The organism is Tepidiphilus succinatimandens (assembly GCF_006503695.1).
GTDB classification, from domain to species: domain Bacteria; phylum Pseudomonadota; class Gammaproteobacteria; order Burkholderiales; family Rhodocyclaceae; genus Tepidiphilus; species Tepidiphilus succinatimandens.
This window is the reverse complement of sequence record NZ_SBIK01000010.1, coordinates 1-54,720: the sequence shown is the minus strand read 5'-3', so window position 1 is coordinate 54,720 and position 54,720 is coordinate 1. Positions and strand designations below refer to the sequence as shown.

Below are 54,720 nucleotides of genomic sequence, written 5' to 3'. Positions count from 1 at the left end.
CCGACGATCATGGCCGCAATTCCGTCAATTGGGCAAGAAAGGCGGCCTCGTCGGCCTCGTCCAGGCAACGCAGGTCCCACCACAGCGCCTCGTCGGCCACGCGTCCGAGCACCGGGCGTGGCAACGCGCGCAGCGCCGCCTCGAGCCGCGACAAGGAACGCCCCGCGCGCTTACCCACCGGGCGAAGCACCAGGCCGTGGCTGGGCAAGCGCTCCACCGGCAGCGCCCCGCTGCCGATCTGGCTCGCCATGGCAGACTCGTCGACGACGAATCCTTCGCCCAGAGCCTGCTGTACCGGCGCGCGCAGCCGCGCCGCCTGCGCTGCCATCGCCGAGGCCGGGCGCGTGAGCAGCCGCAACGTGGGCAGACGCTCGGCAAGGAATTCCGGCTCACGGTAGAGCCGCAGCGTCGCCTCCAGCGCCGCCAAGGTGAGTTTGCCCACCCGCAATGCCCGTTTGAGCGGATCCTTCTTGATGCGGCGGATCAGATCGGCGCGTCCGACGAGGAAACCGGCCTGCGGGCCGCCCAGCAGCTTGTCGCCGCTGAAAGTGACGAGGTCCGCCCCGGCAGCGACGGTCTCGCGCACCGTCGGCTCGGCCGGCAAACCCCAAGCGGTCAGATCGGTGAGCGTGCCGCTGCCCAGATCGACGCCCAGAGGCAGGCCGTGCGCGTGTGCGATCTCGGCGGCTTGCGCCACCGGCACGCTCTTGGTGAAGCCGGTGATGGCGTAGTTGCTGCAATGCACTTTGAGCAGCATCGCCGTGCGCGGTCCGATCGCTTCGACATAATCGTGGGAATGGGTGCGGTTGGTGGTACCGACTTCGACGAGGCGGACTCCGGCGCGCTTCATGATGTCGGGAATGCGGAAGGCCCCGCCGATCTCCACCAGCTCGCCGCGCGAGACTACCACCTCGCGCCGCTTGGCGAGCGCATCGAGCGCCAAGAGCACCGCCGCGGCGTTGTTGTTGACCACGGTGGCCGCCTCGGCCCCGGTGAGCTCGCGCACGAGTTCTTCCACGAGCGTATCGCGATCGCCCCGTCCTCCGCTCTCGAGGTCGAACTCCAGCGCCGCCGGGGCCGTCATCGCCTGCACCACGGCGCGCACCGCTTCGTCGGCAAGGAGCGCTCGGCCGAGGTTGGTGTGCAGCACCGTTCCCGTGAGATTGAAGACGGTACGCAGGCGGGGACAATCCTGCGCCTGCAGGGCTTCCCGCACCCGGGCGGCGATCGCCTCGGGCCGGATCGCCTCGGCTGCGAGCGCCCCTTCCTGAGCCTGCGCCCGCAGTGCCGCCAGATGGACGCGCGAAGCGGCCAGCACCCGCGTGCGGCCGTGCGCCGTGAGCAGGGCGGCGAAGGCGGGCGAGGCCAGCAGCCGTTCGAGCGAAGGGATGGCGCTCGCCGCAACGGATTCGGAACGGGTGTTCGTCGTCACGCGAACCACAGCAAGGGATTGGCGCTCGCGCGCCCGTATCCGGCTTCTCCCATCAAGACGTCGAGCGTGAGACTGGCGAGATCGTCGGCCACCGCATCCACCTCCAGGTCCTTCTCCTGGTAGAAAATCTTACGATAGCTGTGGCAGGCATCGCAAGACTCGGCCTTGATCGCCTCGGACGCCCCTTCGAGGTGGTGGTAGGCCACCGAACGGGTGTCCTCGCAGTGGCTGCATTTGACGCGCACCATGTGCCACTCGCTCGCGCATAGACCGCAGTGCAGATAGCGCAGACCGTCGCTCGCCGCGCCCACGCGCACGACGCTTGCCACCGGCAGGCTGCCGCACACCGGGCAGACGCGCGAGGGCACCACAGCCGGCACCACCGCTTCCGGCAGACGGCTCGCCCGCTCGGTCCAATACACCTGCAGCGCCGCCATGAGGAAAGGCGCTGCGGCTACGTCCCCCGGTTCTTCCCCGGCAAGGAGCGCCTGGGCGAGCGCATCGAGCCGCTGCGGCTCGGCAGAGAGCGTTTGCTCGAGCCGCGCCACCGTCGCCCGCGGCGCATCCCCGAGCTCCTGACCGGACAGCGCCGCAAGCACCGCCCGCAGCGCCTCGCGCCAGCATCCTTCGAGCGGCCCCTCGCAGGGAAGGGGCGGCATGCCGTGCGTGTGCGCGAGCGAGAGCCGATTCTCGTCGGGCAAGGGCGCGGTGAACGCGCCGAGCGCCTCGTGCTGCGCCTGGGCGAGCCGCGCCATCAAGGCGAGATACTCGCCCAGGGAATTCCCCCCGGCCAGATGGCGCAGGCGCGCTGCGCGCTCGGCAAAGACTTCCCGTGAAGGAAGGCGCAGCCGTGGCAAGGCATTTCGCTCCAGCCCCTCGATCTCGCCGCGTGACAGAATGCGTTGCAAGCCGTTCTCCCTTTACTCGTTGGCACCCTTGACCATCTGCCGGAACCAGGCGCGATGGTGCCGCCAGGCCCAACCCCAAGTGACGTCGCCGCGCGTCATCGCGCGCACCGAACCCTTCACCCAGATGGCCGCGTAGATGTGCACGATGATGGACGTGATGGCGACGAAAGCGCACGCAGCGTGCACCAGCGCCGCTGCACGCACGACGCCGACGGGCAAAGAGAACCAGGCACGCCACAGGCCGATTCCCGAGAGCAGCAGACCGACGGCGCTCAGCACCAGCACATAGAAGAGCGCCTTCTGCAAGGCGTTGTAGCGCCCCACCTCGGGCAGATGCTCCTCGCGGTTGGCGAGCACGTCGGGGAAGTGCTTCAGCCACTGCGCATCCTTCGCCTCCCAGGCGTTGTGCCGCGCCAGACGCAGCGCGAGCACGGCGAAGCAGACGAAGAACACCACCCCGATGTACGGATGCAGCACCCGCGCCCAGTAGCCGCCGCCGAGCAGGTCCGAGAGGAAGAAGAACGCCGGATGATAGAACGCCAGCCCCGAGAGCGCGAGCAGGATGAAGGTGATCGCCACCACCCAGTGGTTGCTGCGCTCGCTGGCGCTGTAGCGCGGCAGAGTCCGCGGTCGTGTGGTCTCACTCATGGGACACCTCCTTCTCGGCGCGGTGCTCGTCCTCCTCGCTCGTCTCGGCCGGACCGACGCGCATGTAATGGAAAAAGCCCACCAGCGCGGCGAGCGCCATCGCCGCCATGCTCAAGGGCTTGGCCACCCCTTTCCACAGCGACACCGTGGGGCTGATCTGCGGGTCTTTCGGCAACCCACTGTAGAGGGTGGGTTGATCGGCATGGTGCAGCACGTACATCACATGCGTGCCGCCCACGCCGGCCGGATCGTAGAGCCCGGCGTTGGCGTAGCCGCGGGATTTGAGATCGGCGATGCGCGCCTGGGCGTGCTCCTTCATCTCTTCCTTGGTGCCGAACTCGATCGCCCCCGTGGGACAGGTCTTGACGCAGGCCGGCTCCTGTCCCACGGCGACACGGTCGGAACACAGGGTGCACTTGTACGCCTTGTGGTCCTTCTTCGAGAGGCGCGGCACGTTGAACGGGCAGCCCGTGACGCAGTAGCCGCAGCCGATACAGTTCTCCTCGTGAAAATCCACGATCCCGTTGGCGTACTGCACGATCGCCCCCGGCGAGGGGCAGGCCTTGAGGCAACCCGGATCTTCGCAGTGCATGCAGCCATCCTTACGGATGAGCCACTCGAGATCTCCTTGAGGGTTCTCGTATTCGGCAAAGCGCATCACCGTCCACGAATGCTCGGTGAGATCGGCCGGGTTGTCGTAGACGCCGACGTTGGTGCCGATCTCGTCGCGCAGGTCGTTCCACTCCATGCACGCCGTCTGGCACGCCTTGCAGCCGATGCACTTGGAGACGTCGATGAGCTTGGCCACCGCGCCCACGCTCGGCTCGCGCACCGAAGGGGTGGGCGAAGTGGTGGCGGAGCGCCGCTTGATGTCGAGAGATTGCAATGCCATGGCCGCGCTCCTATGCCTTTTCCACTTTCACCAGGAAGGACTTGAATTCCGGCGTCTGGATGTTGCCATCGCCCACCGAAGGCGTGAGCGTGTTCGCCAGGAACCCCGGCTTGGCGATACCCACGAACCCCCAGTGGATGGGAATGCCCACGTGGTGCACCGTCCTGCCCTCGATCGTCAGCGGCCGGATGCGCTTGGTCACCAGGGCGACCGCCTTGATGTAGCCGCGCTTGGACGAGACCTTGACGCGCTCGCCGTTGGCGATGCCCAGCTCTTTGGCCAAGGCCTCCCCGATCTCGACGAATTGCTCCGGCTGGACGATGGCGTTCAGACGCACGTTCTTCGTCCAGAAGTGGAAGTGCTCGGTGAGCCGGTAGGTGGTCGCCACGTGAGGGAATTCCTCCACCTTGCCCATGTCGGCCAGATCACGCGCGAACACCCGCGCCGCCGGGTTGCTGGTGGCCGCCGGCGTTTTCGGATGCAGCGGGTTGTAGCCGAGCGGCGTCTCGAACGGCTCGTAGTGCTCGGGGAACGGGCCCTCGGTCATGCCGGCGCGGGCGAAGAAACGCGCCACCCCTTCCGGATTCATGATGAAGGGGCCCATCCCGGAGTCGGGCGGCTCGTCGACCTTGAAATCCGGCACGTCCGCTCCGGCCCACGCCTTGCCGTTCCAGTAGATGAGCTTGCGCTGCGGATCGAACGGTCGGCCCTGCAGGTCGGCGCTCGCCCGGTTGTAGAGGATGCGCCGGTTCGCCGGCCAGGCCCAGGACCAGCCGAGCGTCTGGCCGATACCGGTGGGGTCGCTGTTGTCGCGCCGCGCCATCAGGTTGCCCGTCGGCCCCCAGCTGCCCGAGAAGATCCAGCAGCCGCAGGCGGTGCTGCCGTCATCGCGCAGCTCCGCGAAGCCGGCGAGCTGCTCGCCGGCGCGGCGCACGATTCTCGCCGGATCCTTGGGATCGGGCAGGTCGACCAGCGCCTTGCCGGAGTACTCCTTGGCGAGCTCTTCGGGCGTGGGGTTCGCCTCGTTGGCGTAGGGCCACCAAAGGTCGAGGATGGGCGCCGGGAAAGCGCCGCCCTCGCGGCGGTAGCGCTCGCGGATGCGCAGGAAGAGCTCGGCCATGATCTCGATGTCGCTGCGCGCCTCGCCCGGCGGTTCAGCCCCCTTCCAGTGCCATTGCAGCCAGCGCCCGGAATTGACGAGCGAGCCGTCTTCCTCGGCAAAACAGGTCGTGGGCAGCCGGAACACCTCGGTCTGGATCTGCGACGGATCGACGGGGTTCGATTCGCCGGCGTTGCGCCAGAATTCCGAGGTCTCGGTGGCGAGCGGATCCATCACCACCAGGTACTTGAGCTTGGCGAGCCCCTCCAGCACCTTGGCCTTGTTCGGCGCTGCCGCCAGCGGGTTGAACCCCTGGCAGATATAGCCGTTCATCTTGCCCTGCGCCATGAGCTCGACGACCTGCAGCAGGTCGTAGAGCTTGTCGAGCTTGGGCAGATAGTCGTAGGCCCAGTTGTTCTCGGCCGTGGCGGCCTTGCCCCACCAGGCCTTCATGAGGCTCACGAAGAACTTGGGATAGTTCTGCCAGTAGCTCATCTGGTTGGGGCGCAGCGGCTTGAGCGTGCGCGCGGCCAGATACTGGGGCAGATCCTGCTCGGCTTCGTTGGGCAGCGTGAGATAGCCCGGCAGGAGGTTGGACATCAACCCCAGGTCGGTGAGCCCCTGGATGTTGGAGTGTCCGCGCAGGGCGTTGATGCCGCCGCCGGGCATGCCGATGTTGCCCAGGAGCAGCTGCATCATGGCCGCGGTGCGGATGATCTGCGCCCCGATCGAGTGCTGCGCCCAACCGAGCGCGTAGAGAATGGTGGCAACGCGGTTGGCCGGCGCGGTGGAGGCGAGCATCTCGCAGATCTGCAGGAACTTCGCCTGCGGCGTGCCGCAGACGCGTTCGACCGTCTCCGGCGTGTAGCGCGCATAGTGCTGCTTCATGAGCTGATAGACGCAGCGCGGGTGCTGCAAGGTGGGATCGGTCTTGACGTAGCCGTCCTCGCCGCGCTCGTAGTCCCAGCTCGACTTGTCGTAGCGACGTTTCTCGGCGTCGTAGCCGGAGAAGAGACCGTTCTCGAACGAGAAGTCTTCCCGCACGATGAACGACAGATCGGTGTAGTTGCGCACGTATTCGTGCTGGATCTGGTCTTTCTCCAGCAGATAGCGGATCACCCCGCCCAGGAAGACGATGTCGGTGCCGGTGCGGATCGGCGCATAGACGTCGGCCACCGAGGCCGAACGCGTGAAGCGCGGATCGACGACGATGAGCTTGGCGCCGCGGTGCGCCTTGGCTTCGGTCACCCATTTGAAACCGCAAGGGTGCGCCTCGGCGGCGTTGCCGCCCATGATGAGGATGATGTCGGCGTTCTTGATGTCGACCCAGTGGTTCGTCATCGCACCACGGCCGAACGTCGGGGCAAGACCTGCCACCGTCGGGCCGTGTCAGACACGCGCCTGGTTGTCGAACGCGAGCATCCCCAGACTGCGCACGATCTTGTGCGTCAGATAGGCGGTTTCGTTGCTGGAGGCCGAAGCTGCGAGCATGCCGGTGGTGAGCCAGCGGTTGACGGTCTTGCCCTCGGCGGTCTTCTCGACGAAATTGGCGTCGCGGTCGGCTTTCATCAGCGCGGCGATGCGATCGAGCGCCTCGTCCCAGGAGATCGTCTGCCATTTGTCTGAACCCGGCGCACGGTACTGCGGCTGCTTGAGCCGGTTCGGGCTGTGGATGAAATCGATGAGCGAGGCGCCCTTCGGGCACAGCGTGCCGCGATTGACCGGATGGTCGGCATCGCCCTCGATGTGCACGATGGTGGTCTTGACGTTTTTCGCGCCATCGCCCAGCCCGTACATCAGGATCCCGCACCCCACCGAGCAGTAGGGACAGGTATTGCGCGTCTCGGTCATGCGCGCGAGCTTGTATTGGCGCACCTCGGCCAGAGCCGCTTCCGGCGCCAGGCCCAACGCCGCCATGCTCGAGCCCGAGAGCATGGCAGCGGTGACCTTGAAGAACTGCCTTCGGTTCATCCCGTTCATGGGTCTCCCCTGGGGTTTTTCGTTTCTACCTCGGCAAAGCGACACCGAAAACGGCCTCGCTCCACCCCCTGTACGGCCTGCGGCGGCCCCGCCTTCATGCACGAGGCGGCCGAGGACGATCATCCTTCCAGACGGACATCGCATCCATCGGGTCGATGGTTCGATTTGTAAGACAAGGTTTGATGCAAGTCAACCTCGCAGTGCACAAGCGTTTCCCTGCCGGCGATTTTCGCACACCCGAAGCGCTGCGCCCGTCGTCTCGTCTATACTGAACCATGATCGGCTCTGTGGCGTCCAGACCTCATGAAAGCGATGCTCCTCACCCGTCCCGGCGCGACGCTCGAATGCGTCGAACTCCCTTCCCCTCGGCCCGGCCCCGGCGAGATCCGGCTGAAAGTGCTCGCCTGCGCCGTGTGCCGCACCGACCTGCACGTGATCGACGGTGAGCTGCCCCACCCCAAGCTGCCGCTCGTACTCGGCCACGAAATCGTCGGACGCGTACTCGAAGTGGGCGAAGGCGTGACGCGCTTTCGCGTGGGCGATCGCGTGGGTGTGCCCTGGCTCGGCGGGGCCTGCGGTACGTGCCGCTACTGCCGGCGCGGGCAGGAGAACCTGTGCGAATCGGCCATCTTCACCGGCTACACGCGCGACGGCGGCTTTGCCGAGGAGACGCTGGCCGACGCCCGCTTCTGCTTTCCCATCCCCGGGCGCTACGGCGACGCCGAGGCCACGCCCTTGCTGTGCGCCGGACTCATCGGCTGGCGTACCTACGCCAAGGCGGGCGCGAACCTCGAACGCGTCGGCATCTACGGCTTCGGCGCCGCGGCGCACCTCATCGCCCAGGTGGCCATACACCAAGGCAAGCGCATCTACGCTTTCACGCGCCCGGGGGACGTCGCCGCCCAGGAATTCGCCCGGCGCCTGGGTGCCTGCTGGGCGGGCGGTTCGGACGAACCGCCGCCCGAGCCGCTCGATGCCGCACTCATCTTCGCCCCCGTGGGCGAGCTCGTGCCGCAGGCGCTGCGCGCCACCGACAAAGGCGGCACGGTGGTGTGCGGCGGCATCCACATGAGCGACATTCCCTCCTTCCCCTACCGCTGGCTGTGGGAAGAGCGAACGCTCACCTCGGTGGCCAACCTCACGCGCGCCGACGGCGAAGCCTTCATGAAGCTCGCCGCCGAGGTGCCGCTACATCCGGCCGTCACCTGCTACCCCCTCACGGCGGCCAACGAGGCCATCGCCGACCTGCGCGCGGGCCGCGTGAACGGCGCGGCGGTGCTCATTCCGTAACCAGGCGATCCGCCCGGCTATAGACGGTCGCCCCTTCGCCGCGCACGAACCCCAACAAGGTGATGCCTGCCTCCTCGGCCAGACGCACTGCCAGGGCCGTGGGCGCCGACACCGCCGCGAGCACGCCGATGCCGGCCACCGCCGTCTTCTGCACCAGTTCGAAACTCGCCCGGCTCGACATGAGCGCCATCGCCACCGCCCCCGTGCGCAGCAGCCCGGCGCGCGCCGCGGCCCCGATCGCCTTGTCGAGCGCGTTGTGCCGTCCCACGTCTTCGCGCACCAGCAGGAGCGAGCCGTCGGCCGCGGCGAGCGCCGCCGCGTGCGTGGCGCCGGTGGCCTCATGCAACGGCTGCCGCGCGCGCAAGGAGCGCATCGCCCCGAGTACGGCCGCAAGCGGCACCCCCCCACCCTGCGGCACGCCCGGCACGGGGCGCACTGCTTCGGCGAGCGACTCGATGCCGCACAGGCCGCATCCCGTGCGCCCGCTCAAGGCGCGCCGCCTCGCCTTGAGGCGCGCGAAGCGCTCGCTGGCGACTTCGATCCGCACGATCACCCCCACTTCGCCGGATGCGAGTTCGAGATCATAAATTTCGGCTGGACCCTCGACGATCCCCTCGGTGAGCGAAAACCCCAGGGCGAAGTCCTCCAGATCGGCGGGCGTGGCGAGCATCGTCGCATAGGCGATGCCGTTGTATTCGAGCGCCACCGGTGTCTCCTCGGCGAGCACGTCTTCTTCGGGCAAGGGCTCGAGGCGCGACGTGCGCACGCGCAATACCACCTTGTGGATCCGGGGCTGCCCTTTCGCACTGCACTCGTCATTTACTGACATCATCTTCAGCCCTCTTCCCTCGCCCTTTGCCGAACCAGAACGCCGCCTTCTTCTGCGCCCTGCGGCAGCTATCGTCTACAATGCGCAGACAAGCAAAAATATCTTCAAACATTTTTCATCATCAGCGCAACAGGAGGAGTTCCCATGTCCTACGTCGTCAAGGTGGTCTTCGGGCCCGACCGCGAGTATGAGTTCTACACCAACGCCGAGGCGGTCGAAGCGCTCGATCGCAACGTCGCCCGCGACTGGTTGGTGCGGGAAATGGAAGCGCTCGAGTGCGACGCCCCCAATCCCATGGGCAAGGTGCTCGTAGTCGATCTGATCCTCAACCTGGCCAAATGCGCCGGAGAGGCGCGCTTTGCCGAGGGCGGCGAATGGGCCCAGGCCTTCGCCCAGGTGGTGGCGCGCCTGCTCGATCGGCCGGTGGCACGCATCGACGTCGAGAATTTCACCGTCGGCTGAACTTTCCCCCTGGGCCGCAGGAATGCGGGCGAGCCTCCGTTCCCGCCCTGCGGCCTCCGGCCTCAAGCGCGCCGGCCGATGCGGGCGATCGCCAGCGCCGCAAGGAAATTGAGGTCTTCCTGTACCGGTCGGCCCTGATCGTCGAAGCCGCGCCATTCGCGCACCTCGATGTCGAGCAACCCACACAGCGTGGTGAAATCGGCCACGGTGAAGAAGCGTACGTTGGGCGTGTTGAACCACTGGTGCGGCAGGCTCTCCGAGACGGGCATGTGCCCCTCGAGGATGCTCTTCCTGTGCTTCCAGAAGGCGAAGTTGGGGAAACTCACGATCGCCTCGTGCCCCACGCGCAGCATCTCCTGCAAGATGCCCTGCGTGTTGTGCATCGCCTGCAGCGCCTGGCTCATGATGACGTGGTCGAAATGCCCGTCCTGCAGGTCGGCGAGCCCCTCGTCGAGGTCGCTCTGGATCACGTTGATGCCGCGCTCGATGCAGGCGACGATGCGCGCCGGATCGTTTTCGATGCCGTAACCCACCACCCCCTTGGTGTCGATGAGGTGGCGCAGCAGCACCCCGTCGCCACACCCCAGGTCGAGCACGCGCTCGCCCGGGGCGATCCATTCGGTGAGCGCCACGAGGTCGGGGCGCAGGGTCGGCGCACGGCGCCCGTGTTCGCGGTCGGAAGTCGCCATGGTCACACCTCGATCCGGTTGAAGTAGGCGCGCAGCACCGCGTGGTAGCGCGGGTGCTCCAGCAGGAAGGAATCGTGCCCGGCCTTGCTGTCGATCTCGGCGTAGCACACGTCTTTCTCCGAGTGCACCAGCGCCGAGACGATCTCGCGGCTGCGCGCCGGCGAGAAGCGCCAGTCGGTGGTGAAGGCCACCACGAGGAAAGCCGCCTCGGCGCGCGCGAAGGCCGCCGCCAGATCCCCGCCATAGTCGGCCGCCGGATCGTAGTAGTCCAGCGCCCGGGTAGTGAGGAGGTACGTGTTCGCATCGAAGAAGCGCGCGAACTTGTCCCCCTGGTAGCGCAGATAGGACTCGATCTCGAACTCGATGTCGTAGGAGTAGCGCATGATGCCGTGGCGCAATGCCCGGCCGAATTTCTCGGCCATGGCGTCGTCCGATAAATAGGTGATGTGCCCGATCATGCGCGCCAGCCTCAGCCCCTGCTTGGGCACCACGCCGTGCTCATAGTAATTGCCGCCGTGGAAATCCGGGTCCGACAGGATGGCCTGGCGCGCCACCTCGTTGAAGGCGATGTTCTGCGCCGAGAGCTTGGGCGCGGTGGCGATCGCCAGTACGTGACGCACGCGCTCGGGATACTGCAGCGACCAGGAGAGCGCCTGCATCCCGCCGAGCGAGCCGCCGATCACCGCGGCGAAGCGTTCGATGCCCAGCCGATCGGCGAGCCGCGCCTGGGCGTTGACCCAATCCTCCACCGTCACGAAAGGAAAATCCGCCCCCCAGGGCCTACCGGTGACCGGATTGATCGACACGGGCCCGGTCGAGCCGAAACAACCGCCAAGGTTGTTCACCCCGATCACGAAGAATTTCTCGGTATCGAGCGGCTTGCCCGGCCCGACGAGATTGTCCCACCAGCCGACGTTGTGCGGATCGTCCCGATAGACCCCGGCGACGTGGTGCGAACCCGACAGCGCATGGCACACGAGCACGGCGTTGTTGCGTGCGGCGTTCAGTGTCCCGTAGGTCTCGTAGACCAGATCGTACTGCGGCAGAACCCGCCCAGCCTTGAGCGGCAGCGGCTCGTCGAAATGCGCTTTTTGCGCTTCGACGAAGCCGACGGAACGAGGATGCGTCATGCGGCGGCTCCCAAAAACGAAAAAGCCCGGCGACATGCGGGCGCCGGGCGCTCCCGCTTTAGCTGCATTTGTAAGGCGCCCGCAAGCTGAGGCTCAAATCGGCGCCATGCTGTTTAACCATAGCGCGCCCACCCAGGGATGTCAAGGCGAGCTGGCATCGCAAAGACCATGACGCCGACAGGATTGATCTTGGAACAAAAGGATCGTTATAATGGCTTAAATTAGTTAGCCAATAATGACGATGAACACGACCGACCACTTCGGCGTTCTCCTGCATGAGGTCGCCCGCTCCTGGCGAACCGAGCTCGACCGGCGACTGCGCCATCTTGGCCTGTCGCAGTCGCAATGGCTGGTGCTGATCAAGTTGCCCGAAGAAGGGCTCACGCAGACCGCGCTCGCGCGCAAAGTGGGAATCGAAGGCTCGACCCTCGTGCGCCTGCTCGACCGCCTGCAGGCCAACGGCTGGATCGAACGCCGCGACGTCCCCGGCGATCGGCGCGCCAAACGCGTCGTCCCCACCGCCAAGGCCAAGACGCTGCAACACGAAGTCACCGTGATCGCCCAGGCGCTGCGCGAGCGGCTGCTCGCCGGCATCGATCCTGCGCGCGTGGCCATCGCCGCTGAAGTCCTATCGCAGCTACGCCAAAAACTCGAGAACCTCCATGATTGACCGCGTCAAGAACGTCAAGTCCACCCTCGCCGCCCATCCCAGGATCCGCCGCGCATCCATCCTCCTTGCATCGCTCGCGCTCATCGCCTGGATCGGCAGCATCGTCCACTACCGCCTCACCCACGTCGAAGAGATCGACGCCCGCGTAGCCACCGAAATGATCACCATCGCCCCGCGCCTCCCAGGCTGGCTGGTCGAACGCCCAGTGATGGAGGGGGATCGCATCCAGAAAGGGCAGACCCTGGCGGTACTCTACCGCGATCCCTCCCGCCTGCAGGCGCAGTCCCAGGAGGCGGCGCTCGGAGCCGCCGAGAAGGAAATCGAGCGGCTGGAACACCTCCTCGCCGAGCAGCGCGCCTCTACCCAAGCCGCCGTCATGGAAGCCGAGAGCGGCGTGAAGACGGCCGAAGAAGCCCTCAAGGCGGCGCAGATCCAGCGCGCCAACGCCGAGAGCGACTACCGGCGCAGCGCCGCGCTGGTGAAATTGCACGCCGTGCCCGAGCAAGAGGCCGAGCATGCCGAAAACGCCTACAAGGTCGCCAAGCAGAACGAGGCCAGCGCCCAGGCCAACCTCGAAGCCGCCAAGGCCCGACTGGCGCGGGCGCGTGCCGATGCCCGACTCGGCTCGCTCGAACGCCAGCTCGAACAGGCCAGAGTGCATCGCGACCAGGTGCTGGCCGAGCGCGACCTCGCCCGGCTTAACCTTGAAGACCTCACCCTCACCGCCCCCATCGACGGCGTGGTCGACCGCACGTTTTCCAACGAAGGCGACTACGTCTCCGCCAGCCAGCGCGTGATGCTCATTCACGATCCCGAGGCCGTCTGGGTCGAAGCCAACATCAAGGAGACCAAGATCGCCGACGTGCGCCCGGGGCAGCCGGTGGAAGTAACGATCGACGGCATTCCCGGCCGGGTTTTCCACGGCGAAGTCTGGCTGATCGGCAACGCCGCCACCAGCACCTTTCAGCTCTTGCCCAATCCCAACCCTTCCGGCAACTTCACCAAGATCACCCAGCGCATCCCGGTGCGCATCCGCGTGAAGCAGGAAGACGGGCTCCTCAAACCCGGCATGATGGCCGTGGTGTCGATCGATGTCCGCCACTGACGAACTCTCCGGTTTCTTCGAGCGCTTTGGATCGGCCTATCGCTGGTTCGTCATCACGACGACGCTCATGGGCACGATCACGGTCGTGCTCTCTTCGACCATCGTGAACGTGGCGTTGCCCGACATCATGGGCGCCTTCGGCATCGGCCAGGACCAGGCGCAATGGATGTCGACCGGGTTCCTCGCGGCGATGACGGCCTCCATGCTCGTCAACGCCTGGCTCAACGACGCCATCGGCATCCGGGCCACCTTCGTCGGCTCCATGGCCCTTTTTGCCGCCGCCTCGGTGCTCGGAGGGCTCGCGCCCAACGAGAACGTGCTCACCTTCGCCCGCGTCGCCCAGGGGATCGCCGCCGGCATCATCCAGCCGCTGGCGATGATCATGATCTTTCGCGTCTTTCCGCCCGAGGAACGCGGCACCGCCATGGGCATCTACGGCATCGGCGTGGTGCTCGCGCCGGCGGTCGGCCCGGTGCTGGGTGGCTGGCTCATCGACAACTACGACTGGCGCTACGTCTTCTACATGGGGCTGCCCACCTCCTTTCTCGGCATGCTGCTGGGTACCATCTTCCTGCCTACGCGGTTGAGCGGCGGCAAACGGCGCCGTTTCGATTCCTTCGGATTCGTGCTGCTCGCCGCCTTCCTCGTCACTTCGCTCTACGCGCTCGCCAACGGGCAGCGCGAGGGGTGGAATTCGGACATCATCGTCGGCACAGGGGCACTGAGCCTTGCCCTCTTCCTCTCCTTCATCGTCTGGCTCGCGCGCCGCGCCGAGCCCTTGGTGAGCCTGCGCGTGTTCGCCTTTCGTCGCTACAGCGCCGCCTCGCTCGTCGCTTTTCTCTATGGGGCGGGGCTGTACGGCTCGACCTACCTCATCCCACTCTTCCTGCAGACCGTGCAGGGCTATACGCCGACGCGCTCGGGGCTGTTGCTGATGCCGGCAGGACTCGTCCTCGGCCTCGTTTTTCCCATCGCCGGGCGACTCACCGACCGGCTGCCCGCCTATCTGCTGGTCTGCGCCGGCCTTTTCCTCTTCGGACTCTCGAACCTACTCCTCTACGAGATCGACGTCGACATCCCTTTCTGGGACATGGCGCTGATGGTGCTGCTGGGGCGCATCGGGCTCGGCGTGATGATGCCGGCCCTGAACGCCGGGGCGCTCTCGGCGCTCCCTGCCGAACTGCTCGCCCAGGGGACGGGGACGATCAACTTCATGCGCCAGCTCGGCGGCGCGTTCGGCGTGAGCCTGCTGTCGGCCGCCGTGGAGATCCGTTTCGCTTTCCATTCCGCAGCGCTCACCGCCACGCAGACCGAGGCCAACAGCACGACGATGTACGTGATCCAGCTGATCGAACAAATCAACGCGATGGCCGGCGTGCCCGCTGCGTACGTCTACCAGATGGGGGGCGCCTTGAATTTTCTCGACAAGGTGCTCGCGGCCAAAGCCCAGAGCATGGCCTACAGCGACGGTTTCGCCATCGTCGGCATCGTGTTCCTGCTGTCACTGCTGCCGGGCTATTTGATGAAAGGGCGCCGCTGAAACGGCGATGCAACGCCGCACCGGCTACACTGAACGTCAGGCCACATCAGGAGGCATCATGACTTACCGTACCATCGTGTTCGCCTACGACGGCAGCGCCGAAGGGCAGGCGGCCTTGGCCGAAGGCATCGAGCTCGCCAGACTCGTGGGGGCGCGCTGCCACCTGCTCGCCGTGATGGCGGTGCCACGGGAAGCCAAGTATGCGCAAGTAGTGGTGCCCGAAGACTGCCTCGACGAAGATTGCGCCCGCACCCGCCGCATCCTCCAGGAAGGCATCGAGCGCTTCAAGGACGCCGGGCTGGAGGTCGATGGCGTCATCCGCGTGGGCGAGGCGGCGCCGGTGATCGGAGAATATGCTTCAGAGGTCGAGGCGGATCTGGTCGTCGTCGGTCACCGCCGGCGGGGGCCGCTCGATCGCTGGTGGCACGGCTCGGTCGGGCACTCGCTGCTCGACTCCCTGCCCTGCAGCCTACTCGTGGCCATGCCGCGATCAGAAGAGGCGAACGGCTAGCGCAACAGGGCAGCGAGCGCCTGCGCGATCAGCGGCGCCACGCTCACGGCGTTCGTGGGATGCGCGATGGTGTCGGTGCTCCAGATCGCTCCGGCACCGGCCGCGCGCACCGTCTCCAGGGCATCTTCGACGAAAAGGGCGTGGGTCACCGCCACGTCTACCGTCGCCGCCCCCGCCGAGCGCAGAGCCCGCACGGCCTGAGCGAGCGTGCGCCCGGTGCTCGCCACGTCGTCGAGCACCACCGCCGCCCGGCCGCGCACGTTCAGCCCCTCGGGCAGGGTCACCGCCACATCCCGGTCGCCGCGCCGTTCCTTTCGCCCCACGGCGTATTCCAAGCCCGAGGCGTGCGCCGCCGCCTCCACCCAGGCGCGCGACTCCTCGTCGGGGCCGACGAGGAGCGGCCGCCCCCGCTCACGCGCCGCGAGTTCGCCCAGCAGCGGCGCGGCGCACAAGGCGAGCGCCGGCGTCACCGGAACGGCCTCGTCGAGCCGGGCGATGCGGTGCAGGTGCGGATCGACGGTGACGAGCGCCTCGACGCAGGAGGCGACGAAGCGCCCCACCACGAAAGCACTCGCCACTTCGCCCGGGGCAAACGCCTTGTCCTGCCGCAGATAGGGGAAATAGGGCGCCACCAGCACGATGCGCCGCACGCCGGCTTCGTGCAGACCGGCACTGGCGAGCAGCAGTTCGACGAGCTTCTCGTTGGGACGATCGAGCCCGCGCAGCAGCACCACCTTCTCCGGTAGCCGCTCGGGCAGGCGCAACTTGATCTCCCCGTCGGGGAAACGGTGACGCTCGATCGGCGCCGCTTCCAAGCCGGTCGCTGCGGCCAGCCGCCGGGCGAAACCCTCTTCCTCGGGGAAAAAGAGCAGCATCAGAACTCCGTATAGACTTCGACGATGTCGGAGGCGATTCCGATGCGGTAGCCCGTGGCCCGTTCGCAGCTGCGCCGCGCGAATACCAGATCGGCCGGATACTGGGCATAAACTCGATAGAGAGGTTCGCCCTGAGTGACCGGATCGCCCAGTTTCTTGAAGAGATCCACGCCCGCGCCCTTGACCTTGGGCGCGCCGGCCTGGCGGGCGATCTGCGCCAGATGCAGGTTGTCGATGTCGACCACGACGCCGTCGGCGGGCGCAGTCACCTCGAACCATTGCGAGGCCAGCGGCGGAGCGTGATGATCGAAGGGTTTTTCCCCCTGCGCCTTGATGATGGCGCGCATCTTGGCAAGCGCCCGACCCGAGTCGAGGATGTCGCGGGCGATGGCGAACCCTTCGCCGCCGCGCACGTCCGGGTCGAACTCGATCACCCGGCCGGCGAGCCGCAGCGCTTTCTGGCGCAGATCGATGGGTGCGAGCGGGTCATTCTCCAGCACGCGCATCACGTCGCGCGCCTCCAGCACCGGCCCGATGCCGAATCCCACCGGCTGGCGCCCGTCGGTGATGACCACGTCGATCACCAGCCCCAGGCGGCGCGCCACGTACTCGAACAGCTTGCGCAGTTGCAGCGCCTCACGCATCGAGCGCACCTTGGCCGTCGGCCCCAATGGGATGTCGAGCACGAGGTGCGTCGAGCCCGCTGCCACTTTCTTTGAGAGAATGGAAGCCACCATCTGCCCCGGGGCATCGATCGCCAGGGGCCGTTCCACCGAGATGAGCACGTCGTCGGCCGGGGACAGATCCGCCGTTCCGCCCCAGGCGAGACAGCCGCGCAGCTGGCGCACGATCTGCTCCATCTTCTCGAACGGCAGCTCGACTTCGGCGAGCACCTCCATGGTGTCGGCGGTACCAGCCGGCGAGGTGATGGCGCGCGAAGACGTCTTGGGGCAGAGCATTCCATGCGCCGCCACGATGGGCACCACCAGCATGGAAGTGCGGTTGCCGGGGATGCCGCCGATGCAGTGCTTGTCGACCACCGGGCGCTCGTGCCAGTCGAGCCGCCGTCCGACTTTCGTCATAGCGTCGGTGAGGAAATACACCTCCTCGCGGTCGAGCTCGTTGTGGTGCGTAGCCACCACGAAGGCAGTGAGCTCGATCTTGGAATAATGCCGCTCGGCGATGTCGCGCACGATGCCCAAGAATTCTTGGGGACGCAGGCGCTCGCCGGCGAGCTTGCGCCGCAAGGCGCCCATGGATTCCGGCGGCTCGGCCTGCGCCACCGTCACCTGCGCCCCCTCGGGCAAGCCCAGCTGGGCGAAGGCCTCGAGCGAGAGCCCGATCTCGTCCACACCCACCAGGCGATCATCGTCGACCACATTGAGCGTGGCGAGGACGTGCCGCTCGCCGTCCTGCCCCACCTCGATCTTCGCCAGCGCCTGGAACCCCTCCGCGCGCACCACCGAACACTCGCGGTGCAGATAGGCGACGTTCTCGCGGTAGGTGTCGATGGCCACGCGGCGCAGCGCCAAACGCACCGCATTCTCGGTCATCGATGGGTCACTGTTTTCAGCCATCTTCTTTCCTCCTCTGGCGGCGCAATCCCTGTGAGGCGCGGCAAGGGCTATCCTACAATGAAAACGACCGTTACCGCCGAAAGAGGAGTCGGACATATGGACAAACGCCGCGAAACCGACACGCTGGGAGAAGTCTGGGTCCCGGCCGACCGCTACTGGGGCGCGCAGACGCAGCGCTCGCTAGAGCATTTCCCCATCGGCGTGAAGAACCACCGCATGCCGCTGCCCGTCATCCGCGCCTTCGGCATCCTCAAGAAAGCGGCAGCGCAGGCCAATGCCGAGCTGGGGGAATTGCCGCGGGATCTGGCCGAGCTCATCGTGCGCGCTGCCCAGGAAGTGATCGAAGGAAAGCTCGACGAGCACTTCCCCCTCGTCGTCTTCCAGACCGGCAGCGGCACGCACAGCAACATGAACGCCAACGAAGTCATCGCCAACCGCGCCAACGAGCTCGCCGGCCAGCCCTTGGGAAGTAAATCCCCGGTGCATCCCAACGATCACGTCAACCGCGGCCAGTCCTCGAACGACACCTTCCCCACGGCGATGTACGTGGCCACGGTGCTCGAACTGCGCCGCCACCTCTATCCGGCGGTGGAGACGCTGCGCGATACGCTGGCGCGCAAGGCCGAGGAATACGCCGAACTCGTCAAGACCGGACGCACCCACCTCATGGACGCCGCCCCCATCACCCTGGGGCAGGAGATCGGCTCCTGGGTGGCGCAGATCGAGGACGCCCTCGCCTTCCTGCGCCTGGCCGAAGAGGGCTTGCACGAGTTGGCCATCGGCGGCACGGCCGTGGGCACCGGGCTCAACGCCCATCCGCACTTCGGGGAAGTATGCGCCGAATACATCGCGCGCGAGACAGGCCTTCCCTTTCGCAGCGCGCGCAACCGCTTCGCTGCGCTCGCCGCGCACGACGCGCTGGTCAACGTCTCGGCGGCCCTGCGCACCCTCGCCAATGCGCTCTTCAAGATGGCCAACGACGTGCGCTGGCTCGCCTCGGGGCCGGATGCAGGCATCGGCGAGCTGATCCTGCCGGCCAACGAGCCCGGTAGCTCCATCATGCCGGGCAAGGTCAATCCCACCCAGTGCGAGGCGCTCACCATGGTGTGCGTGCGCGTCTTCGCCAACGACACGGCCATCGCCTTTGCCGGCAACCAGGGCAACTTCCAGCTCAACGTCTATAAACCCCTCATGGCGCACGCGGCGCTCGAGAGCATCGAACTGCTGTCGCAGTCCATCCTCGCCTTCGAGCGCTACTGCGCCCGCGACATGCAGCCCAACCGCGAGCGCATCCGCGAGCACCTCGAACGCAATCTCATGCTGGTCACGGCGCTCAACCCCCACATCGGCTACGACAAGGCCGCCGCCATCGCCAAGAAAGCCGCGGCCGAGCGCAAGACGCTCAAGCAGGCGGCCGTCGAGCTGGGATACCTCACGGCCGAAGAGTTCGACCGCTGGGTCGATCCGCTCGCCATGACGCGGCCGGGCATGCACTGAACCGGAGATCCGCGGAGGAAACGCTATGAGTCAAGACGACGGCATCACCTTCCACCCCGACGGCAGCATACCCCAGCACGGCGAAGTCTTCGTCTTCGGCGCCAACCTCGCCGGCCGGCACGGCGGAGGCGCCGCGGCCGAGGCGGTACGCCGCTTCGGCGCCCAAATGGGCGTAGGCTGGGGCTACATGGGCACCCCGCCGCGACATTCCTTCGCCATCCCCACGCTCGACGAGCACTTCCAGGTGCTGCCGCTCGAAGAGATCGAGCGCTACGTCGAGCGCTTCATCCAGTTCGTCGCCGAGCATCCGCAGCTGCGTTTCTTCATCACCCGCGTCGGTTGCGGCATCGCCGGCTACCGCGACGAGCAGATCGCCCCGCTCTTTAGGCCGCTCGTCGCCATTGGGCGCTGCTCCTTTGCCAAGCAATGGCGGCCGTACCTGCTCGAAGGGTGAAGGAAGGGTCAGCCGGCGTCTAGCCGCTCCAGCACCTGCCGCGCCGTCTCGCTCGCCTGCGCACGCTCTTGCGCGTCGAGCGCGGTCAGCGCCTGGCGCAGCCAGGGGTGCCAGAATCGCCGCAGATGCTCGAGCACGGTGGCCACCGGGTCCGGCTCGGCGCGGCAATTGGCACAGACGCGCTCGAGCATCGCGAGCAGGCGCGCCCGGTAAGCCGCAGAAGGCACGGCCACAGCCTCGGATCGGAGGTTTTCGGCCGGATTCACGCCGAAGCTCCTGCGACACGCTCGACCCGAACCGCCACGACCTTGTATTCCGGACAGTTGGTGGCCCAGTCCGAACCATCGGTCACCAAGACGTTGGTCTTCGAGGCGGGAAAATGGAAGGTGGTGAAGACCATCCCGGGCCGTACCCGTTCGCTTACCCTGGCGCGCAGACGGGTCTGCCCCATCCGGCTTTCGATGCACACTTCGTCTCCCTCGGAGATGCCGCGCGCCTCCGCGTCCTGGGGGTGGATCTCCAGCACGTCTGCGCTGCACCACACCCCATTGGCCGTGCGTCGGGTCTGGGTGCCGACGTTGTACTGCGCCAGCACACGGCCGGTGGTGAGAAGCAGTTCCCGCCGCCCGTCGGGCCGCTCGCTCGTGGGAACGTATTCGGTGAGCACGAAACTGCCTTCGCCGCGCACGAACCGCTCTCGATGCATCAGCGGCGTGCCGTGCGGCGCTTCTTCGTTGCAGGGCCACTGGACGCTACCCAGCCGTTCGAGCAGCGCGTAACTCACCCCGGAGAATTGCGGCGTGAGGCGCGCGATCTCGTCCATGATCTCGGAGGGGTGGGAATAGGCCATGGAATGCCCCATGGCCTGCGCCAGCCGCTGCGTGATCTCCCAGTCCTCGAGTCCCGCCAAAGGCGGGATGGCGCGGCGCACCCGCGAGATGCGCCGTTCGGCGTTGGTGAAGGTGCCGTCCTTCTCGAGAAAGGAAGCACCGGGCAAGAACACGTGTGCATAGCGGGCCGTCTCGTTGAGGAAGAGATCCTGCACCACGACGCATTCCATCGCCTCGAGGGCGGCATGCACGTGCTCGAGATCCGGTTCGGACTGCGCCAGGTCCTCGCCCTGGATGTAGATCCCCTTGAAACGCCCTTCGCGCGCCTCGGCGAGCATGTGCGGCAGGCGCAGCCCCGGCTCCGGGGAAATCGTCACCCCCCAATGAGCCTCGAACGCAGCCCGGGCGACGGGATCGGACACATGCCGATATCCAGGCAACTCATGGGGGAAAGCCCCCATGTCGCAGGCCCCCTGCACGTTGTTCTGCCCCCTGAGCGGATTGACCCCCACTCCGGGGCGGCCGATGTTGCCGGTAGCCATGGCCAGGTTGGCGATGGCCATCACCGTCGTGGCCCCCTGGCTGTGTTCGGTCACGCCCAGGCCGTAGTAGATGGCGGCGTTGTCGGCGCTGGCATAGCGCCGGGCGGCGGCGCGAACCTGCTCGGCCGCCACGCCCGTTTCGGCCTCGACGGCCTCGGGGGCATGGCGAGGATCGGCGATGAAGGCGCGCCACCGGGCGAAGGAGTCGGCCTCGCAGCGTTGCGCCACGAAGGATTCGTCGACCAGACCCTCGGTGACGATCACGTGCGCCATGGCATTGAGTAGGGCCACGTTCGTTCCAGGGCGCAGCGCCAGGTGGTACTCGGCGCGCACGTGGGGGCCATGCACCAGGCCGGTAGTGCGCGGGTCGATCACGATCAGCCGGGCGCCCTGGCGCAGGCGGCGTTTGAGCCGCGCGCCGAACACCGGGTGGGCCTCGGTGGGGTTGGCGCCGATCACCATGATGACATCGGCGTGATCGACCGAGGCGAAATCCTGCGTTCCAGCCGATTCGCCAAAGGTGCGCTTCAGGCCGTAGCCCGTGGGGGAATGGCACACGCGGGCGCAGTTGTCGATGTTGTTGTTGCCGAAGGCCGCGCGTACGAGTTTCTGCACCAGATAGACCTCTTCGTTGGTGCAGCGGCTGGAGGCCACGGCGCCGATGGCCTCGCGTCCGTAGCGCGCCTGAATGCGGCGGAATTCGGTCGCCACGTGGGCGATGGCCTCGTCCCAGCCCACTTCCCGCCAGGGCTCGTCGATCGAGCCGCGCACCAGCGGGCTTCTGACCCGGTCCGGGTGCGTGGCGTACCCGAAGGCGAAACGCCCCTTGACGCAGGAATGACCCTCGTTGGCGCGGCCGCGCCCGTCCGGCACCAAGCGTACCGGCACCTCGCCCTTGAGTTCCACGCCGAAGGAACAGCCCACGCCACAATAGGCGCAGGTGGTGACGACGGCGCGCTCGGGCAATCCTTCCTCGATCACGCGCTTTTCCATGAGCGCCGCCGTAGGGCAGGCTTGTACGCAGGCGCCGCACGAAACGCATTCGGAACCGAGGAACCCCTCGCCCTGCCCCGCGGTGACGGCGGCGGCGAAACCGCGCCCGGCCACGGTCAAGGCGAAACTCCCCTGGATCTCGTCGCAGGCGCGCACGCAGCGGGCGCACACGATGCACTTCTCGGCATCGAAAGCGAAATAGGGGTTGCTGCCATCGACCGGCATTCCGGCGTGCTTCTGTCCGCCGGCGGGATAGCGGATACGGCGCACGCCCACCAGGGCGGCCATCTCCTGCAACTCACAATCCCCGTTGGCACTGCAGGTGAGGCAATCGAGGGGATGGTCGGACAAATAGAGTTCCATCACGCCGCGCCGCAGCTCGGTCACACGAGGGGTGTGGGTATGCACCACCATGCCCTCGGCCACGGGGGTGGTGCAAGACGCAGGATAGCCCCGCCCGCCTTCGATCTGCACCAGACACAAGCGACAGGAGCCGAAAGGTTCGAGCCGCTCGCTCGCGCACAGCCGGGGGATGCGGATACCGGCCTGCGCCGCGGCGCGCAGGAGGGAAGTGCCCTCGGGCGCCTCCACCGTCCGCCCGTCTATCGTCAGCCGCACGGTGGCAGCACCCAAGCGGGCGGGCGTGCCGAGATCGTCGTCGCACAAACGCATGGCCGTTACCCCTGTACCGGACGCCCAGAGCGGGCGCGCGCCGTGAAATCCTCGGGAAAATGCTCGAGTGCGCTCAGTACGGGATACGCCGTCATGCCGCCCAGAGCGCACAGCGAGGCATCGCGCATCGTCGCGGCGAGCTCGCGCACCAGGGCGAGTTCGGCTTCGACAGGTCCCCCGGCGAGCACGCGCTCGAGCGCCTCGCGTCCGCGCACCGAGCCGATGCGGCAGGGCGTGCACTTGCCACAGGATTCGTCGGCGCAAAACGCGAAGGCGTGCCGCGCCATGCGCGCCATGTCCACGGTATCGTCGAACACCACGATGCCGCCGTGTCCCAGCATGGCCCCTGCCGCGGCGAAGGTTTCATAGTCGAGCGGCAGGTCGAAGTGCGAAGGCGAGAGGTAGGCACCGAGCGGCCCGCCGACTTGTACCGCGCGGATCGGCCGGCCGCTGGCGGTGCCGCCGCCGTAGTCGTAGAGGAGCTCACCCAGGCTCATCCCAAACGCTTTCTCGACCAGACCGGGACGGCGCACGTTTCCCGCCAGTTGCAGTGAAAGCGTGCCGCGCGAGTTGCCGCAGCCGTAGTCGCGGTAGGCTTCGGCGCCCTCGGCCAGGATCACCGGCACGGTGGCGAGGGTGAGGACGTTATGCACCAAGGTAGGGCGGCCGAAAAGTCCGGCCAGGGCCGGCAGCGGCGGCTTGGCCCGCACCAGACCCCGCTTGCCTTCGAGGCTTTCGAGCAGCGCCGTCTCCTCGCCGCAGACGTAGGCCCCGGCGCCCACGCGTACCTCCAGCTCGAAGGCGCGCCCGCTGCCGCATACGTCCGGCCCCAGATAACCGCGGGCCCGGGCCAGTTCGATCGCTGCCGTCAGGGTGCGATACGCATGGGGATATTCCACGCGCAGATAGACGTAGCCCTGGGTGGCACCCACCGCGAGTGCGGCGATGGTCATGCCTTCGATCAGCGAGAACGGATCGCCCTCCAGCACCATGCGATCGGCGAAGGTGCCGGAATCGCCCTCGTCGGCATTGCACACCACGTATTTCGTCGGACCGGGAGCGCGGCGCACCGTGTCCCATTTGATGCCGGCCGGAAAGGCCGCGCCGCCGCGCCCGCGCAGCCCCGAACGCTGCACCTGCGCGACGAGCTCGGGCGGCTCCAACGCGAGCGCCTGCTCCAGAGCGCGATAGCCCCCCGTGGCGAGATAGTCGTCCACACGGTCGGGCTCGATCACGCCCAGGCGGGCGTGCAGGAGACGATCCTGTCCCTGCAGATACGGCAGGGCCTCGGGAGAACCGAGGCGCAAGGGATGCGACGCGCCGGAGAGGAAACCGGCTGTGAAGAGATCGGGCACGTCTTCCGGTTGCACCGGCCCATAGGCGATACGCCCCTGCGGCGTGGCCACCTCGACGAGCGGCTCGAGCCAGAAGAGACCGCGCGAACCGGTGCGCTTGATCTGCACCGGCAAGGCGCGCCGCGCGGCCTCGGCGTGGATCGCCCCGGCCACCACGTCGGCGCCCACGGCCAGCGCCGCCGCATCGCGCGGCACATAGACCACCGTCGGGGTTTCCCGGGGCGGATTCATGGCCGCTCCTGCGCCGTCGCCAGAAGCGCGTCGAGCCGCTGCGGCGTGAGCCGGCCATGGACCTGCCCGTCGAGCATCGCCGCCGGCGAGCAGCCGCACAACCCCAGGCAATAGACGCCCTCCAGGGAAAAGCGGCCGTCGGGCGTGTCTCCGCCCAAGGGCACACCCAGACGCTGCTCGGCCTGCGCGATCAGCGCCTCGGCGCCGCGGGCGAGACAGGATTCCCCCCGACACAGCACCACGCGATGCGCACCGGCAGGCGTTTGACGGAAATGGGGATAGAAGCGGATCACGCCATGAACTTCGGCGCGCGACAGATCGAGCGCCTCGGCGATGGACGGCACCCAAGCGGGAGGGACATACCCCACCGCCTCCTGCACCGCGTGCAAGAGCGGCAGCAATGCCCCCGGCCGACCGCGGTGCGCCTCGAGCAGCGGCGCCAACGGGCCCGGCACCCCACGATCCCTCGTCTCCATGCTCCCCCTCTTCCAGGCCATGCGGTGGCCTCTGCAATTTATTTTGACTGTCGCGCGAAAGAGGCTCGCTGTCAATACCGAAGCCGCGCCCCCCGCTCAAGAAGCCTCACCCCTCCCACCGCAGCGCGAACCCTTCGGGTGCATGGAAGTCCGGCCGACCCGGCGGATGCGCCAGCGCCCACCAGGAAAATGCTCCCCCATGCCCTTCGAGCACGGCGGCAAGGCCCAGGCGCAGCGCCCCCCGTCCGGAGGGCAAAGATTCAAGGGAGAGGCGAACTCGAAGGCTCAGGCAGCTCGGCGCACGGTGCCAGCGCTGGCAAGGAGCGGGAGGTTCCGGCGTTGGTGTGGGTTGGCGATAGGCGGAAAAAGCGTAGAACGCCCATTGGCCGCTGGGCGAGAAGTTGAATTCGCGGTAACCGCCGCCTTCACGGGCGAGAAAGAGCTCGAAGCAGGTGTGCGCCCACAACCGCTGCAGCGGCAGGACCGCGCCGACATCGGGGAGGCGCAGTCGCTCCAGCTCCCCCTGCAGGGTGTAGCCGAGCAGAAGCGCTCCCTCCTGGCGCTCGAGCTCGACCTCCAGGACGAACTCGCCGAGCGCCGCGGACTCGGGATGGGGACGAAGCGCGACGCGCATCAGGGAAGGATAAGCCCTCCGCCGCCCAGACCGCCCAGGCCGCCCGCCCCACCGGGGCCGCCGCCGCGCAGGTCGGTGCCGGCCAGCGCGCTCTGCGCGAGCAGCGAAGACTGTTCCAGCTCCAGGCGGCGCAGCTCGTCCATCGTCTCCTCGATCTTCTTCTCGGCGGCCTCGGCAAAGCCGGCCACCGCCTCGGCGAGCGTCTTCGCCGCGATCTCGAAACTGATGGGCAAAGCCCCCATGGGCGTCATCACGGTGATCGACCCGCTGAAGACTTCCGCGCGGGCGGGGTCGGGCGCGCCCTCGATGGTGACGGGGATGAGGCGGCGGATCGAGCCGACGCGGCGATCGAGATAGAGCTCCTCACGGTAGAGGGAGGCCGGATCCATCGGCGGAACTTGATTGCGAGCCATGGTTCTACTCCTACGGGGTTTGCCCGATTTTACCCCGCAACCTCCTGCTTTCCCGTAAAATCCTTTTTTTGCCCGATCTGCGAGGATGCCATGTTTACCGGTATCGTGATGGGCATCGGCCGCGTGCTCACCGTCACGCCACTCGCCGATGGCGTGCACATCGCCGTTGATTCGCGCGCGCTCGAGCTCGAGGACGTGCGCCTGGGCGACAGCATCGCCCACAGCGGCGTGTGCCTGACCGTGGTGGCGCGGCAGGGGACGGTGCTCGAATACGACGTCTCGGGCGAGACGCTCGCCTGCTCGGTGGGCTTGAACGAACCCGGACGCGAGCTCAATCTCGAAAAAGCCCTGCGACTGGGCGATGCGCTCGGCGGGCACCTCGTCACCGGCCACGTCGACGGCATCGGCACGGTCGAGCGCTTCGCTCCCGTGGGCGGTAGCACGCTGCTCGAGATCCGCGCCCCGGCGGCGATTGCCCCTTTTCTCGCCCGCAAAGGCTCGGTGGCCGTCGATGGCGTCAGCCTCACCGTCAATGCCGTGCGTGACGAACCCGACGGCTCCTGCACCTTCGCCATCAACCTCATTCCGCACACCCTGGCGGTGACCACGCTCAAGAACCTCTCGCCCGGCGCGCGCGTCAATCTCGAAGTCGACCCGCTCGCGCGCTACTGCGCGCGCGTGCTCGAATACGCTGGAAGGAACCCCGCCTCATGAACGACCCCCATACCTCCACAGCGCTTCCCGCCGCGAGCGAAGGGATCAGCCCCATCGAGACCATCATCGACGAGATCCGCCAAGGCCACATGGTGATCCTCGTCGACGACGAAGCGAGGGAAAACGAGGGCGATCTCGTGCTCGCGGCCGAATGCGTCACCCCCGAGGCGATCAACTTCATGGCCAAATACGGCCGCGGCCTCATCTGCCTGACGCTCACGGAAGAGCGCTGCAAGCAGCTCGGCCTCAAACTCATGGTGCAGGACAACCGCTCGCCCTACGAGACCGCCTTCACCACCTCGATCGAAGCGGCGCGCGGGGTAACCACTGGCATCTCGGCGCACGACCGGGCGCAGACCGTGCGCGCGGCGGTGGCCCGCCATGCCAAGCCGGAAGACATCGTCCAGCCGGGGCACATCTTCCCCCTCATGGCGAGAAAAGGCGGCGTACTCATCCGCGCCGGGCACACCGAGGCCGGCTGCGATCTGGCGCAACTGGCCGGGTTCGAACCGGCCGCCGTCATCTGCGAGATCCTCAACGAAGACGGCTCGATGGCGCGTCTGCCCGACCTCATTGAATTCGCCAAGAAACACGGCCTGAAGATCGGCGCCATCCGCGACCTCATCCAATACCGCTTGCGTACCGAGACCTTGGTGCGCAAGGCGGCCGAGCGGACCGTCTCCACCGCCTACGGCGACTTCACCCTCTACGCCTTCGAAGACGAGACCACGGGCGAAGTGCATTTCGCCGCGGCGCACGGCGAGATCGAAGCAAACCGCGAAACCCTGGTGCGGGTGCACGAGCCCATCTCGGTGCTCGACTTCCTCGCCCCCGAAGCCCCTGGCCATTCGGTACCGGTGCCCGAGGCGCTGCGCCGCATCGCGTCGAGCCCCGCCGGAGTCATGGTGATGCTGCACCGTCCGCAAAGCGGACAGGAGCTACTCGAAGTGCTCACGCAGACGCCGGCGCGCCGCCGCGCCTGGGATCCGCGGCTGGTCGGGGTGGGCGCACAGATCCTGCACGCACTGGGCGTGGGCAAGATGCGCCTGCTGTCGCACCCGATGAGCTTTCCCAACCTCTCCGGTTTCGGTCTGGAGATCACGGGTTTCGAAGACCCCCCCGCCGCGAAAGGATGACCATGGCCCGTTACGACGACCTCTTCGAATATGATGAAAACCTCGACGGCCGGGGCCTGCGCATCGCGGTGGTGATGAGCCGTTTCAACCAGGACGTGGGCGAAGGGCTGCTGTCGGCCTGCGTCGCCGAACTGCGCCGCCTCGGCGTGGATCCGGCCGACCTGCGCCTGGCCACCGTCCCCGGCGCGCTCGAACTGCCGCTCGCCCTGCAGACCTTCGGCCGCACGGGGCGGTTCGATGCGCTCATCGCGCTCGGCGCCGTGATCCGCGGCGAAACCTACCACTTCGAGCTCGTCTCCAACGAGATGGGCGCCGGCATCACCCGCGTCGCGCTCGATCTGGGGCTGCCGATCGCCAACGGCGTACTTACCACCGACACCGACGAACAGGCGCTCGCCCGCATGAGCGAAAAAGGACGCGACTGCGCCCGCGCCGCAGTGGAAATGGCCAACCTGTGCAAAGCGATCCGATGAACGAAGAATTTCTCGCCCCCACCGAAGAAGACCGCGCCCCGCGCCGCCAGCGCCGGCGGCTCGCCCGTGAGCTCGCCCTCAAAGGCACCTACCAGTGGCTCTTGTCCGACAACCCGCTCGCCCAGATCGAGGCACAGCTCGCCCACGACGAAGACTTTCCCGGGGCAGACCACGAGCTGATGCTGGAGCTGCTGCGCGGCGCCGTCTCCCGCGCCGATCTCTGGCGCGCGGAACTCACCCCCTTCCTGCGCCGGCGCGTCGAGGAGCTCTCGCCGGTGGAACATGCGGTGCTGCTCATCGCCGCCGTGGAACTGCACGCCCACCCCGAGACCGCCTACAAGGTGATCCTCAATGAGGCGATCGAGCTCACCAAGCGCTACGGCGGCACCGACGGGCATAAGTTCATCAACGGCGTGCTCGACAAGTACGCCGCGGCGCTGCGCCCCGACGAAGTGCGCGCCGCGCGTACCCCCAGCCGCTGATCGGGCAGAAGCATTGCCCCACCCAGACCGGCTTCACCCAGCGTCGGGCGCCGGCACCTCGATGAGGAAGCGAAAGAGCGGCCCATGCTGCTCCACCGCTAGGCAATGGTAGCCATGGCGGGTGGCATCTTCGGGGATGCCATGGAAGGACTGCGAACAATCGGTCACTACCTCCAGGAGTTGCCCCGGCTGCATGGTGCGCAGGGTCTCGAGGGTGGCGATGGCGTTGTAGGGACAATGCTCGCCACGCAGGTCGAGCGAGAGATCGGGTTTGCGTTCGGTATTCATCGGGTTTTCCTTGCATGAGAGAACCGCCGGGCATTGGCGGCGACGAGGGCGAGCGATAACGCCAGACCGAGATAGGTGACGAGGAGCCCACCCACGGGGCCGAAGAGCTCCAGCAGGTTCAGCTTGGGATAAGGCAGGGCGAGCGCACCGCCCAGTTCGTCCCAGAAAGCGGCCACGAGCGTTCCCCCGATCACGTTGCCGACACCCACCACCCAGAAATGCATCTGCCCTTCCATCGCCCGGTACATCCAGCCCGTCTCGCAGCCGCCGGCGAGCACGATACCCAGGCCGAAGAGCACACCGCCCACCACTGCGTTCGGGCCCATCCAGAAGATCTTGGGCGCCACGCCAAGCCGGATCGCCGCAAACGTGCCAATGCAGGCGGCGGCCATGCCCAGCAAAATGCCATAGGCGACCTTGGTGCGGCCGGTGGTCCACAGGTCGCGCGCGGCGCTGGTAAAACAGATCTGCCCCCGTTCGATCAGGCCGCCGAAGGCCAGGCCGAAGAGAAAGGCCATCCCCAGCGCGAGCGAGGCTTCGAAGCGCCAGGCCGCCAGGGCCAAGGAGAGCGCGAGCAAGCCCCAGCCCAGGCGCCATTGCCGCTCGGTTCGCTGCGCGAGCGCTTCCGGGTCGGGCAGGGTCGAGCCTCCGGCCTGCACGCGCAGGGAATGGCGCAGAAAAGGCAAGAGGGTGATCTTCACGCCGAGCCAGGCCCCCAAGACGGTGGAAAACATGAAGGCCCAGGCGTGCACCGAGAACATGGGAATGCCGGTGAAGAAGGCCGCGAGGTTGCAGCCCATCGCCAGACGCGCCCCGAAGCCGGCGATGATCCCGCCCATGAGCCCCTGCATGAGCCGGCGCAGGCTGGTGGGGCGGCGCAGACCCACGTTGCCCGCCCACAGGGCGCAGCACAGCGCCCCGAGGAACATGCCGAGCACCATCACGCCGTCGACGCGATCGAGCGGCGTGCCCTCCAATCCCAGCAGTTTGAAGTAACTCCATTCCTGCGGCCTCAGACCGAACCAGGCGAGCACGTGGCCTCCCCAGCGGGTGAACTCGCCAGTAACGGCCCAGAAGGTTCCGGTGAGGGCAAAATAATAGGCCGAAGCGACCCCCAACGCGACGAGCGTGGGGATCGGCGGCCAGAAACGGACGAAGAACTGCTGGCGCAGCGAAGACATGAGGGCATCCCCTTCCCGAGGGAGAAGGGCTCTATTCTAGCGCCCCCAGCCTTCGCCGCAAGCGAGGGTCGCGTGCTCAGCGATCGCGGCGGCGGCGTCCCCAGCCTTCGCCGTCGCGCTGGGGATGGTGGTCCTTATTGCCCCAGCTGCTACGCGGCTTGCGCTCGCCGGATACGCCCAAGGTGCGACGATCGCCGTCGTCGCCCCGCACCCGGCGCTCGAACTCCGAGCGCGGCGCCGTCTCGCCGTACGCGCGCGGTGCCGCCGCTCGCTCCTGCCGGCCTTCGTGGCTGCGGGGGGAATCGCCCCAACGACGGGGCGAATCCTCGCTGCGCCGCGGCGCCGGGGTGCGCGGACCGGAGGGTTTGCCCCCGCGCGAACCCTCGAACCCCCCACGCCCCGCACCGGCCGGACGGCGCGGTGCGCGCGGTTCCAGCCCCTCGATCACGTGCTCGGCCAAGCGCCTACCGGTGAAGCGCTCGATCGCGCCGATGGTGCGCATCTCGTTGGGGTGCGTGAGGGTGATCGCCACGCCGCTGCGCCCCGCGCGGCCGGTACGGCCGATGCGATGCACGTAGTCCTCGGCCTGGCGCGGCGGATCGAAATTGATCACGTGGGAGATACCTGCCACGTCGATGCCGCGCGCCGCCACGTCGGTGGCCACCAGCACCTGCACTTCGCCGCGGCGCAGCCGGTCGAGCGTGCGCGTGCGCGCGCGCTGCGTCATGTCACCGTGCAAGGCCGCAGCGCGCACGCCCCAGCCGATCATGCGTTCGGTGAGCTCCTCGGCGCTGCGCTTCGTCGCCGTGAAGACCACCGCCTGCTGCAGCTCGCCGTCGCCCAGGATCTTTTCCAGCAGGCGATGCTTGTGCTCGAAGCCATCGATGAGCATGAGCCGCTCCTCGATCTTGGCTTCCTGCACCGGCGTCGTGGTGATCTCGATGCGCTGCGGCTCATGCGTGAGCGAGAGCGCGAGCCGCCCCACCACGCCGTCGAGCGTGGCGGAGAAGAGCAGCGTCTGGCGCGAAGCGGGCAAGGATTCGGCGATGGCGCGGATATCGTCGATGAAGCCCATGTCGAGCATGCGGTCGGCCTCGTCGAGCACCAAGGATTCGATGCCATCGAGCGACACGGTTCTTTGCTGCATGTGATCCATCAGGCGGCCGGGCGTAGCCACGATCACGTCCACCGGGCCGGAGAGGTCGCGCCGCTGCGGGCCGAAGGGCATGCCGCCCACCAGCACCACGGTCTTCAGGCGCCGCAGGCCGCGGCCGTAAGTGCGGAAGGATTTCTCCACCTGCTGTGCGAGCTCACGGGTGGGCGTGAGCACCAGCACTCGAGCCCCGTGCCCAGAGTGGCGCCGTGGCAGCGCCAGGCGCGCCAAGAGCGGCAGGGCGAAGGCCGCGGTCTTGCCGCTGCCGGTGTGCGAGGAGGCGAGCAGGTCGGCCCCGGCGAGCACGGCCGGGATGGCGCGCGCCTGCACTTCGGTGGGCGTCGTGTAGCCGCTTTGCGCCACCGCGGCGACGAGCGCCTCCGGCAGGCCCAGATCGGCGAAGGAAAGGGAAGGAGTCGATACGTTGGTTTCGGTCATCATGATTCCAGTTTCGGAGTCGGAAAGGCCGTTTCCGCCGCGACAAGGCAGCGGCACGGCGAGTTACCGTCGAATGCGCGGGCGCTCGCCCGAAACCCGGAAACAAAAGACCGAGGCTGCCGTGGCATACGGCATCAGGAGCAGCGCGACGAAGATTCACGCAAGCGCGACGGGGCTGTGGCGACAGTCCCCAGGAGAAGCGGATCGGAAGATCCGGTGAGATTCCATCGACTGTGTGGCACAACTTTTACAATCATAGCGCACCTTGCTTCCTGACGCAAGAAAAATCTCACCCTTCGCCGATCGACTCGTCCGACCGGGGAAGCTCGCCCGGCCGTCCCTCGTCAGGGCCGAGCTGCAGGAAGACGAGCCCCGAGAGCAAGGTGAGAGTACCCACGCACAGGAAGGTCGCGTGAAACGCTGCCAGCGTCGTACCCGCCTCCGGCATACCCCCGTGCTGACTGGTGAAACCGCCCAGCAAGGCCGCGGCCACCGCCACCCCCAGGCTCATCGCCAGCTGCTGCACCACCGAAAGTAGTCCGTTGCCGCTGCCCGCCTGCTCCGGCGCCAGATCGATGAGCGTGAGCGTGTTCATGGCCGTGAATTGCAGGGAATTGATGGCGCCGAAAACAACGAGCAGGGCATAGAGGAGCGCCACGGGCCGTGCAGGGTCGATCAGCGCAAAGGCCATCATCGACAGCCCCAGCAAGGCGGTGTTGACGAGGAGAACCCGGCGATAGCCGAAACGGGCGATCAAGGACGTGCCGACGGCCTTGGCCGCGATCGCCGCCGCCGCCATCGGGATCATGGTCATGCCGGCGACCGCCGCGCTGTAGCCCAAGCCCACCTGCAGGAAGAGCGGCACGAGGAAAGGCATGGCGCCGCTGCCCAGGCGCGCGAAGAGATTGCCAAGAATGCCGACGGCAAAGGTGGGAGTGCGGAAGAGCCGCAGGCTGAAGAGTGGACTCGGATGACGTGCGGCATGCAGCCAGTACCCCGCAAGGCAGGCGAGCCCCGCCACCAGCAGGAGCATTACTTTCGCATGGGCAAAGGCCAGCTCTCCCAGTCCCTCCAGCGCCAGCGAAATCGTCACCATGGAGGCGCCCATCAGCACGAACCCCCACACGTCGAAGGGTGCGCGCGCCACGGGGATGAGCCGCGGCAGCCAGCGATGCGCTGCCCACGCTCCGACCGCCCCCACGGGCAGGTTGATGAGGAAGATCCAGTGCCAGCTGGCGTATTCGACGAGCCAGCCGCCGAGCGTGGGGCCGATGAGCGGCCCCACCAGTCCGGGGATCGTCACGAAGGAGAGCACGCGCACCAGCTCCCGACGAGGGTAGCCGCGCAGGATGATGAGCCGCCCCACCGGCATCATCAAGGCCCCACCTCCACCCTGCACCACGCGTCCAGCCGCGAGCCAGGAAAGCGAGGGCGCAAGCGCACAGGCAAGCGACCCGAGGCAAAAGAGGAAGATGGCGACGATGAAGACGCGGTGCGGGCCGAAACGGTCGGCGAGCCAGCCGGAGAGCGGCGTGAGCAGCGCGACCGTCAGCAGGTAGGAGATGACCGCCGCCTGCATGCGCAAGGGGCTCTCGCCCAGCGATGCGGCCATCGCCGGCAGCGCGGTGTTGAGGATCGTGCCGTCGAGCGTCTGCATGAAGAATGCCGAGGCGACGATCCAAGGAATGAGGCGGGCAGTGCGCGGATCGAGCGCAGTCGTCACGGCAACCCCTGAAAAAAAGACGACCCGCGGCGGGGTCGTCCAGAGCCTGCGGACACACACGCCGCAGGCCCCCGAGCGCGGACGAGCCGCGCAGCGGGTATCACTTGCCGGCGATGCGTTTCTTCAGCGCCGCACCGGGCGAGAATTTCGGCGCCTTGGTGGCCGGGATCTGGATGGTTGCACCCGTTTGCGGGTTACGGCCGGTGCGCGCCCCCCGCTCGGTCACTTCGAAGGAGCCAAAGCCGGTGAACACCACTTTCTCGCCTTTCTCCAGACGCTCGGCGATCAGCTCCAATACCGCGTTGAGCGCCCGCTCGGCCTCGGCGCGGCTGGATCCCAGCGCATCGGCCAATGCTTCGACGAATTCACCTTTGTTCATCGCAAACCTCGCTATCGTTGATGGAAAATCAAACGCCCCGCGGCGCGGCGAACCATGCCGGCGTCGGGCCCCCTCCGTACGTATGCGCTATTCTGCCGTAAAACCTCCACCTTGCGTCAAGCCGCGCGGCACAAATCCCGCGCCTGATGCCGAGCTCAGCGAAACACGATGGTTTTGTTGCCGTGGACCAACACCCGATCCTCGAGGTGATAGCGCAACCCGCGCGAGAGCACCGTCTTCTCGATGTCCTTGCCGTAGCGCACCATGTCGTCCACCGTATCCGAATGATCGACGCGGATGACGTCCTGCTCGATGATCGGCCCTTGGTCGAGCTCCTCGGTGACGTAGTGGCAGGTAGCCCCGATGAGTTTCACCCCCCGCTCCCACGCCTGGTGGTAGGGCCGCGCTCCGACGAAGCTGGGCAGGAAACTGTGGTGGATATTGATGATGCGCGCCGGGTAGGCACGGCACAGCTCGGGAGGCAGGATCTGCATGTAGCGCGCGAGCACCATCACGTCGCCGCCCACTTCCTCGAAGAGGCGTCGGATCTCGGCGAAGGCCGCCGGCCTGTTGTCCGGCGTCACCGGCACGTGCAGAAAAGGGATGCCGTGCCATTCGACGAAGCCACGCAAGTCTTCGTGATTCGAGATCACGCAGGGGATCTCCACGTCGAGCTCGCCGCTGTGCCAGCGCGACAGGAGGTCATAGAGGCAGTGTTCCTGGCGTGAGACGAGGATGACGACGCGCTTCTTCACCGCCGAGTCGCTGATGCGCCAGTCCATCTCCAGCGACTCGGCCAGCGGGGCGAAGCGTTCGCGCAATTCGGTCAACAAGAGCGGGATGCTGTCGGCGCGGATCTCGAAGCGCATGAAGAAACGGCCGCTGGGCGCCAGCGGCCCGGGCGGCTCGGCGTGCAGGTTGGTTTCGAGGATCCAGCCGCCGTGCTCGGCGATGAAGCTGGCCACCTTGGCCACCAGCCCGACGCGGTCGGGGCAGGAGGCGGTGAGCGTATAGTGCCGCTCCTTGCTCATCGCGCCGGCTCCCGCAGGCGGGCGAAGGATTCGTCGATGAGGGTGCGCAGGGCGGCGTAGTCGGTGACGTGGGGAAACTGCGGGAATTCGCGCACGACGTTCTCTGGGGCGCGAAAGAGGATGCCGGCGTGCGCTTCGCCGAGCATGGTCGTGTCGTTGTACGAATCCCCGGCGGCCACGACGCGGAAATTGAGCGCCTTGAGGTGACGCACCGCCTCTTGTTTCTGATTGGGCAGGCGCAGGCGGTAATCCACCACGCGGCCGGCGTCGTCCACTTCCAGCGAATGGCAGAACAGGGTGGGCCAGCCGAGCTGGCGCATCAGCGGGCGCGCGAATTCCTGGAAAGTGTCGGAGAGCAGGATCACCTGGTAGCGCTCGCGCAGCGCATCCAGAAAAGCCTTGGCGCCGGGCAGCGGCGTCATCGAAGCGATCACCGCCTCGATGTCCGGCAGGCGCAGGCCATGACGCTCCAAGAGCGCCAGCCGATAGCGCATGAGCTTGTCGTAATCGGGCTCGTCGCGCGTGGTACGCCGGAATTCGGCGATCCCCGTGCGCTCGGCGAACGCGATCCAGATCTCGGGGATCAGCACCCCTTCGACATCGAGACAGACGAGTTCCATGGCCACTCCCGGCTACCCGCAAAGCGCGTGACAGCGGGGCATTCTACCCGATTCCGGCACCCCACGAGCGCAGCAGGGCCAAACCGAGCGCGCAGGCCGCCACGCCGGCGAGAATGGGCGCGACGAAGCCACCGAAGCGGCGTTGCACCGCCAGCGTCGCTCCCAGGCCGAGCAGTTCCGGCAGCCAACCGCCCGCTCCATGACCGCGCACGTCGCCGATCACCGACACCCCCAGCAAGGCGGCGATGAGCATCGGCCCCAGGAGTTGCAGGGTGCGAAACACCTTGCCCGCCGGGTCGAGCCGGCGCGCCCCGATGAGGGGCAAGGCGCGCAGAGCATAGGTCCCCAGGCCGATCGCCACCAGCATCAAGAGGATTTCCGTGCGCATCGCACCTCCCCGATTCCTGCCAAGAGCGCGCCGAGCACCGCGGCGAGCAGCAACCCTGGCGCCGCGTGCTGCGCCAAGGCGAAGGCAGCGGCCACGCCCACCGTCACCAGAATCGCCCCGCGCCGTCCCGCATGGGCATGGGGCAGCAGCAGGACGAGGAAGAGGGCCGACAGGGCGATCGGCAAAGATTCGGCGAGCAGCGGCAGATGGCTGCGGATCCAGTCGCCGGCGAGCGCTCCGGCCGCGCTCGCGCCTACCCACGACGCGTAGGCCATGGCCTCTACCCCGGCAAGCCACAGGGGACGCTGGGCTGCTGGCTGGGCCGGTAATCGCCCAAGGGCCACGGCGAACACCTCGTCGGTGAGCCCGAAAGCCAGAGCGGACAGACGCGAGGGGCTTGCCGGTAGATAGGCCGCGATCGCCGGGCCGTAGAGCGCATGACGGGCGTTGAGCAGCAGGCACAAGCCGACGGTCAGCGCCATCGGCGTTCCTGCCGCGAGCAGCCCCACCAGCATGAACTGCGCCGCTCCGGAATAGACGATGATCGAGGTGAGCGTGGCTTCCATCGCGCTCATGCCCTGCTGGGTGGCCACCACCCCGAAGGTCACCCCCACCGGCAGGTAGCCCAGGGCGATGGGAACCCCGTCCCGCAGACCTCGCAGCCACGGCCCATCACGCATCCCGTTCCCCTTTCGTGAAGAAGGGGTAGAATATCGCATTCTTCCGTCGCCCATCCTTCCATGAGCCGCTCTCTCGCGTTCATCGGCCTTTTCATTCTCGGATTGTCCGCCGTCGCCGCCACCGTCGCCACGACCGACGACGAAGTCAAGCGCATGCGCGAAGAAGCGCGGCAGCTGCGCCGCGAAGCCGACGAGATCGTCGACCGCGCCCGCATCGAGTGCCAGAAGCGCTTCCTCGTCAACGCCTGCATCGACGAAGCCCACGAAAAGCGCCTCGAGATGCTGCAAAAGGCCCGTCAGCTCGAAATCCAGGCACGCCAGATCGAAATCGAGCGCAAGAAGGCGGAAAAAGAGGCCCGTGAACGGGCGCGCGCCGAGAAGCAGGGCACGGCGGAGGGGACGCAGCCCGCCACCGAAAAAGAAGCAGCCCCGAACGCACCCCCAGCCCCAGCAGCCAGCGAAGCGCCGGCGTCCGCTCCCTGAGTCAGCCGCCGCGCTTGAGGGCGCGCAGCTTCGCCTTATCCACCGCGTCCCCGCGCACGCGCGGCTCGCGCCGTTCCCGCTTGCGCGCCACCGCCTCCTGCCGCCGCGCGAGGCTTGCCGGATCCTCCTCGTAGAGGAGCCGCGCCTCGCTCGCCGGCCCGCGGCGCGCCGACAGCGCCTTTACCGTGATCTCCCAGACGTATTCGCCGATGGTGATGGTGAGCCGCTCGCCCGGCTTCACCTCGTGCGAGGGCTTGGCCCGCGCCCCCTGCACCTTGACGTGACCGCCCTCGATCGCCTCCTGCGCCAGCGTGCGCGTCTTGAAGAACCGCGCCGCCCACAGCCACTTGTCCAGGCGCACCCGCTCGCCGGCGCCGCCGGCCGTTTCCCGTTTGCTCATCGACTTACTTTCAGCGCAATCGCGTGGCTACATTCAGGCATGATGCGATGTCTCCGTCCGTACCACCGCCATAGAACGTTCGTAGAGCGTTTCGGGGGCGATATCGATTGCCCCCGGCCAGACCACGGTGCCGTACTCGACGTGCGCCAGGGCAAAGAACGCCGGATCGCGCAGCCGGCGAAACACAGGAAGATCGAGATAGGGGCGCATGTCGAAACACCGTGTCTCACCGTTGGTAAAGGTAAGCCGCAGATGGAAATTCGGCTCGATCTCGACGGAACGTACTCGCACCATGACGTTTTCCTCACTTCAGCGGATCGATGGGGAAGACAGGCTCGCCACGCGTCGCCAGCGCCCAATCAGCCATCAGTTCTTCTTCGTGAATCGCAATCCATGCCTGAAGGATGCGCAATTTTTTCGGTGGCAGACTTCCCTCGAGCAATTCCCCTTCCGGAATGCTCACCACCGCCTCTTCGCCCTGATATTCGACATGCAAGTGCGGCAAATGGTGCTACTGTACGTCTATATACAGCATTCGGACGATCAATCCATAGAACATGCTGATGGTCGGCACGATTCCCCTCTCACCCTAGCCACGGCAACACCACCGCCGTCACCACCCCGTTCAGCCCCATCCCCAGGGCGGCGAACGCGCCGGCCACCGGATCGATCTGCATGGCTCGGGCCGTGCCGATGCCGTGCGCGACTACCCCCAGCGCCAGGCCCTTGGCTGCGGAAGAGCGCACCCGCATCGCCGCGAAGAGCAGCGGCCCGAAGAGCGCACCGAGGATGCCGGTGACAATGACGAACACCGCCGCGAGCGCCGGGATGCCGCCCATCTGCTCGCTCACCGCCATGGCGATCGGGCTCGTCACCGACTTGGGCGCGAGCGTGCGCAGCATGGTCGCGTCCAATCCCAGCGCCGCACCCAGAGCCACGGCGCTGCCGGCGGCCGTCACCGAACCGGCCAGAAGCGCCACTGCCACCGCCTTGGCGTGCGCCGCTACGCGGCGGCGCTGGTGAAAGATCGGAATCGCCAGGGCCACGGTGGCCGGGCCCAAGAGGAAGTGGATGAACTGCGCCCCGGCGAAATAGGCTGGATAAGGCAGGCCGGAACCCAAGAGCAGCGCCCCGAGGGTGGCGATGCTCCAGGCGACGGGGTTGAGCAGCGGATGCAGACCGGCCCGCCGATGCACCCATTCCCAGACGAGATACACCGCCAGCGTGATCGTCAGGCTGAAGAGCGGCGTGGCCGACAGATACACCCACAGCTCGCGCCAGGGTGCGATCGCTTCAAAGGGCATCTTCCCCTCCCGCCAGGCGCTCGAACACCCAGGCCGACACCGCCAAACCGAGGAGCGTGCTCACGAGCAACACCACGCCGATCACCAGCCAAGCCTGCTGCAGGCGCTCCCAGTGTGCCACCACCCCCACGCCGGCCGGCACGAAGAGCAGCGAGAGGTGGCGCAGCAGCGTCCCCCCTGCATCTTCTACCGGTTTGGGCACCCGCCCCAACGGAAAGAGGAGCGCGAGCGCGAACACCAAGCCCATCACCGGCCCCGGCACCGGCCAGTGGAAGAAGCGCACCACCACTTCACCGGCGAGCTGCAACGCCAGCAAGGCCGTGAGACCCCACAGCATGATCGACTCCATCGAACGCGGCACTACGAGCCGCGGTCCCCTCATTCTAGCGAAAAGGTGCCGCTGCGAAAGGGGAACATTTATAATGCAACCATCGCCCCACGCGGAAACCCTGTGCCCATGGAAGCCCTGCTCGACCCCGGCTTGTGGATCGCCTTCCTCACCCTCACCGCGCTCGAGATCGTGCTCGGCGTCGACAACATCATCATGATCGCCATCCTCGTCGGGCGCCTGCCGCCGGCGCGCCAGGCCTCGGCCCGCTTCATCGGGCTGGCGCTGGCCATGGGCACGCGCATCGCGCTGCTGCTCACGCTCTCCTGGATGATGCGGCTCACCGACCCGCTCTTCACCGTGCTGGGGAACGACTTTTCCGGGCGCGACCTGATCCTGCTGGGCGGCGGCCTCTTCCTGCTGTGGAAGAGCACGATGGAGATCCACGCAGCGCTGGAAGGCAGCGACGAGCACGGCGTGGCGCGGGTACATGCCAATTTCGCCGTCATCGTCACCCAGATCGCCCTCATCGACATCGTCTTCTCGCTCGACTCGGTCATCACCGCCGTGGGGCTCGTCAACCAGATCCCAGTGATGATCGCTGCCATCGTCGTCGCCGTGGTCGTGATGATGTTCACCGCCGGCGCGATCAGCGCCTTCATCGAGCGTCACCCCACCATCAAGATGCTGGCGCTGAGCTTTCTCGTGGTGATCGGCGTGCTGCTCATTGCCGAGAGCTTCGGCCTGCACGTGCCCAAGGGCTACGTCTACTTCGCCATGGCCTTCTCGGCCGGCGTCGAGATGCTCAACATCCGCCTGCGGCAGAAGATGGCCCAGCGGCCGGTGAAGCTGCACCCGCCGCTCGAAGCGGCGCTCGCGCAGGAAGAAAGGGGCGAAGAACCGGCGACGGCGGCCGAGCGGGAAGCCAGCAAAACCTCCCGCCCCTCTCGCTGAATCAGCGGGCGAGCGCCGGGCTGCGCGGCAGGGCGCAGGCCGCTTCGTATTCGCGCGCGAGCCGCTCCACGAGCGTCGCCGTCGGCACCACCTCGTGGATGAGCGACACGCCGTGCCCTGCGCTCCACACGTCGCGCCAGGCGCGCACTTCCGCGCCGATGTCGTGCAGCTTCCCCTTGCCCGCGAGCTGCTGCAGTTTCTCGGGCGTGAGGCCGGCCGCTTCCAGGCTGGGCCAGAGGAAGTTGGCATTGACCCCCGAGATCGCGTCGGTATAGACCACGTCATCGGCGCGCGATCGAAGCAGCATCTCCTTGTACGGCTGGGGTGCCATCGACTCCTCCGTGGCGATGAAGCGCGTGCCGAGATAGGCGAAGTCGGCTCCAAGCACTTCGGCCGCGCGCACGCCGTAGCCGTCGGAAATCGCCCCGGCAAGGATCAAGGTCCCCTCCCAGAATTCGCGGATCTCGCGCACCAGGCTGAAAGGGCTCTGCGTGCCGGCATGCCCGCCTGCGCCGGCGCACACGGCGATGATGCCATCGACCCCCGCCTCGATCGCCTTGCGCGCGTGCCGCGCCCGGATCACGTCGTGGAACACGAGCCCGCCGTAGCCATGCACCGCCTCCACGATGTCCTTGGGATTACCCAGGCTGGTAATGACGAAAGGCACGCGGTGCGCCACGATGCAGGCCAGATCCTCCTGCAGGCGGGAATTGGTGTGGTGCACGATGAGGTTCACCCCGTAGGGTCCGCAGGGCCGGTCGGGATGCTCGCGCTGGAAGGCCGCCAGCGTCTCCTCGATGCGCGAAAGCCAGACCTCGAGCTCGCTTGCCGGCCGGGCGTTGAGCGAAGGGAAGGTGCCGGCCACGCCCGAGGTGCAGCAGGCGATGACGAGCTCGGGACCGGAGACGAGGAACATGGGCGCGGCGATCACCGGCACACGGAAACGCCCTGTGAAGGCGGCGGGAACGGGCATGGTCTTCTCCTGAGCGGAATGAAATGTGCCGTTCGATTCTAACATTCGTTCGAAACGGATTTCGAACGATCGTTCATCTCAAATAGCCCCACTGCCGCAGACGCTGCCGGGCATAGGTCGCCGCCTGACCCTGGCCGCCGCTGCGCTGCAGCACGTCGGCGTAGAGGCGCGCCGCTTCCTGCCGCCGCCCCAGCCCCTCGAGCGAGACGCCGCGCAGAAAGGTGATGCCAGCATCCCCCGGCAGCAAGCGGTCGTAGGCATCCAGCGCAACCAGAGCCTCCTCGTAGCGGCGCTGCTGCAGGGCGGCGGCGGCGAGCACCTTGTGCGCCTGCGCTTCCTGGGGATAGACGGCGCGGGCATGCTCGGCATAGGAACGCGCCTCGTCGAGCCGGCCGCGTGCGAGCAGGGTCTGCGCCAGGCGCAGGTTGGCGGCGTAATCGTCCGGCGTGAGTGTGATCGCCTCGCGGAAGTGCTGCTCGGCCTCGGTGAGCTTTTTCGCCCCCATCGCCTCCTCCCCGCGGCCGCAGCGCTCGATGGTCGGTCGCAGCGCGCGCAACGGTGCCGTGCGGTCCATGAAGCGCTCGCGCTGGACGGGAAAACGCTCGCCGTCGGCGAACTCGGTCTCGGACAGCCACTGCGCCCGCTGGATCCGCTCCTGCGTCATGGGGTGCGTCGAAAACATCGTCTCGAGCAGCCCGGGCTGGTTCTTTTCTTCTTCGAGCAGCACCTGATGCAAGCGCACCATGGCGCTTGCCGGGTAGCCCGCGAGCACCAGGTAGCGCTGCCCGAGGTAATCCGCCTCCCGCTCCTGTTCGCGCGAATAAGAGGCGAGCAGGGCGCTCGCCCCGAGCGCGCCGCCCTGCACCAGCAGCTGCCCCCACTCGCTCCTGCTCGTGGCCGCATCGAGCGCGGTGAGCGCCACCTGCGCCAGCATCGCCTTGGCCTGCTGCTGCGCCGAGTGGCGCGCGTTGACGTGGCCGATCTCGTGGCCGAGCACCGCCGCGAGCTGCGCTTCATCGTCGAGCCGCACCAGCAGGGCTCGCGTCACACCGACCGATCCGGCGGGGAAAGTGTAGGCATTGAGGTAATTCGCATTCAGGCCCCGATACGAATAGGGCAGGTGCGGCCGGTGGCTCACCGCATGCACCCTCGCGCCCACCTCGCCCACATAGGCATTGACCGACGCCTGCTGGATCGGCCCCAGATCCTGCGAGAACTGCTGCGGCGCCAGCTTCCGGTCGAGCGCGATCTCCTGCGCTTCGCTCATGCCGACGAAGATGGTCTCACCGGTGATGGGCGAAGTGGCGCAGCCAGAAAAGAGCGGCGCGGTCAGGCTTGCGCCCAGCAGCTTGAGCGCCTCGCGCCGCGTCATTGGCCGGCGGCCGGCGGGATCGCACGTCATCCAAGCGCTATCGTGCATTCTGTCCTCCTGCGGCAGGGCTGCGGAATCGGCTATCATCCCGCTCCATGATAGAAGAAATTCCGCCGGACGCGCTGGGGCAGGTGTTCACGCCCGAGCCCGTGGTGCGCGCCATGCTGCGCCTGCGCCGCCGCCAGGGGCGCGTCCTGGAGCCTGCCTGCGGCGATGGTGCCTTCCTGCGCTTTCTCGAACCCGGTGCCCTCGCTTGCGAACTCGACCCGCGCGTGTGTCCGCCGCGGGCGTGCCGCCTCGATTTTTTCGCCCTGCCCGAGCACGAGAAGTTCGCCACCATCATCGGCAATCCGCCCTATGTGCGCCGCCGCGACGTGCTGCCGGAGACCGCTGCGCGGCTCGATAGCCACCTGCTCGACGGGCATGCCAATCTCTACCTGCACTTCATCGAGAAAGCGGTGCGCCACCTCGAACCGGGCGGCGAACTCATCTTCATCACCCCGCGCGATTTCCTCAAAGCCACCGCCGCCCGACGGCTCAACCGCTGGTTGCTCACCGAAGGAAGCTTCACCGAAGTGATCGACACGGGCGATGCGCGCCTCTTTGCCGGGGCCGTGCCCAACTGCCTCATCTGGCGCTTCGAGCGCGGCCGGCGGGCGCACACGCTGCGCTATGCCGAGCTGGGTCGGGAGGCCGGCTGGCAGGAGCGGCTCGCGGCGCTCGCCGCCGTTCTGCCCGCCCCCGAAGACGAGGCCCCGCCGCCGTGGGAAGCGCGCACCGTGCTCGAACACGACGGGCATCTGGCCTTCGTGCGCGGCACGTACCCCCTACGCCTGTCGCAGATCGCACGGGTGTGCGTCGGTGCCGTCTCGGGAGCGGACGAGATCTACGCCGACCCGCGCTGGGCGAACCGCGAATTCGTCTGTTCCTCCACCGTGCGCGATGGCCGAACCCGACCCATGCGCTTCGTGCGTCCCGGCGAACCGCCACCCGTCGAGCTTCTCCCCTTTCGCGAGCGGCTCCTTGCGCGGCGCGTGCGGGATTTCGATGAGCATAACTGGTGGGAATGGGGGCGCACCCATCGAGAAAGCGACGCGCCGCGGGTGTACGTGAACGGTCGCACCCGCGCCCCGCGTCCCTTCTTCGTCCACCCCTGCCGCGACTGGGACGGCAGCGTGCTGGCGATCTTTCCCCACGATCCGCAGCTCGACGTCGATGCGCTCGCCGCCGCGCTCAACGACGAGGTCCCCTGGGCCGAGCTCGGATTCGTGTGCGACGGGCGCTTTCTCTTTTCGCAGCGCAGCCTGGAGCGCGCACCGCTACCCGCTTCCTTTACCCGATTCCTCCCCGGGCGATGCGCCGGCGGGGCGCAGCCGGTACAATCGCGGACGAACCCTCTGCAAGGATGCCCTTCATGACGGCGCCTCACCTCACGACCGCCCTCACCGGGCCCCTGCTCGCCATCGAGCGCCAGTTCCTCGAAGAACTGCCGGCGATCGAACAATGGTTCCGCGGCGGCTTTTGCGAGCATACGCCTCCTTTCTACGCCTCCACCGACCTGCGCAACGCCGGCTTCAAGCTCGCCCCGGTCGATTTCAACCTCTTTCCCGGCGGATTCAACAACCTCTCCGACGACTTCCTGCCGCTGGCGGTGCAGGCAGCCCAGGTGGCGATCGAACGCGTCTGCCCCGAAGCCAAGCGCCTGCTGCTCATCCCCGAGAACCACACGCGCAACCGCTGGTATCTCCTGAATATCGCCCGCCTGCAGCGCATCCTGCGCCTGGCCGGGCTGGAAGTTCGCATCGGCTCGCTCTTGCCGGAAATCACTGCCCCCACCGAGCTCGAAGCGGCCGAGGGCGAGCGCGTGCTCGTCGAGCCCTTGGTGCGCCGCGGAAACCGGTTGGGGCTCGCCGACTTCGACCCCTGCGCCATCCTGCTCAACAACGACCTCTCGGCCGGCGTGCCACCGATTCTGCGCGGACTCAGCGAGCAGAACGTGATCCCTCCCCTGGTGGCGGGCTGGCACACGCGGCGCAAATCGCACCACGCCGAGATCTACGCCCGCGTCGCCACCGACTTCGCCGAGGCGATCGGACTCGATCCCTGGTACCTCATTCCGGCGCACCGCGTCGTGTCCGGCCTGGATTTCCAGAGCAAGGAAGGGGAAGACCGGCTCGCCGACACCGCCGCCGAGCTCTTCGCCGAGATCCGCGCCGCCTACGCCGCCCGCGGCATCGACCAGGAACCTTTCCTCGTCGTCAAGGCCGACGCCGGCACCTACGGCATGGGCGTGATGACGGTCAAGGACCCGGCCGAGCTGCGCGAGCTCTCGCGGCGGCAGCGCAACAAGATGGCCAAGGTGAAGGAAGGACTGGAAGTGCACCAGGTGATCGTGCAGGAAGGCGTGCCCACGTTCGAGCGCCTGGGCGAGGCGGTGTGCGAACCGGTCGTCTATATGATCGATCATTACGTGGTGGGCGGATTCTACCGGGTACACACCGAACGCGGCCCCGACGAGAACCTCAACGCGCCGGGCATGCACTTCGAGCCGCTGCGCTTCGCGGCGAGCTGCTCGCTGCCCGACTCGGGCCTCGCCCCCGACGCCGAACCCAACCGTTTCTACGCCTACGGCGTGGTGGCGCGCCTGGGCTTGCTCGCCGCCGCCATCGAGATCGAGGAACTCGTCGCCCGTTTCGGCGCGGAAGGAGATACGGCATGAAACTCGCCTTTCTCGTCGACCCTCTGCCCAAGCTGAAAGTGACGAAGGATTCGTCGATTGCCATGATGCGCGCCGCCCAGGCGCGCGGCCACGAGATCTGGACCTGCCAGCGCGAGGGACTTTGCTGGGAAGAAGGCGCCGTGTGGCTCTCGGCCCAGCTCATCGCGCTGACCGACGGCGGAGCCGGTGCCTGGTACGAGGTCGTCTCCGAAGCGCGCGTGCGCGCCGACCAATTCGACGCACTCCTCATGCGCCAGGATCCGCCCTTCGACTTCGAATACCTCACCGCCACCTGGCTGCTGGAGCGCGCCGAAGCGCAAGGGGCCCGCGTCTGGAACCGGCCGCGGGCGATCCGAGACCATTCGGAGAAACTCTCCATCCTGGAATTCCCGCAGTTTACGCCCGCCACGATGGTGGCGCGCGACCCCGAGCGCATCCACGCCTTCATCGACGCTCTGGGCGACGTGATCCTCAAGCCGCTCGACGGCATGGGCGGAAGCCAGATTTTCCGCGTGCACCGCGAGGATCACAACCGCTACGTGATCGTCGAGACGCTGACGCACCACGGGCACCGTACCATCATGGCCCAGGAATACCTGCCGCAGATCCGCGACGGCGACAAACGGGTGCTCGTGATCGCCGGGCAAGTGATGCCCTATGCGCTCGCCCGCATCCCCAAGCCCGGCGAGACGCGCGGCAACCTCGCCGCGGGCGGACGCGGCGTGGCCGTGCCGCTCACCGAGGCCGAACGGGAAGTCGCCGAAGCGCTCGCCCCCGTCTTGTGGCAGCGCGGCCTCTTGATCGTGGGGCTCGACCTCATCGGCGGACGGCTCACCGAGATCAACGTCACCAGCCCCACCTGCATGGTGGAGATCGCGGCCCAGACGGGATTGAACATTGCCGACGAGGTGATCGAGGCGCTCGAGCGCCTTGCGGCCGGCTGAGCGCGCCGCCGCTCACAGGGCGACGCGCCCCATGCGCCGCAACACGGCCTTTTCCACTTCGACCACCGCGAAAGCCGCCAGCGCCCCGGCGAGCGCATACGCCCAGGCAAAGGCATCGAGCGCCGCGGTGCGAAAGAGCAGCTGCAGCGGCGGGGCGTAGACGAAGGCCAGCTGCAGCAGCGCCAGCACCCCGATCACCGGCCACAGGGCCGGATTGCCCCGCAGCACCTCCCGGCTCCAGCCGCTCGCGACGAAGCGCCGGCAGTTGAAGAGATACATCACCTCGGCGCACACCAGCGTATGCGTGGCCGCCGTGCGGGCGAAGTCCTCGCCGAGCTCGCGCACGAGGGAGATGCCGTAGGCGCCGTAGGACAAGAGGCAGATCAGCACGCCGATGAAGACGACGCGCCACGCCATGGCCCCCGTGACCAAAGGCTCGACCGGCGGGCGCGGCGGGCGCTGCATCACGTCCGGTTCCGGCATCTCGAACGCCACGGCGATCGCCAGCGTCACCGCCGTCACCAGGTTCACCCACAGGATCTGCGTGGCCGAGATCGGCAGCGACCAGCCCGCCGCCAGCGCGATCGCCACGACCAACGCCTGCGCCACATTCGTCGGCAGCACGAAGAGCAGCGCCTTCTTGATGTTGTCGTAGGCCACGCGCCCCCAGCGCACGGCCTGGGCGATGGTGGCGAAGTTGTCGTCGGCGAGCACCATGGCCGAAGCCTGACGCGCCGCATCGGTGCCGCGCTTGCCCATGGCCACTCCGATGTCGGCCGCCTGCAGCGCCGGCGCGTCGTTGGCCCCGTCGCCGGTCATGGCCACGATGTGGCCCTGCCCCTGCAGCACCCGCACCAGACGCAGCTTGTGCTCCGGCGCGGCCCGTGCGACGACGTCCGTCTCGGCGATGCGCGCGCCCAGGGCCGCGTCGTCGAGCCGTTCGATCTCCACGCCGGTGAGGGGCGCCTCGGCGCGCAGTCCCAGCATCTGCCCGATCGCCTGGGCCGTGACCGGGTGATCGCCCGTGATCATCAGCACCCGGATGCCGGCCTCGTGGCACTCGCGGATCGCCTCCTTCGCTTCCGGCCGCGGCGGATCCTCCAGCCCCACTACGCCCAGCAGGGCAAAGCCGCCGTTGACGTCCTCCAGACTCAGCGCCTCCTTGGGACTGGACAGCCGTTTCCAGGCGAGCGCGATCATCCGCCGCCCCTTGGCCGCTTCGCGCATCAGCCGCTCTCCCCAGCCGGCCATGTCGAGCGGCTGGCCGTCGGCATCGCTGTAGCAGTGCGCCAACACCACTTCGGGTGCCCCTTTGAGAAAAATCACGTGATTCCCGTGATGATCGCGATTGAGCGTCGCCATCCAGCGCCGCTCCGGCTCGAAGGGGATCAGGTCGACCCGCGGCCAGCAGCGGCGCTCGCGCTCTGGGTCCAGCCCCGCCTTCAGCGCCATGCTCATGAGGGCGACTTCGAGCGGGTCCCCTTCGCCATGCCAGTGCCCTTCGGCATCCGCATGGAGCGCGGCGTCGTTGCACAGCAGCGAGGCGCGTGCAAGCCGCACCAGGCCGCGCACGCTCTCCGGCAGCCGCGGGCGTCCGTCGCGCAGGAACGCTCCCGTCGGCTCATAGCCCGAACCCGACACCTCCACGCTGTCGTGCGGCAGCAGCACCGAGGTGACGGTGAGCTGGTTGCGCGTCAGCGTCCCCGTCTTGTCGGTGCAGATCACGGTGACCGATCCGAGCGTCTCCACCGCCGGCAGGCGGCGCACGATGGCCTGGTGCTGCGCCAATCGCTGTCCGCCGATTGCCAGGATGATGGTGACGATGGCCGGCAATCCCTCGGGGATGGCCGCCACCGCGATCCCCACCACCGCAAGGAAGATCTCGTCGAGCGGCTGCCCCAGCCCCCAATAGGCCCAGGCGAAGAGCAGCGCCGACACGCCCACGATCACCGCCGCCGCACCCTGGGCGAACCGCGTCAAGCGGCGGGTGAGCGGCGTTTCCAGCCGCGAGACGCTGGCCACCAGCTTGCCGATGCGCCCGAGCTCGCTGTCCCCGCCCGTGGCTACCACCACCCCCAGGCCCTGGCCACGCACCACCGTGGTGCCGCTGTAGGCCATGCAGCGTCGCTCAGCGAGCGGAGCCGCCTCGTCGACGGGCTCCGGATCCTTCTCCACCGGCAGCGATTCCCCCGTGAGCACGGCCTCGTCCACGGCCAGCCGGCGCGCGGCAACCAGACGTAAGTCGGCCGGCACCACCATCCCCGATTCGAGGAAGACGAGGTCACCCGGCACCAGCTCCTCGGCAGCGATCTGACGCCGCCGTCCGTCGCGGATCACCACCGCGGTTTGCGCCAGCATCGACTTCACCGCCGCGAGCGCCCGCTGGGCCTTCCCCTCCTGGAGCGCGCCCAGCACCGCCGAGACGATCACCACCGCGAAGATCACCGCCGCATCGATCCAGTGTCCGAGGTAGGCCGTCAAGATTCCCGCCACCAGCAACACGTAGATCAGGGGATTGTGGAACTGGCGCAGCAGCCGCAGCCAGGCCGGATCGGGCGGCTCTTCCGGCAAGCGGTTCGGGCCATGGACGGCGAGCCGCCGCTCGGCCTCGGCCTGGGTCAGGCCACACTGCAGATTCGTGGCCAGCTGCTCGGTCACCTCCAGGGGCGACTGCGCATGAAAAGACCTGTTCCTTCGGCTCATGGACGACATCGTGGAACTCACCACAAAGGGACGGTGCAATGCAGCATACCACGGAGCGCAAGGCCCCCGGCCCTTACGCGGCAGAAGAGGCTCAGCCGCGTCCGCCCTGCCAGGCGGCGAGCAGGAAGTCGCGATAAGGCGCGAGCAGGTGGAGGGGAACTTCCACTACCGGCCCGCCCAAGGTGGTTCCGAGATAGCGGCCGAGAACGGGCGTTTCGGCGCCCGGCAGCAGCACCTCCACGGGTGCGTTCGCCTTCAGCCGCAGGTTGCGCTGCGACTCGTCGAAGAAGACCGAGCCATGGGTGAAATTGAGCTGCGCCTCGGTTTCGAGCGGCTCGTCGTTGGGCCGCACGCCGCGCACCACGACCGGCGCGAGCCGCACGTCGTTGCACAGCTTCAGCGCCTGGGTGCGCAAGCGCTTCTCCAGCTCCTCCTCGGCAAGGAAAGGGACGTTGCCCACGCGCGCCTCCAGCTCGGCGAGCTCCTCGTCGGTGAGGTGCGGTGCCGCGCGCACCAGCAGCTCCTTGGGAATCGTCTGACCCGGCTCGCGCCGGGGCCGTTCGACATCGACGTGGTGCTGCATCTTGTGGATCATGATGCCGCTACCCTGCAGGCGCTTCGTCGCCACCGCCTTCAAGCCCTGATGCACCACGTCGCCGAGCAGACCATCGACGATGCGCGCCAGATCGGCGCGCGGCATCTTCTGCAAAGGCTCGGGAAGGGACACTTCCATCGTATAGGTGAGGATCAGACGGCTCGTGTCTTTCATGGGCGGCGTGCAACCGGACGGATGCCCCCATGCTAGCACGACCCCTGGGTCCAGGCCAAGAAAAAGCCCCCGGTTCATCACCGGGGGCAACGACAGGAATCGCCGTCGGAGAGGAGACTATAGGCGGTAGGCCGTCTCGCCGTGGGTAGCCACGTCCAGCCCCTCGCGCTCTTCTTCCTCGCTCACGCGCAAGCCCCCGGTGAGCGCACCGGCGATCTTGTAGGCGAGGAAAGCCACCACGCCACTCACCACGATGGTGGTGAGCACGCCCCAACCTTGTACCCACAGCTGATGCATCACCGAGAAATCCGCCTTGCCGTTGCCCGTGCCGCCCAGGGCAGGGGAAGTGAAGACCGCGGTGAGCAACGCCCCCACGATGCCGCACACCCCATGCACGCCGAAGGCATCGAGCGAATCGTCGATGCCGTGCCAGCGTTTGAGCGCGCTCACGCCCCACAGCCCGGCTACGCCGCCGATCAAGCCCATCACGATCGAGCCGATCGGGCCCACCGTGCCACAGGCCGGCGTGATGACCACGAGCCCGGCCACCGCGCCCGAAGCCGCCCCGAGCATGGAAGGCTTGCCCTTGACGAGCGCCTCGACCGCGCTCCAGGAGAGCACCGCCGCCGCCGTGGCGAGCAGCGTGTTGAGGAAGGCGAGCGTCGCGCCCGAAGTCGCTTCCAGGTTGGAGCCGGCGTTGAAACCGAACCAGCCCACCCACAAGAGCGAGGCCCCCACCATGGTGAGCGGCAGCGAGTGCGGCGCAAGCGCCTCCCGCCCATAGCCGATGCGCTTGCCCACGAGCATCGCGCCCACCAGCCCGGCCACGCCGGCATTGATGTGCACCACCGTGCCGCCGGCGAAGTCGATCGCCCCGGCGCCGAGCAGCCATCCGCCCGGCCCCCAGACCATGTGCGCGATCGGCAGGTAGGAGAAGGTGAACCACAGCACCATGAAGACCATCACCGCGGCAAACTTGATGCGCTCGGCAAAGGCCCCGACCACCAGCGCGCAGGTGATGGCGGCAAACGTCCCCTGGAAGGCGATATAGACGTATTCGGGCAGTTTCACTTCGGGGGTAAAGGTGTCGGCAAGGCTATCGGGCGTCACGCCAGCGAGGAACACCTTGGCAAACGATCCGAGCCAGGGCCTGGCCTCGGTGAACGCGAGGCTATAGCCATAGCAGGCCCACAGCACGAGCACCAGCGCCGTCACCATCAGTACCTGCATGAGCACGGAGAGCACGTTCTTCGCCCGTACCATGCCGCCGTAGAAGAGCGCCAAGCCCGGCACGATCATCATCAGCACCAGCAGGGTAGAGGTCATCATCCAGGCGACGTCACCGCGATGCACCACGGGCGCGGCCGTGCTGGCCGCCTCCTGCGCCCAGGAAGGCAGGGAGACCGTTGCCAGAGCCACCAAGGAGCCGACCCCGCCGAACCACTTCTTCTTCATCATGATGATTCTCCTCATCGTCCAGATCACAGCGCCGCCGTCCCGGTCTCGCCGGTGCGGATGCGAACCGCCTCCGCGAGTTCGAAGACGAAGATCTTTCCGTCGCCCACCTTCCCCGTGAAGGCAGACTTCTCGATCGCCTCAAGCACCTGCTCGAGCAGCTCGTCCGGTATGGCCACTTCGAGCTTCACCTTGGGCAGGAAATCGACCACGTACTCCGCCCCGCGGTAGAGTTCCGTGTGCCCCTTCTGCCGGCCGAACCCCTTGACCTCGCTCACCGTGAGCCCCTGCACGCCATTTTCCGAGAGCGCCTCGCGCACCTCGTCGAGCTTGAACGGCTTGATGATCGCCATGACGAATTTCATGATTCTTCTCCGTAGCGGGAATGCCCACCACGACGTAAGCACGGAACGTGCCAAAATGCAGGAAAAGCGAAAAGGGGACGCGGCAACGAACCGCGTCCCCTCAGGCTGGTGCTACGGAATCGAGAAATCCGAACGATGGAGCGCGACGGGATCGGGCCGCCCCTGGCGCGCCCCCGCGCGCGGACGCACCGTTTCAGTGCATTCCGCGAACCGATCCGTCCACTCTGGAGCGGATCGGCGGCCTCGGCTCAAAACGCCGGCACCACGGCCCCCTGGTACTTCTCGAGGATGAAGCGCTTCACCGCCTCCGAGTGCAAGGCGCGCACGAGTTTTTGCATGGCCTCGCCGTCCTTGTTGTCCGGCCGGGCCACCAGCACGTTCACGTAGGGCGAATCGGCCCCCTCGATGACGAGCGCGTCTTTCGTGGGATTGAGTCCGGCCTCCAACGCATAGTTGGTGTTGATGAGGGCCAGATCGACCTGGTCGAGGATGCGCGGCAGCGTGGCCGCTTCCAGCTCCTTGAAGCCCAGCCGCTTGGGATTGTCGGCGATGTCCCGCGGCGTAGCGGTGATCTTTCCCGGATCCTTGAGCCTGATGAGTCCAGCGCGCTGCAGCAGCAGAAGCGCCCGCCCGCCGTTGGTCGGATCGTTGGGAATGGCCACGACGGCGCCTTCCTTGAGCTCGTCGAGCTTCTTGATGCGGCGGGAATAGGCGCCGAAAGGCTCGATGTGCACCCCGGCCACCGCCACCAGGTCGGTGCCGCGATCCTTGTTGAACTCGTCCAGATAGGGTTTGTGCTGGAAGAAATTGGCGTCCATGCGCTTTTGCGCCACCTGGATGTTGGGCTGGACGTAGTCGGTGAACACCCGCACCTCCAGCTCCACCCCTTCCTTGGCGAGCATGGGTTTGACGTACTCCAGGATCTCGGCGTGCGGCACGGGCGTGGCCGCCACCGACAGTTTTTCGGCCCAGGCGGCCGGAACGAGGCCAAGCGAGGCGCTCAGAATCAACAAGGCGTTTTTCCATTTCATGGCACGACACTCCTTCCTTGGGTGAAGAAAAAAATCCGTTGCCACGCTAACGGCGGCTGAAACGCAGCACAAGCCGGTCGCCCAGCATCTGCAGCAGCTGCACCAGCACCACCAGCAGCGCCACCGTGATGACCATCACGTCGGTCTGGAAACGCTGGTAGCCGAAACGGATGGCCAGGTCCCCGAGGCCGCCGCCGCCGATCACCCCCGACATGGCGGCGTACGACACCAGGGTGATGGAGGTGACGGTGACTCCGGCGAGGATCCCCGGCAAAGCCTCGGGCAGCAGCGCCCCGAAGACGATCTGCGGCACCGTCGCCCCCATGGCCTGCGTCGCCTCGACGATGCCCCGATCCACCTCCCGCAGCGCCGCCTCCACCAGCCGGGCAAAGAGCGGCGCCCCGCCCACCACCAAGGGCGGAATCGCCCCTGGCACGCCCAGCGAGGTGCCCACCAGCACGACGGTGACCGGGATCATGACGATGAGCAGGATCACGAAGGGCACGGAGCGCAGCAGATTCACCACGAAAGAGAGCACCGCATAGACGAGCGGCTGCTCCAGCAGCTGGCGCTTGCCCGTGAGAAAGAGCGCGATCCCCAGCGGCAGCCCCAGCAGCACGGCGAAGAAGAGCGACACCCCCACCATGACCAGCGTATCCCAGCAGGCCCGGCCGATCTCCAGCCAATCCACGTTGACCAGCCATTGCGTCATCACCGCAGCACCTCCACATCCACCCCCGCCTCGGCGAGCGCCCGCAGCGCCTCCTCCACGTCGCCGCCGACGAGCGACAGAGTCAATTGACCGTACGGAACGTCCTTGATGTGATCGATGCGCCCGGCGAGGATGCTGAAATCCACCCCGAAGCGGCGCACCACTTCGCCCAGCAGCGGCCGGTAGGTCGCCGCTCCCTTGAACGTCAGCCGCACCACGCGCCCCGCTGCCTGCTGTAGGCTCTCCTGGAATTCCTGCGTATCGACGTGCTCGCTCTCGAGCACGAACTCCCGGGTCGTGGGATGTCGTGGATGGAGGAAGACCTCGCTCACCGGCCCCGTCTCCACCACCCGGCCGCCGTCCATCACCGCCACCCGGTCGCACACGCGCCGCACCGCGTCCATCTCGTGCGTGACGAGCACGATGGTGAGCCCCAGGCGGCGGTTGATGTCGGAGAGCAGCTGCAGCACCGAACGGGTGGTCTGCGGATCGAGGGCGCTGGTGGCCTCGTCCGACAGCAGGATGGAGGGCCGGCAGGCCAGCGCCCGGGCAATGCCCACGCGCTGCTTCTGCCCGCCGGAGAGCTGGGCAGGATATTTGCCCGCGTGCTCGCTCAAGCCGACCAGGGCGAGCAGCTCCTCGACCCGCGCCGCGATGGCAGCCCTGGATTCGGTGCCGGCGATCTTCAAGGGAAAGGCGACGTTCTCCGCCACCGTCTTCGACGAGAGCAGGTTGAAATGCTGGAAGATCATGCCGATGCGCCGGCGGAAGGCGCGCAGCTGCGCCGGGGCGAGGCGGGTGACGTCCTCGCCCTCCACCACGACGCGCCCCTGGCTGGGGCGCTCGAGCAGATTGACGAGGCGAAGCAGCGTGGATTTCCCGGCACCGGAATGCCCGACGATGCCGAATACCTCCCCTCGTTCGATCGTCAGCCGCTCGACTTCCAGCGCCAGGACCTCCTGCCCCCGGACACGGTACGTCTTGCGCACGCCGTCGAATTCGATCACATCCACCATCCTTCAGCGCAAAAAGCGGATTTTCGCACGGACAACCCGACGTGCCGAAGCCACTGCCGGGCTTGGCAGTATATCGAGGGAACTCATGATTGACTCCATCAGCCGCTGCGGTGATACTTCATGATGGGGTTTTTTCAGAGCCTGAATGGCCGAATCTGGATCCTGCCCTCAAGGCATCCCCGCAACCCTCACGACAACACCCTGGAGAGGAGACTTCGATGAAAACCCGACGCTGGCTCACCACCGCCCTGTTCGCCGCCTTGCTGGGCACCACCTTGCTCGGCCTGGGCAAACCCGCCGCGGCCGCCGGGCCGTACAAGGATGAGTACAAACTCTCCACCGTGCTCGGCGAGGCTTTTCCCTGGGGCTGGGGCGCCAAACGGTGGGCCGAACTCGTCGACGAAAAAACCCAAGGGCGCATCAAAATCAAAGTCTATCCCGGCGCCTCGCTCGTCTCGGGCGATCAGACCAAGGAATTCACCGCGCTGCGCCAGGGCGTGATCGACATGGCCGTCGGTTCGACGATCAACTGGTCGCCGCAGGTCAAAGAGCTCAATCTCTTCGCGCTGCCCTTCCTGATGCCGGATCAGCGCGCGCTCGAAGCGCTCACGCAGGGACGCGTCGGCAAGAAGCTCTTCGACACGCTCGCCGAACGGTTGTGCAACCTTTTTTCTGTAAATTTCCGTGGTGTTGGTCATGACGCCGGGGTTACGGGTTGAGGTTGAGATAGACCTTGCCGGTCATCCACTCGTCGTCGAGTTCGGCCAGCAGC

58 protein-coding genes (1 of these 58 only partly in view) are annotated in these 54,720 nt (G+C 67.3%); 18 read left to right on the top strand and 40 right to left on the bottom strand.

Annotation, left to right across the window (positions count from 1 at the left end; all coding sequences use genetic code 11):
* The 6 genes in view from selB to fdnG are tightly spaced (at most 12 nt apart) and all read right to left on the bottom strand, a layout consistent with a single transcriptional unit that may run on beyond the window.
* Positions 1-11 carry the 5' end (the start) of a selenocysteine-specific translation elongation factor gene (gene selB / locus EPD82_RS07370; RefSeq protein ID WP_141056279.1) on the bottom strand. The gene continues 1,909 nt to the left of window position 1, outside the view, so the window shows 11 of its 1,920 coding nt (coding positions 1-11); the start codon lies at positions 9-11; the stop codon falls past the left edge of the window.
* The gene (gene selA, locus EPD82_RS07365) at positions 8-1,432 is read right to left on the bottom strand and encodes an L-seryl-tRNA(Sec) selenium transferase (RefSeq protein WP_055423403.1); all 1,425 of its coding nucleotides are present in this window, start codon (positions 1,430-1,432) and stop codon (positions 8-10) included. Before selA ends, selB begins: the two co-directional genes overlap by 4 nt.
* A complete protein-coding gene (gene fdhE, locus EPD82_RS07360; RefSeq protein ID WP_055423350.1) occupies positions 1,429-2,340 on the bottom strand; it encodes a formate dehydrogenase accessory protein FdhE in 912 nt (303 codons plus the stop codon). Before fdhE ends, selA begins: the two co-directional genes overlap by 4 nt.
* 12 nt (positions 2,341-2,352) lie before the next feature.
* Positions 2,353-2,988: a formate dehydrogenase subunit gamma gene (locus tag EPD82_RS07355; RefSeq protein WP_055423351.1), complete on the bottom strand. Its 636-nt coding sequence runs from the start codon at positions 2,986-2,988 to the stop codon at positions 2,353-2,355.
* Positions 2,981-3,880, bottom strand: a complete 900-nt coding sequence (gene fdxH, locus EPD82_RS07350) for a formate dehydrogenase subunit beta (protein WP_141056278.1) — start codon at positions 3,878-3,880, stop codon at positions 2,981-2,983. Before fdxH ends, EPD82_RS07355 begins: the two co-directional genes overlap by 8 nt.
* 10 nt (positions 3,881-3,890) lie before the next feature.
* A complete protein-coding gene (gene fdnG / locus EPD82_RS07345; RefSeq protein ID WP_141056277.1) occupies positions 3,891-6,959 on the bottom strand; it encodes a formate dehydrogenase-N subunit alpha in 3,069 nt (1,022 codons plus the stop codon).
* A gap of 303 nt (positions 6,960-7,262) precedes the next feature.
* Between fdnG and EPD82_RS07340 the strand changes: the two genes are divergently transcribed.
* Entirely contained in the window at positions 7,263-8,249 is a 987-nt protein-coding gene (locus EPD82_RS07340) for a zinc-dependent alcohol dehydrogenase family protein (RefSeq protein ID WP_055423355.1), read from the top strand.
* Here EPD82_RS07340 and fdhD read toward each other — a convergent pair.
* Positions 8,239-9,078, bottom strand: coding sequence for a formate dehydrogenase accessory sulfurtransferase FdhD (gene fdhD / locus EPD82_RS07335; RefSeq protein ID WP_055423404.1), 840 nt, complete (start codon positions 9,076-9,078; stop codon positions 8,239-8,241). The two genes, EPD82_RS07340 and fdhD, sit on opposite strands and share 11 nt — an antisense overlap.
* A gap of 144 nt (positions 9,079-9,222) precedes the next feature.
* On the opposite strand from fdhD, the gene EPD82_RS07330 reads away from it, so the two are divergent.
* Complete coding sequence (locus EPD82_RS07330) at positions 9,223-9,540, top strand: hypothetical protein (protein WP_141056276.1); 318 nt, start codon at positions 9,223-9,225, stop codon at positions 9,538-9,540.
* A gap of 62 nt (positions 9,541-9,602) precedes the next feature.
* Here EPD82_RS07330 and metW read toward each other — a convergent pair whose 3' ends face one another.
* Entirely contained in the window at positions 9,603-10,229 is a 627-nt protein-coding gene (metW, locus tag EPD82_RS07325) for a methionine biosynthesis protein MetW (protein ID WP_141056275.1), read from the bottom strand.
* Between the two features lie 2 nt (positions 10,230-10,231).
* Positions 10,232-11,359: a homoserine O-succinyltransferase MetX gene (gene metX / locus EPD82_RS07320; RefSeq protein WP_141056274.1), complete on the bottom strand. Its 1,128-nt coding sequence runs from the start codon at positions 11,357-11,359 to the stop codon at positions 10,232-10,234.
* Between the two features lie 241 nt (positions 11,360-11,600).
* On the opposite strand from metX, the gene EPD82_RS07315 reads away from it, so the two are divergent.
* The 4 genes from EPD82_RS07315 to EPD82_RS07300 are packed head-to-tail and all read left to right on the top strand — an operon-like array spanning position 11,601 to position 15,185.
* Entirely contained in the window at positions 11,601-12,029 is a 429-nt protein-coding gene (locus tag EPD82_RS07315; protein ID WP_206202232.1) for a MarR family winged helix-turn-helix transcriptional regulator, read from the top strand.
* Positions 12,022-13,134 (top strand): HlyD family secretion protein, encoded by a 1,113-nt coding sequence (locus EPD82_RS07310; RefSeq protein ID WP_055423360.1) that lies wholly within the window; start codon positions 12,022-12,024, stop codon positions 13,132-13,134. Before EPD82_RS07315 ends, EPD82_RS07310 begins: the two co-directional genes overlap by 8 nt.
* Complete coding sequence (locus EPD82_RS07305; protein ID WP_141056272.1) at positions 13,121-14,674, top strand: DHA2 family efflux MFS transporter permease subunit; 1,554 nt, start codon at positions 13,121-13,123, stop codon at positions 14,672-14,674. The genes EPD82_RS07310 and EPD82_RS07305 overlap by 14 nt, the downstream gene beginning before the upstream one ends.
* Positions 14,675-14,732: 58 nt before the next feature.
* Entirely contained in the window at positions 14,733-15,185 is a 453-nt protein-coding gene (locus tag EPD82_RS07300) for a universal stress protein (protein ID WP_141056271.1), read from the top strand.
* Here EPD82_RS07300 and EPD82_RS07295 read toward each other — a convergent pair.
* Both EPD82_RS07295 and EPD82_RS07290 read right to left on the bottom strand, forming a co-directional pair.
* Positions 15,182-16,060 (bottom strand): ribose-phosphate diphosphokinase, encoded by an 879-nt coding sequence (locus tag EPD82_RS07295; RefSeq protein WP_141056270.1) that lies wholly within the window; start codon positions 16,058-16,060, stop codon positions 15,182-15,184. The two genes, EPD82_RS07300 and EPD82_RS07295, sit on opposite strands and share 4 nt — an antisense overlap.
* A complete protein-coding gene (locus EPD82_RS07290; protein WP_141056269.1) occupies positions 16,060-17,637 on the bottom strand; it encodes a thymidine phosphorylase family protein in 1,578 nt (525 codons plus the stop codon). The genes EPD82_RS07295 and EPD82_RS07290 overlap by 1 nt, the downstream gene beginning before the upstream one ends.
* 96 nt (positions 17,638-17,733) lie before the next feature.
* Between EPD82_RS07290 and fumC the strand changes: the two genes are divergently transcribed.
* Together fumC and EPD82_RS07280 are read left to right on the top strand one after the other, a co-directional pair.
* Positions 17,734-19,134 (top strand): class II fumarate hydratase, encoded by a 1,401-nt coding sequence (fumC, locus tag EPD82_RS07285; protein WP_141056268.1) that lies wholly within the window; start codon positions 17,734-17,736, stop codon positions 19,132-19,134.
* A 25-nt stretch (positions 19,135-19,159) separates the two neighbouring features.
* Complete coding sequence (locus tag EPD82_RS07280; RefSeq protein WP_141056267.1) at positions 19,160-19,588, top strand: A1S_2505 family phage non-structural protein; 429 nt, start codon at positions 19,160-19,162, stop codon at positions 19,586-19,588.
* An 8-nt stretch (positions 19,589-19,596) separates the two neighbouring features.
* Here EPD82_RS07280 and EPD82_RS07275 read toward each other — a convergent pair whose 3' ends face one another.
* The 6 genes from EPD82_RS07275 to EPD82_RS07250 form a co-directional block, all read right to left on the bottom strand.
* On the bottom strand, positions 19,597-19,854 hold the full coding sequence (locus EPD82_RS07275; protein WP_055423367.1) for a formate dehydrogenase subunit delta: 258 nt from the start codon (positions 19,852-19,854) through the stop codon (positions 19,597-19,599).
* Complete coding sequence (gene fdhF / locus EPD82_RS07270) at positions 19,851-22,625, bottom strand: formate dehydrogenase subunit alpha (RefSeq protein ID WP_141056266.1); 2,775 nt, start codon at positions 22,623-22,625, stop codon at positions 19,851-19,853. The genes EPD82_RS07275 and fdhF overlap by 4 nt, the downstream gene beginning before the upstream one ends.
* 5 nt (positions 22,626-22,630) lie before the next feature.
* On the bottom strand, positions 22,631-24,211 hold the full coding sequence (locus EPD82_RS07265) for a formate dehydrogenase beta subunit (RefSeq protein ID WP_141056265.1): 1,581 nt from the start codon (positions 24,209-24,211) through the stop codon (positions 22,631-22,633).
* The gene (locus tag EPD82_RS07260; RefSeq protein ID WP_055423369.1) at positions 24,208-24,687 is read right to left on the bottom strand and encodes a formate dehydrogenase subunit gamma; all 480 of its coding nucleotides are present in this window, start codon (positions 24,685-24,687) and stop codon (positions 24,208-24,210) included. The genes EPD82_RS07265 and EPD82_RS07260 overlap by 4 nt, the downstream gene beginning before the upstream one ends.
* A gap of 106 nt (positions 24,688-24,793) precedes the next feature.
* A complete protein-coding gene (locus EPD82_RS07255; protein WP_141056264.1) occupies positions 24,794-25,321 on the bottom strand; it encodes a DOMON-like domain-containing protein in 528 nt (175 codons plus the stop codon).
* Positions 25,321-25,734: a hypothetical protein gene (locus EPD82_RS07250; RefSeq protein WP_141056263.1), complete on the bottom strand. Its 414-nt coding sequence runs from the start codon at positions 25,732-25,734 to the stop codon at positions 25,321-25,323. The genes EPD82_RS07255 and EPD82_RS07250 overlap by 1 nt, the downstream gene beginning before the upstream one ends.
* A gap of 90 nt (positions 25,735-25,824) precedes the next feature.
* On the opposite strand from EPD82_RS07250, the gene EPD82_RS07245 reads away from it, so the two are divergent.
* From EPD82_RS07245 to nusB, 4 genes are read left to right on the top strand one after another with little or no spacing between them, the layout of a single operon-like run.
* Entirely contained in the window at positions 25,825-26,448 is a 624-nt protein-coding gene (locus tag EPD82_RS07245) for a riboflavin synthase (RefSeq protein ID WP_141056262.1), read from the top strand.
* Complete coding sequence (ribBA, locus tag EPD82_RS07240; protein ID WP_141056261.1) at positions 26,445-27,584, top strand: bifunctional 3,4-dihydroxy-2-butanone-4-phosphate synthase/GTP cyclohydrolase II; 1,140 nt, start codon at positions 26,445-26,447, stop codon at positions 27,582-27,584. Before EPD82_RS07245 ends, ribBA begins: the two co-directional genes overlap by 4 nt.
* Positions 27,585-27,586: 2 nt before the next feature.
* Positions 27,587-28,057 carry a 6,7-dimethyl-8-ribityllumazine synthase gene (ribH, locus tag EPD82_RS07235; RefSeq protein ID WP_055423374.1) on the top strand — a complete coding sequence of 157 codons (471 nt, stop codon included), beginning with the start codon at positions 27,587-27,589 and terminating at the stop codon, positions 28,055-28,057.
* Positions 28,054-28,539 carry a transcription antitermination factor NusB gene (gene nusB, locus EPD82_RS07230; RefSeq protein ID WP_141056260.1) on the top strand — a complete coding sequence of 162 codons (486 nt, stop codon included), beginning with the start codon at positions 28,054-28,056 and terminating at the stop codon, positions 28,537-28,539. Before ribH ends, nusB begins: the two co-directional genes overlap by 4 nt.
* Positions 28,540-28,572: 33 nt before the next feature.
* On the opposite strand, the gene yedF is transcribed toward nusB, so the two are convergent.
* From yedF to EPD82_RS07185, 9 genes are all read right to left on the bottom strand, one after another.
* The gene (yedF, locus tag EPD82_RS07225) at positions 28,573-28,827 is read right to left on the bottom strand and encodes a sulfurtransferase-like selenium metabolism protein YedF (RefSeq protein ID WP_055423376.1); all 255 of its coding nucleotides are present in this window, start codon (positions 28,825-28,827) and stop codon (positions 28,573-28,575) included.
* Complete coding sequence (yedE, locus tag EPD82_RS07220; protein WP_141056259.1) at positions 28,824-30,008, bottom strand: selenium metabolism membrane protein YedE/FdhT; 1,185 nt, start codon at positions 30,006-30,008, stop codon at positions 28,824-28,826. Before yedE ends, yedF begins: the two co-directional genes overlap by 4 nt.
* 76 nt (positions 30,009-30,084) lie before the next feature.
* Positions 30,085-31,602, bottom strand: coding sequence for a DEAD/DEAH box helicase (locus tag EPD82_RS07215; RefSeq protein ID WP_206202231.1), 1,518 nt, complete (start codon positions 31,600-31,602; stop codon positions 30,085-30,087).
* A 286-nt stretch (positions 31,603-31,888) separates the two neighbouring features.
* On the bottom strand, positions 31,889-33,322 hold the full coding sequence (gene mdtD / locus EPD82_RS07210; RefSeq protein WP_055423378.1) for a multidrug transporter subunit MdtD: 1,434 nt from the start codon (positions 33,320-33,322) through the stop codon (positions 31,889-31,891).
* A gap of 100 nt (positions 33,323-33,422) precedes the next feature.
* Positions 33,423-33,701, bottom strand: a complete 279-nt coding sequence (locus tag EPD82_RS07205) for an HU family DNA-binding protein (protein ID WP_055423379.1) — start codon at positions 33,699-33,701, stop codon at positions 33,423-33,425.
* Positions 33,702-33,856: 155 nt separating this feature from the next.
* Positions 33,857-34,732: a formyltetrahydrofolate deformylase gene (gene purU, locus EPD82_RS07200; RefSeq protein ID WP_055423380.1), complete on the bottom strand. Its 876-nt coding sequence runs from the start codon at positions 34,730-34,732 to the stop codon at positions 33,857-33,859.
* Complete coding sequence (gene thrH, locus EPD82_RS07195; RefSeq protein WP_055423381.1) at positions 34,729-35,352, bottom strand: bifunctional phosphoserine phosphatase/homoserine phosphotransferase ThrH; 624 nt, start codon at positions 35,350-35,352, stop codon at positions 34,729-34,731. Before thrH ends, purU begins: the two co-directional genes overlap by 4 nt.
* 43 nt (positions 35,353-35,395) lie before the next feature.
* Positions 35,396-35,740 (bottom strand): AzlD domain-containing protein, encoded by a 345-nt coding sequence (locus EPD82_RS07190; protein ID WP_055423382.1) that lies wholly within the window; start codon positions 35,738-35,740, stop codon positions 35,396-35,398.
* Positions 35,719-36,420: an AzlC family ABC transporter permease gene (locus EPD82_RS07185; RefSeq protein ID WP_170210804.1), complete on the bottom strand. Its 702-nt coding sequence runs from the start codon at positions 36,418-36,420 to the stop codon at positions 35,719-35,721. Before EPD82_RS07185 ends, EPD82_RS07190 begins: the two co-directional genes overlap by 22 nt.
* Positions 36,421-36,480: 60 nt before the next feature.
* Here EPD82_RS07185 and EPD82_RS07180 point away from each other — a divergent pair, with 60 nt between their 5' ends.
* Positions 36,481-36,903 (top strand): hypothetical protein, encoded by a 423-nt coding sequence (locus EPD82_RS07180; protein ID WP_141056257.1) that lies wholly within the window; start codon positions 36,481-36,483, stop codon positions 36,901-36,903.
* A gap of 1 nt (position 36,904) precedes the next feature.
* Here the strand turns inward: EPD82_RS07180 and EPD82_RS07175 are convergent, their stop codons facing one another.
* From EPD82_RS07175 to EPD82_RS07155, 5 genes are all read right to left on the bottom strand, one after another.
* Positions 36,905-37,303, bottom strand: a complete 399-nt coding sequence (locus tag EPD82_RS07175; protein ID WP_141056256.1) for an RNA-binding S4 domain-containing protein — start codon at positions 37,301-37,303, stop codon at positions 36,905-36,907.
* Positions 37,304-37,336: 33 nt separating this feature from the next.
* Entirely contained in the window at positions 37,337-37,597 is a 261-nt protein-coding gene (locus tag EPD82_RS07170) for a DUF2442 domain-containing protein (RefSeq protein ID WP_055423386.1), read from the bottom strand.
* A gap of 10 nt (positions 37,598-37,607) precedes the next feature.
* Positions 37,608-37,808 carry a DUF4160 domain-containing protein gene (locus EPD82_RS07165; protein WP_198289016.1) on the bottom strand — a complete coding sequence of 67 codons (201 nt, stop codon included), beginning with the start codon at positions 37,806-37,808 and terminating at the stop codon, positions 37,608-37,610.
* A 79-nt stretch (positions 37,809-37,887) separates the two neighbouring features.
* Positions 37,888-38,607 (bottom strand): LrgB family protein, encoded by a 720-nt coding sequence (locus tag EPD82_RS07160; protein WP_176697457.1) that lies wholly within the window; start codon positions 38,605-38,607, stop codon positions 37,888-37,890.
* Positions 38,597-38,944 carry a CidA/LrgA family protein gene (locus tag EPD82_RS07155; protein ID WP_055423406.1) on the bottom strand — a complete coding sequence of 116 codons (348 nt, stop codon included), beginning with the start codon at positions 38,942-38,944 and terminating at the stop codon, positions 38,597-38,599. Before EPD82_RS07155 ends, EPD82_RS07160 begins: the two co-directional genes overlap by 11 nt.
* 120 nt (positions 38,945-39,064) lie before the next feature.
* Between EPD82_RS07155 and EPD82_RS07150 the strand changes: the two genes are divergently transcribed.
* Positions 39,065-39,889: a TerC family protein gene (locus EPD82_RS07150; protein WP_072247933.1), complete on the top strand. Its 825-nt coding sequence runs from the start codon at positions 39,065-39,067 to the stop codon at positions 39,887-39,889.
* Position 39,890: 1 nt separating this feature from the next.
* On the opposite strand, the gene EPD82_RS07145 is transcribed toward EPD82_RS07150, so the two are convergent.
* Entirely contained in the window at positions 39,891-40,862 is a 972-nt protein-coding gene (locus EPD82_RS07145; RefSeq protein WP_141056255.1) for an NAD(P)H-dependent flavin oxidoreductase, read from the bottom strand.
* A gap of 73 nt (positions 40,863-40,935) precedes the next feature.
* Positions 40,936-42,282 (bottom strand): M48 family metalloprotease, encoded by a 1,347-nt coding sequence (locus EPD82_RS07140; RefSeq protein WP_206202230.1) that lies wholly within the window; start codon positions 42,280-42,282, stop codon positions 40,936-40,938.
* Positions 42,283-42,329: 47 nt separating this feature from the next.
* Between EPD82_RS07140 and EPD82_RS07135 the strand changes: the two genes are divergently transcribed.
* Genes EPD82_RS07135 through gshB form a run of 3 tightly spaced genes read left to right on the top strand, consistent with a single transcriptional unit; the run spans position 42,330 to position 45,897 of the window.
* On the top strand, positions 42,330-43,652 hold the full coding sequence (locus EPD82_RS07135) for an Eco57I restriction-modification methylase domain-containing protein (RefSeq protein WP_141056254.1): 1,323 nt from the start codon (positions 42,330-42,332) through the stop codon (positions 43,650-43,652).
* On the top strand, positions 43,649-44,953 hold the full coding sequence (gene gshA, locus EPD82_RS07130; RefSeq protein ID WP_141056253.1) for a glutamate--cysteine ligase: 1,305 nt from the start codon (positions 43,649-43,651) through the stop codon (positions 44,951-44,953). Before EPD82_RS07135 ends, gshA begins: the two co-directional genes overlap by 4 nt.
* Positions 44,950-45,897 (top strand): glutathione synthase, encoded by a 948-nt coding sequence (gshB, locus tag EPD82_RS07125; RefSeq protein ID WP_141056252.1) that lies wholly within the window; start codon positions 44,950-44,952, stop codon positions 45,895-45,897. Before gshA ends, gshB begins: the two co-directional genes overlap by 4 nt.
* Before the next feature lie 12 nt (positions 45,898-45,909).
* Here the strand turns inward: gshB and EPD82_RS07120 are convergent, their stop codons facing one another.
* The 7 genes from EPD82_RS07120 to EPD82_RS07090 all read right to left on the bottom strand — a co-directional run bounded on the left by EPD82_RS07120 (position 45,910) and on the right by EPD82_RS07090 (position 53,939).
* Positions 45,910-48,600, bottom strand: a complete 2,691-nt coding sequence (locus tag EPD82_RS07120; protein WP_141056251.1) for a cation-translocating P-type ATPase — start codon at positions 48,598-48,600, stop codon at positions 45,910-45,912.
* A 91-nt stretch (positions 48,601-48,691) separates the two neighbouring features.
* A complete protein-coding gene (locus EPD82_RS07115; RefSeq protein ID WP_055423391.1) occupies positions 48,692-49,369 on the bottom strand; it encodes a hypothetical protein in 678 nt (225 codons plus the stop codon).
* A gap of 117 nt (positions 49,370-49,486) precedes the next feature.
* Entirely contained in the window at positions 49,487-50,827 is a 1,341-nt protein-coding gene (locus EPD82_RS07110; RefSeq protein WP_206202229.1) for an ammonium transporter, read from the bottom strand.
* 23 nt (positions 50,828-50,850) lie between these two features.
* Positions 50,851-51,189, bottom strand: coding sequence for a P-II family nitrogen regulator (glnK, locus tag EPD82_RS07105; protein ID WP_055423392.1), 339 nt, complete (start codon positions 51,187-51,189; stop codon positions 50,851-50,853).
* 248 nt (positions 51,190-51,437) lie between these two features.
* Positions 51,438-52,220: a MetQ/NlpA family ABC transporter substrate-binding protein gene (locus EPD82_RS07100; protein ID WP_055423393.1), complete on the bottom strand. Its 783-nt coding sequence runs from the start codon at positions 52,218-52,220 to the stop codon at positions 51,438-51,440.
* Between the two features lie 46 nt (positions 52,221-52,266).
* Complete coding sequence (locus EPD82_RS07095; protein ID WP_055423394.1) at positions 52,267-52,932, bottom strand: methionine ABC transporter permease; 666 nt, start codon at positions 52,930-52,932, stop codon at positions 52,267-52,269.
* Entirely contained in the window at positions 52,932-53,939 is a 1,008-nt protein-coding gene (locus tag EPD82_RS07090) for a methionine ABC transporter ATP-binding protein (RefSeq protein ID WP_055423395.1), read from the bottom strand. The genes EPD82_RS07095 and EPD82_RS07090 overlap by 1 nt, the downstream gene beginning before the upstream one ends.
* Positions 53,940-54,166: 227 nt before the next feature.
* Here EPD82_RS07090 and dctP point away from each other — a divergent pair, with 227 nt between their 5' ends.
* Positions 54,167-54,667: a TRAP transporter substrate-binding protein DctP gene (dctP, locus tag EPD82_RS07085; protein ID WP_082438383.1), complete on the top strand. Its 501-nt coding sequence runs from the start codon at positions 54,167-54,169 to the stop codon at positions 54,665-54,667.
* Positions 54,668-54,720: the final 53 nt, after the last annotated feature.

Excerpts from the sequence above, each read along its gene's own strand:
- EPD82_RS07355 (WP_055423351.1), bottom strand. The coding sequence starts at position 2,988 with ATGAGTGAGACCACACGACCGCGGACTCTGCCGCGCTACAGCGCCAGC.
- fdxH (WP_141056278.1), bottom strand. The coding sequence starts at position 3,880 with ATGGCATTGCAATCTCTCGACATCAAGCGGCGCTCCGCCACCACTTCG.
- EPD82_RS07340 (WP_055423355.1), top strand. The coding sequence starts at position 7,263 with ATGAAAGCGATGCTCCTCACCCGTCCCGGCGCGACGCTCGAATGCGTC.
- fdhD (WP_055423404.1), bottom strand. The coding sequence starts at position 9,078 with ATGTCAGTAAATGACGAGTGCAGTGCGAAAGGGCAGCCCCGGATCCAC.
- EPD82_RS07330 (WP_141056276.1), top strand. The coding sequence starts at position 9,223 with ATGTCCTACGTCGTCAAGGTGGTCTTCGGGCCCGACCGCGAGTATGAG.
- metW (WP_141056275.1), bottom strand. The coding sequence starts at position 10,229 with ATGGCGACTTCCGACCGCGAACACGGGCGCCGTGCGCCGACCCTGCGC.
- metX (WP_141056274.1), bottom strand. The coding sequence starts at position 11,359 with ATGACGCATCCTCGTTCCGTCGGCTTCGTCGAAGCGCAAAAAGCGCAT.
- EPD82_RS07315 (WP_206202232.1), top strand. The coding sequence starts at position 11,601 with ATGAACACGACCGACCACTTCGGCGTTCTCCTGCATGAGGTCGCCCGC.
- EPD82_RS07310 (WP_055423360.1), top strand. The coding sequence starts at position 12,022 with ATGATTGACCGCGTCAAGAACGTCAAGTCCACCCTCGCCGCCCATCCC.
- EPD82_RS07305 (WP_141056272.1), top strand. The coding sequence starts at position 13,121 with ATGTCCGCCACTGACGAACTCTCCGGTTTCTTCGAGCGCTTTGGATCG.
- EPD82_RS07300 (WP_141056271.1), top strand. The coding sequence starts at position 14,733 with ATGACTTACCGTACCATCGTGTTCGCCTACGACGGCAGCGCCGAAGGG.
- EPD82_RS07295 (WP_141056270.1), bottom strand. The coding sequence starts at position 16,060 with ATGCTGCTCTTTTTCCCCGAGGAAGAGGGTTTCGCCCGGCGGCTGGCC.
- EPD82_RS07290 (WP_141056269.1), bottom strand. The coding sequence starts at position 17,637 with ATGGCTGAAAACAGTGACCCATCGATGACCGAGAATGCGGTGCGTTTG.
- fumC (WP_141056268.1), top strand. The coding sequence starts at position 17,734 with ATGGACAAACGCCGCGAAACCGACACGCTGGGAGAAGTCTGGGTCCCG.
- EPD82_RS07280 (WP_141056267.1), top strand. The coding sequence starts at position 19,160 with ATGAGTCAAGACGACGGCATCACCTTCCACCCCGACGGCAGCATACCC.
- fdhF (WP_141056266.1), bottom strand. The coding sequence starts at position 22,625 with ATGCGTTTGTGCGACGACGATCTCGGCACGCCCGCCCGCTTGGGTGCT.
- EPD82_RS07265 (WP_141056265.1), bottom strand. The coding sequence starts at position 24,211 with ATGAATCCGCCCCGGGAAACCCCGACGGTGGTCTATGTGCCGCGCGAT.
- EPD82_RS07260 (WP_055423369.1), bottom strand. The coding sequence starts at position 24,687 with ATGGAGACGAGGGATCGTGGGGTGCCGGGCCCGTTGGCGCCGCTGCTC.
- EPD82_RS07255 (WP_141056264.1), bottom strand. The coding sequence starts at position 25,321 with ATGCGCGTCGCGCTTCGTCCCCATCCCGAGTCCGCGGCGCTCGGCGAG.
- EPD82_RS07250 (WP_141056263.1), bottom strand. The coding sequence starts at position 25,734 with ATGGCTCGCAATCAAGTTCCGCCGATGGATCCGGCCTCCCTCTACCGT.
- EPD82_RS07245 (WP_141056262.1), top strand. The coding sequence starts at position 25,825 with ATGTTTACCGGTATCGTGATGGGCATCGGCCGCGTGCTCACCGTCACG.
- ribBA (WP_141056261.1), top strand. The coding sequence starts at position 26,445 with ATGAACGACCCCCATACCTCCACAGCGCTTCCCGCCGCGAGCGAAGGG.
- ribH (WP_055423374.1), top strand. The coding sequence starts at position 27,587 with ATGGCCCGTTACGACGACCTCTTCGAATATGATGAAAACCTCGACGGC.
- nusB (WP_141056260.1), top strand. The coding sequence starts at position 28,054 with ATGAACGAAGAATTTCTCGCCCCCACCGAAGAAGACCGCGCCCCGCGC.
- yedF (WP_055423376.1), bottom strand. The coding sequence starts at position 28,827 with ATGAATACCGAACGCAAACCCGATCTCTCGCTCGACCTGCGTGGCGAG.
- yedE (WP_141056259.1), bottom strand. The coding sequence starts at position 30,008 with ATGTCTTCGCTGCGCCAGCAGTTCTTCGTCCGTTTCTGGCCGCCGATC.
- EPD82_RS07215 (WP_206202231.1), bottom strand. The coding sequence starts at position 31,602 with ATGATGACCGAAACCAACGTATCGACTCCTTCCCTTTCCTTCGCCGAT.
- EPD82_RS07205 (WP_055423379.1), bottom strand. The coding sequence starts at position 33,701 with ATGAACAAAGGTGAATTCGTCGAAGCATTGGCCGATGCGCTGGGATCC.
- purU (WP_055423380.1), bottom strand. The coding sequence starts at position 34,732 with ATGAGCAAGGAGCGGCACTATACGCTCACCGCCTCCTGCCCCGACCGC.
- thrH (WP_055423381.1), bottom strand. The coding sequence starts at position 35,352 with ATGGAACTCGTCTGTCTCGATGTCGAAGGGGTGCTGATCCCCGAGATC.
- EPD82_RS07190 (WP_055423382.1), bottom strand. The coding sequence starts at position 35,740 with ATGCGCACGGAAATCCTCTTGATGCTGGTGGCGATCGGCCTGGGGACC.
- EPD82_RS07185 (WP_170210804.1), bottom strand. The coding sequence starts at position 36,420 with ATGCGTGATGGGCCGTGGCTGCGAGGTCTGCGGGACGGGGTTCCCATC.
- EPD82_RS07180 (WP_141056257.1), top strand. The coding sequence starts at position 36,481 with ATGAGCCGCTCTCTCGCGTTCATCGGCCTTTTCATTCTCGGATTGTCC.
- EPD82_RS07175 (WP_141056256.1), bottom strand. The coding sequence starts at position 37,303 with ATGAGCAAACGGGAAACGGCCGGCGGCGCCGGCGAGCGGGTGCGCCTG.
- EPD82_RS07170 (WP_055423386.1), bottom strand. The coding sequence starts at position 37,597 with ATGGTGCGAGTACGTTCCGTCGAGATCGAGCCGAATTTCCATCTGCGG.
- EPD82_RS07160 (WP_176697457.1), bottom strand. The coding sequence starts at position 38,607 with ATGCCCTTTGAAGCGATCGCACCCTGGCGCGAGCTGTGGGTGTATCTG.
- EPD82_RS07155 (WP_055423406.1), bottom strand. The coding sequence starts at position 38,944 with ATGCTGTGGGGTCTCACGGCCTTGCTGGCGTTGCAGCTCGCCGGTGAA.
- EPD82_RS07150 (WP_072247933.1), top strand. The coding sequence starts at position 39,065 with ATGGAAGCCCTGCTCGACCCCGGCTTGTGGATCGCCTTCCTCACCCTC.
- EPD82_RS07145 (WP_141056255.1), bottom strand. The coding sequence starts at position 40,862 with ATGCCCGTTCCCGCCGCCTTCACAGGGCGTTTCCGTGTGCCGGTGATC.
- EPD82_RS07140 (WP_206202230.1), bottom strand. The coding sequence starts at position 42,282 with ATGCACGATAGCGCTTGGATGACGTGCGATCCCGCCGGCCGCCGGCCA.
- EPD82_RS07135 (WP_141056254.1), top strand. The coding sequence starts at position 42,330 with ATGATAGAAGAAATTCCGCCGGACGCGCTGGGGCAGGTGTTCACGCCC.
- gshA (WP_141056253.1), top strand. The coding sequence starts at position 43,649 with ATGACGGCGCCTCACCTCACGACCGCCCTCACCGGGCCCCTGCTCGCC.
- gshB (WP_141056252.1), top strand. The coding sequence starts at position 44,950 with ATGAAACTCGCCTTTCTCGTCGACCCTCTGCCCAAGCTGAAAGTGACG.
- EPD82_RS07120 (WP_141056251.1), bottom strand. The coding sequence starts at position 48,600 with ATGAGCCGAAGGAACAGGTCTTTTCATGCGCAGTCGCCCCTGGAGGTG.
- EPD82_RS07115 (WP_055423391.1), bottom strand. The coding sequence starts at position 49,369 with ATGAAAGACACGAGCCGTCTGATCCTCACCTATACGATGGAAGTGTCC.
- EPD82_RS07110 (WP_206202229.1), bottom strand. The coding sequence starts at position 50,827 with ATGATGAAGAAGAAGTGGTTCGGCGGGGTCGGCTCCTTGGTGGCTCTG.
- glnK (WP_055423392.1), bottom strand. The coding sequence starts at position 51,189 with ATGAAATTCGTCATGGCGATCATCAAGCCGTTCAAGCTCGACGAGGTG.
- EPD82_RS07100 (WP_055423393.1), bottom strand. The coding sequence starts at position 52,220 with ATGAAATGGAAAAACGCCTTGTTGATTCTGAGCGCCTCGCTTGGCCTC.
- EPD82_RS07095 (WP_055423394.1), bottom strand. The coding sequence starts at position 52,932 with ATGACGCAATGGCTGGTCAACGTGGATTGGCTGGAGATCGGCCGGGCC.
- dctP (WP_082438383.1), top strand. The coding sequence starts at position 54,167 with ATGAAAACCCGACGCTGGCTCACCACCGCCCTGTTCGCCGCCTTGCTG.